This window comes from Maricaulis sp. (assembly GCF_039978735.1).
In the GTDB taxonomy this organism is placed as follows: domain Bacteria; phylum Pseudomonadota; class Alphaproteobacteria; order Caulobacterales; family Maricaulaceae; genus Maricaulis.
Genome location: NZ_JBDWAS010000005.1, coordinates 1 through 56,558, shown reverse-complemented (window position 1 = coordinate 56,558; position 56,558 = coordinate 1). Strand labels below are relative to the sequence as shown.

The following is a 56,558-nucleotide window of genomic DNA, read 5'->3' as shown; positions in this document are numbered from 1 at the left end:
GCTGTCGCCGGCCTATCCGCGCACGCCGGGCGGCCATGTGCGCATCTTCCGGCCGGACGCGCTGAGGGCCCAGGTCGAAAAGCATGGTTTCCGTCGCTATCTGCGGCACTGGGCGCACAGCCTGCACAGCCCCTACTGGTGGCTGCAATGCGCGCTGTGGGACAGCCGCGAGACCAGCACGCTGGTCCGCATCTACCGCAAATTCCTCGAATGGGACCTGCTGGACCGGCCGTGGCTGACGCGGGCAATGGAAGCGGTGCTCGACCCGGTGATGGGCAAGTCGGTCGTCATGTATTTCCGGAAGACGGCGTGATGGCAGGCCTGGTCGATATCCGCGCCTGTGCCCGTCACATCGAGGCCCTGCAGCGTCCCGGCGGCGATATTCCCTGGATCGAGGCGGGCATCTGGGATGCCTGGAATCACGGCGAAGGCGCGATGGGGCTGGCGATCGCCGGCCGCGAAACCGCCACGCGCCGCGCCCTCGACCATCTCGCCGAGCGCCAGGAGGCCGATGGCGGCTGGACCGGCGATCTGGGCGCCTCTGTCCCGCTGGACGACACCAATCGCCATCTCGTCCCCGGCACGCCGGAAACCGCCCGCGACACCAATTTCACCGGCTATGCCGCCGTCACCGTGCTGCGCTCCCTGCTCGCGCTGGGCGCCCTGTCGGACCTGCCGCGCTACTGGCCGATGGTACAGCGCGCGATGGATTTCATCCTCGACCACCAGACACGGCAGGGCGATATCGTCTGGCGCGCCCGCGATGGCGACGAGCCGCTGGAGACGATCGACTCACTGCGCGCCGGCAATGCCTCGCTCTACAAATCGCTGGAATGCGCCATCCTGATGGGCCGCCTGATGGAGGCCGCCGTCGATCACTGGGCCCAGGCCCGCCGCAAGCTGGGCGCGGCGCTGCGCGAGAATGATGCCCGCTTCGACCGCAAGGGCACGGACCGCCGCCGCTATGCGATGGACTGGTATTACCCGGTTCTGGCCGGTGTGCTGACCGGCGACGCAGCCCGCGCTCGCCTCTATGCGCGCTGGACCGATTTCGTGAAACCGGGCCTGGGCTGCCGCTGTGTTTCGGATGAGCCTTGGGTCACCGCAGCCGAAACCGCCGAACTGGCCCTGGCCTGCCTCGCCGCCGGCAAGCGCGACCAGGCCCGCACGCTGATCGCCGATCTCGCGCCGCTGAAGGCCAAGTCCGGCGGTTACTGGATGGGCTGGCAATTCGTCGAGGAAGTCGTCTGGCCCTATGAGCGCCCCAGCTGGACCGCCGGCGCGCTGATCATGGCGGCCGACGCGCTGGACGGCCTCACCCCGGGCTCCGGCCTGCTGGTGCGTAACTGGGTGGTGGAATATCCGGTCAGGCCAGACGCCGAAGCACTTCCAGCGTTCCTGTCCGCCTGACCGGCTCGAACAGGCCGGACGCACAGGCGAGCTTCCAGATCTCATAGGGCGGACGGCCGCCATCTTCCGGGTTCGGGAAGACGTCGTGAATCGCCAGCAGTCCGTCCGGCAGGATGCGTCCGCTCCAGCCGCGATAGTCGGCCAGTGCCGCGTCCATGGAATGCCCGCCATCGATGAAGACCATGCCCAGCGGCGTGGTCCAGTGGGCAGCCACGGTCGCCGACTTGCCGATCACCGGGATCACACAGTCTTCCAGGCCGGCGCGGAACAGCGTCTCTCGCAGGGCCGGCAGCGTTTCCACCGCACCCAGTTCGGCATTGTAGAGATCGGGGTCGTGATACTCTTCGCCCTTCTGGTGTTCTTCCGAACCGCGATGATGATCGAGCGTGAACAACACCGTGCCCGCCTCGCGCACCGCGGGCCCCAGATAAAGGGCCGACTTGCCGCAATAGCTGCCGATCTCCAGCACCGGGCCGAGCCGTCCGGCCTCGCGTGCACAGGCAGCGAGATCCGCGCCTTCCTCGGGTGCGAGAAAGCCTTTTACGCTATCGGGATCGAGCATCAGGACAGGCTGTCGTCAGAGGCGTTGCTGCGGCGCAGATCGACCAGCTCGTCGACGCGCTCGCGCAGGCTGTCGGTGCGGACCGCGAAAAGGTCGCGCTCGGACACCAGCTGGCTGGCGAGTTCCTCGTCGCCGGGAACCGGCATTTCCGCCAGAACGGCATCGAACAGGGCGAGCGTGTCGCGGGCCCGGGCGGTGACGGTCTCGACATCGCCGATGCTGCGGCTGAGGGCGCTGCGGGAGACACCGCCGCCCTGGGCGATAAGTTCGGCAGCGGCATTGTCGACCGCGCCGGCAAGTTCCCAGGCCAGGGTCATGTCGGTCAGGAAATGAGCGGCAAAACCGGGCGCGTCGAGCGTGGTTTCATTGGCTTCGAGATAACGGGCCACCGGTGCGCGGTCGGTGCCGGCCTCGTCGTCCGACTGGCCCGCCAGGCGGCCCATCCAGGACATGGCGGTTTCCATCGATCCGGCTTCGCGTATCCAGCCGCGCGCCCGGGCAGTATCCTCGAAATCGGCGGCCGTCCGGCTGACGCTGGCCTGCTGCGGCGAGGCTTCACCCGCGCCGGCAAAACGGGACGAGACGGAAATCGGGGCACTGGCACAGCCCGCGACGAAGGAACACGCGGCCAATGCCACAAGGAAGCGCCGAAATCCGGTCATTACGCGGTGGTTTCCCAACAGTCTCTGATTAGCCCCAAGGTGAAAGATGATATAGGGACATGAGGGTCTAGGCTATGGTTTATTGCGTTTACGACGCGCTAACAGGACATATCTGGAATGGACGCCGCCTACTCCCGCCGACTGCTGTATCCGCCGATCCACGCAACGCAGACATTCCGCCTGCCGGTGAGCGGCGGACACGAGCTTCATGTCGAGGAATGCGGCCGTCCTGACGGCCTGCCCGTCATCACCCTGCATGGCGGCCCCGGCGGCGGTGTCTCGCCAGCCCTGCGCCGCTTCTTCGACCCGCACCGCTATCGCATCATCCTGTTCGACCAGCGCGGCTGTGGCCGCTCCACGCCGCATGGCGGGCTGGAGAACAACACGACCGCCGACCTGATCGACGATATCGAGCGCATCCGCGAACGCATGGGTGTCGACAAGTGGCTGGTCTTCGGCGGCTCCTGGGGCGCGACCCTGGCCATCGCCTATGCCCGCCAGCACCCGGACCGCTGCCTCGGCCTGGTCCTGCGCGGCGTCTTCCTGTGCACCGAGCTGGAGCTGAACTGGTTCTACCGCCAGGGCGCCAACATGCTCTTCCCGGATGCCTGGGAACGCCTGGTCGACCCGCTCGCCCCGGAAGAACGCGGGGATATCGTGCGCGCCTATTACGAGCGCCTGGCCGAGCCGGACATCATCCGCCGCCGCCCGGACGCGCTCGCCTGGGCGCGCTGGGAAAGCGCCCTGATCTCGATGACGGGCGACCCGTCCGCCCCCCTCGCCGACCCGATCCGTTCCGACGCGCTGGCCCGGCTGGAGACGCACTACTTCGTCCACAAGGGCTTCCTGGAACGCGATGGCGTGCTGCTGGAGGATGTCGGCCGTTTCAGCCACCTGCCCGGCGTCATCGTGCAGGGCCGCTACGACATGGTGACCCCGCCGCGCTCGGCCTGGTCGCTGGCCCGGGCCTGGCCGCGGGCGCGGCTGCAGATGATCGGCGATGCCGGTCATGCCGCCGGCGAACCGGGTGTCGTCGATGCCCTGGTGCGCGCGACCGACGCCTTTGCCGACCGCATGGGCTGACCCAGACAAGAAAACGGGGTCGCATCGTATGGACGCGACCCCGTGTAACACCAATGGTGGTGCTATGAGGGCCTAGCTGAGGCCCAGCATCGCACCAATGCCGCCATTGTTGAACTGGGCATCCAGACCCAGCGCCAGGATCACGAAGATCGCCGGCGGCACAATCCAGCGCACCGCAAAGTGGAAGAACTCGAACAGCCCCTTGCCGGTGTGCGAGAGCTCGTCGCGCAGCAGCGCCTTGGGGATCACCCAGCCGGCAAAGACCGCCACCAGGAAGCCGCCCAGCGGCAGCAGCAGGCTGCCCGAGAGCCAGTCGACGAAATTGCCGCCGAACTCCGGCGAGTAAACGGCACCCGCACCGATCATGAAGGCAAAGAAGCCGACCAGAACCGCCGTCTGCGCACGGCCGAAATTCGCGTGCTCGTCAACGAAGGCCACGACGCCTTCCAGCAGCGAGATCGACGACGTCACGGCCGCGATCAGCGCCAGGGCAAAGAAGGACCCGCCGATGATATTGCCCGCCGGCATGTCGGCGAAAACGGCCGGCAGCGCCGAGAAGATCAGGCCCAGACCTTCACCGGGGTCGATACCCACCATGAAGACGATCGGGAAGATCATCAGGCCTGCCACCAGCGCGACCAGCGTGTCAGCCGATGCGATGGTCAGCGATGAGGAACCGATATTGGCATCCTTGGACAGGTAGGAGCCGTAGGTAATCATGATCGCCGAGGCGACCGAGACCGAGAAGAAAGCCTGGCCAAGCGCCTGGACGAAGGTCTGGCCCGAGACGGCCGAGAAGTCCGGGCGGAAGAGGTAGGCGACAGCTTCAGCCGCGTGGCCATTGACCAGCGAGTAGATGGTCAGGCCCAGCAGGACGACGAAGAAGAGCGGCATGAGCAGCGTGGCAACGCGTTCGATCCCGCCCTTGAGCCCCTGGGCGACGATAGCGACCGTCAGGCCCATGAACACGATGTGCCAGAACAGCTGAATGCCCTGACCATTGTAGAACATGGTCGCGCCTTCATCCGTACCGAAGCCGCCGGCAAAGCCAGCGACCGAGAACGCCATGACCTGGCCGGCGATCACCGAATAGGTCGTCAGGATCAGGAAGCCGGCCGCGGTACATACCCAGCCCACGATCGACCACTTGCCGGACTTGCCGGCCTCGAGCGCCATCTTGCGCGTCGAGGAAATTGCCGATTGCTGAGCGTGGCGGCCGATGGCGATTTCCGCCATCAGGACCGGCAGCGCGAACAGGATCACGCAGCCGATATAGATCAGCACGAAGGCCGAACCGCCATTCTGACCCGTCATGAACGGGAAGCGCCAGAGATTGCCGAGACCGACCGCGGACCCGACCGCTGCCATGATGAATGCAAAGCGCGACGACCAGTGCGCATGCGTCCCCGTGGGCGTAACCGCCATGAAAACTCTCCCCTGCCTGGGCGCGGCCCCCCGCGCCCGAATTGCGAAAAATTGTCGCGCACACTTCCCCAACGGCCCGATCAGGTCAAGCTCGCTTCGCCAGCGCAAACATCGTGCCCGGTAGCGCCCGATATCGAAATACCGGCACCGCCTGATACCCGGCCGGAACTGCTAGCCGAACAGGCCTGCTCCACGCGGCGGTTCGGCATTGCGGTGAATGTGTGCGCCCAGGATCAGACCGAAACCGGCCAGCACGGCCATCATCACCGTCCCGCCGTAGGAGATGAGCGGCAAGGGTACGCCAACCACCGGCAGGGCCCCCATCACCATGCCGACATTGATGATCACATAGAGCGCGAAAGTCGTCGCCACGCCCATGCTCAGCAAGCGCAGGAAGGTGGACTTGCAGCTGATCGCGATGGCGATCGTGTTGGCCAGTACGAGCGCATAGATCGACATGACGACGAGCCCGCCAACAAAACCGAACTCCTCGCCCAGAATCGTGAAGATGAAGTCGGTCTGCTTTTCCGGCAGGTATTCCAGCTGGGACTGGGTTCCCTCCATGAAGCCCTTGCCGGTGAACCCGCCGGACCCCAGCGCGATCTTGGACTGCAGAATCTGGTAGCCCGCACCGAGCGGATCGGCGTCCGGATTGAACATCGTCATGATGCGTTCGCGCTGATAGTCGTGCAGCCCGTAGCGGAAGAAACCCACCGCACCGGCAACTCCGGCCATGGCGCCCGGCAGGATGATCTTCCAGCTCAGCCCGGCGAGGAAGACGATCGCCCCGCCCGTTGCAATCAGAAGCAGGGTGGTGCCCAGGTCAGGCTGTTTCGCGATCAGCAGCGCGGGCAGACCGATCAGCGCCGCCGGGACCAGCAGACCACCGAGGCTGGAGACCTTCTCGGTCGGCAGGTCGTGATAGAAGCGCGCGAGCGCGAACACGAGGGCCAGCTTCATGACTTCGGAGGGCTGCACCCGGATCGGTCCGATATCCAGCCAGCGCTGCGACCCGTTGATCGTGACACCGGCGATCTCGACCCCCGCGAGCAGGACAAGTGCCACGACATAGACCGGATAGGCCACGCCCATCCAGAAGCGCGGCGGAAACATCGCGATCACCATCATGCCGCCGAAAGCCGCCGAAAAGCGGATGGCATGATTGACGGCCCAGGGTGTCCAGCTGCCGCCGGCCACCGAGTACAGCATGCCGACACCGGCCGCTCCGAGCAGGATCAGCAACAGGACCAGCGTCCAGTTCAGCTCCATCAGCTTGCCGCGCAGATCGCGCGGCACGCTCTCACGAAAAACCGCCATCAGGCGCCCCCGCGCCGGTCATTGCCGGCAAGGTCGGCAAACACGCCGGCGCGGCTCGACGGGTCACGCGCGACAACGCGGCGCAGGATATCGCGCGCCGGACGTGTCGCAGCGCTCGATCCGCCGCCATGCTCCACCACGACGACCACGGCGTATTTCGGATCGTCAGCGGGGGCATAGCACATGAAGAGGCCGTGATCGCGCAGCCGCCAGGGCAGGTCGTCCTGGTCGCGAACGCCGGACGCGCGCTCCTCGGCGGTGATGGAATAGACCTGTGCCGTACCGGTCTTGCCGGCCATGGCGACGCCTTCGATGCCCAGCCCGCCCAGCGAATAGGACGTACCGCCCGGTTCCTCGACGACGCCGCGCAGACCGGCCCGTACGCGAGCGAGTGCCGGTTCGGAAACGCCGATATGCGGCGCCGGACGCGCCAGCGCATTGCGATAGAGCGTCGGCTCGACAGCGCGCCCGGAAGCGACACGGGCCGTCATCACCGCCAGCTGCAGCGGAGACATCAGCACCGCGCCCTGGCCGATGCCGACATTGTAGGTGTGCCCCGTCGTCCAAGGCTCATTGCTGCGCGCACGCAGCCAGGCCGGGTTCGGCATATTGCCGGAACGCACGCCGGAAATACCGATGTCGAACTGCTCGCCGACGCCGAAGCGGACCGCCATGTCGTGAAGCCGGTCGATACCGAGACGGTCGGCCATTTCATAGAAGAAGATATCGCAGGATGTCTTCACCGCTTCGTGCAGATTCACGCGCCCATGGCCCCGACGGCGCCAGCAGTGAAACTCGCGCCGGCCCAGCATGGTGGATCCGTTGCAGAAGATCGTCTCGTTGGGATCGACAAGGCCGTGCTCCAGCGCGGCCGCCGCCACAACGGCCTTGAAGGTCGAGCCGGGCGGGTAGGTCCCCATGATTGACTTGTGGAACAGCGGATTGTGATCGTTTGCCCGCAGGGCTGCGTAGTCCGACGAGGAAATGCCGCCGACAAACAGGTTGGGATCGAAGCTGGGCGTCGACACAAGCGCAATGAGCTCGCCCGTATTCACGTCGATCACCACGGCCGATGCGGATTCCTGGCCCAGCCGCTCGTGGGCGTAGCGCTGGATATCGGCATCGAGGGTCAGGACCACATCGCGGCCGGGCTGGGGCGCCGTGGACTGTTCGGGCAGTTCGCGGATCACGCGCCCGCGGGCATTCACCTCGGTCTTCAGTGCACCGGCGGCGCCGCGCAGATCGCGTTCGCGAGAGACTTCCACACCGGTCTTGCCGACCCGGAAGCCCGGATGCAGCAGCAGCCCCTCCTCCTCGCGCGGACTGGCAGCGATATCGTCCTCGTTCGCCGTCTGCACATAGCCGATGACATGCGCGAAGGCCGCGCCATAGGGGTAGGACCGCACCTCGCCAACATCAGGGCGCACACCGCCCAGATCCGGCGCGTTGAGATTGATCGCCGAAAAAGTCTGCCAGTCCAGATCGTCCGCCACGGTCACCGGGCGGTAGCGCGACTGGCGGCGCACCGCGCGCAGCACCTGTTCGCGATCGGCGTCGGACATGGGCATGAAGCGCGACAGCCGGTCCAGGGCCGCCCCGACATCGCCGGCCTGCTCCGGCACCAGCAGTACCCGGTAGCTGTCGCGATTGTCGGCGACCGCGACACCGAAGCGATCGAGAATGCGGCCCCGCGACGGCGGCAGGAGGTCGAAATTGAACTGGTTGTCCTCGGACAGCAGGCGATAGCGCTCGCCTTCCAGCATCTGCAGCGAGTACAGGCGTGCGCCCAGCCCGATGAAAGCCAGCCCTCCAAGGCCCGACATGATGAGGGCCCTGCGGGTGAATTTCAGATCCTGTTCCTGGCGGTCAGCGCGCATCTTGCCTCGCGATCAGCCCCCGATGAACCCGGACCGGACCGGGCGGCGATTTCGCAGCGCCAAGAAGGCCAGTAGCGGGAACATCAGCATCGTGGCTGCCAGTTCGATGATCAAGAGCTGCAGGTCAGCCATCTGCTCCAGGGCGAAACTTCCGGCGGCAAAGGCGATACCGTGGGCCAGCAGCAGCGTTGCCCCGAAACGCAGCAGGACCGGCGGCAGATCGCGCGGCATGCCGTCCTCGCCGCGGAAGCGGCAGACCGCCAGCGCGACCAGATAGGACAGGGCCCAGACCCCCATCGGCGCGCCGGTCAGGAGATCCTGGGCGAGACCGATGGCAAAGATCACGATCGGCGGCATGAAGTGCGGGCGCAGCCCCGACCACAGGAAAATCGCCATCAACGGCCAGGTCGGCATGACCGATATGCCGTCGATCAGGCGTGTCGGCGCCGCCTGGGTGACCAAGGCCAGCAGGACAGTAAAGACGCACAAGGCGACAGAGAACCAGATCGAGCTGCGGTCCGTCGGCTTTCTCATGGCTGGGCCTCCGGATCCACAGTAGCGCCGCCTTCTTCATCGCCGCTGTCCGCGCCTGCAGGCGCCGCCTCGGCGACCGGCTCCGCGGTCGCCGGGCCGGCCTCTTCGGGGTCGAGCAGTCCGGCTTCGTCGGTGCTGACCTCCTCGTCCGGCGGCGTCACACGTCGGTAAGGCCAGACCCAGACAAAATCGATCGGCGCCTGGTCCGAATACAGCCGGACCCGCCAGCCGCCCTCGCGCGTCGCTACGGCTTCGCCCACAGGCAGGCCGCGCGGCAGGATGCCGTCGTCACCCGACGAGACGATACGGTCACCCGGCTGGATATCCGGCGCCCGGCCGACATATTCCAGGCGCGGATAGGGCGAGTTATCGCCGACAAGAATGGCCCGCGCATTCGAGCGGTCTGCCATCACCGGGATCCGGCTGTTGAGGTCAGTGAGCAGCAAGACGCGGGCCGAATGCCGGCCGGTCTCGTAGACCCGCCCGACCAGGCCGTAGAGATTGATGACCGGATACCCATCCTCGATGCCCGACTGTGCGCCACGGCCGATCAGGCGGGCACGGACGAAGGGGCCACGCGGGTCGGCCACGGTCCAGGCGCCGATCCGGTCCCGGGTCGCAGGCGTGTCGACATTGAGGGCGTCTTCGTAGATCTCGATCCGGTCGCGCTGGCGATAGGCGAGGTCTTCCCAGTAGCGCGCCTCGATCAATTGCTGGCGCAGATCGGCGTTTTCCTGGGCAAGCTCGCCCTGCCGGCGGAAGTAGGGACCGATATCCTTGATGGCGCGAAGCGGCTGGGCCGCCAGTTCCAGTACGGGCGTCGTCAGGTCGGTGAAGCCGGCGCGGATACGGGCGAAGGTGTCGGATCGCGATTGCGGGCGATCGAAGGCGATCAGCGCACAGGACAGAACAAGAAGCGCAATGAAGACGGTCCGCGAGAAACGGACGCCCTGCTCGCCATCATGTCGTGTCGAGCGCCTCGTGGCCACCGCGACTCACTCCTTCTCCACCCGCAAGGGCGAAGGTTACACGGCTTCGGAGAGAATGGGGCGCCAAATCCGCAAGTCTTCGACGGCCTTGCCGCAACCGAGCACGACGCAGGACAGCGCCTCGTCGGCCAGGCTCACCGGCAGGCCGGTGCGTTCGCGCAGCTCGGTGTCGAGATTGCGCAGCAAGGCGCCGCCGCCCGTCAGAACGATCCCCTTGTCGACGATGTCGGCCGCCAGCTCCGGCGGTGTCGCCTCAAGGGCCTGCTTGACGGCTTCCACGATCTGCTCGACCGGCTCGGACAGGCTGTCGGCAATCATCGCTTCGGTGACGGCGATCTCGCGCGGCACGCCATTCATCAGGTCGCGGCCCTTGATGTCCAGCGACAGGCCTTCGCCCTTCACCGGCGGCATGGCCGACCCGATTTCCTTCTTGATCCGCTCGGCCGAGGTCTCGCCGATCAGAAGGTTCGCAGACCGGCGGATATAGTTGATGATCGCCTCGTCCATCTTGTCACCGCCGACGCGGACGGAGCGCGAGTATACGATGCCGGACAGCGACATCACGGCCACTTCGGTCGTGCCGCCGCCGATATCGACGATCATCGAACCGGTCGGCTCGTCGATCGGCAGGCCGGCGCCGACGGCAGCCGCCATCGGTTCGTCGATCAGATAGACCTTGCGGGCACCGGCACCCAGCGCGCTTTCATGGATGGCGCGGCGTTCAACCGCCGTCGCGCCCGACGGCACGCAGATCACGACCTGCGGCGAGACCATGGCGCGGCGATTGTGCACTTTCTGGATGAAGTGCTTGATCATTTCCTCGGCCACGTCGAAGTCGGCGATCACGCCGTCGCGCATCGGGCGGATCGCTTCGACATTCCCCGGCGTCTTGCCCAGCATCAGCTTGGCCTCGGCGCCGACGGCCTGCACGTGCTTGCGGCCCTTCTCGATCTTGTAGGCGACAACGGACGGCTCGTTCAGGACGACGCCGCGCCCCTTGACGTAAACGAGCGTATTCGCGGTACCCAGGTCGATGGCGATATCCGCGGAGAGCAAACCGAAAAGGCTGTTGAGCATGAGCGTGGCGCGTTCAGACGTGTGGCGGCAAAGCCGCGGTGCAACTTGTTTTCTTGTGCGATGCTCCGCGATAGATTGCAAGGGGCGCAACGGTGCGGGCACACATGTCATGGCAGATGCGCCTGCTATTCGGGCGCCGCTGCCTCGGTCTCGGCCGCCGGCTCGGGCCGGTTCCGGCGCAGCCATTTGCGCGCCACCAGCATGATGCCGAACCAGGCCCCGACCGCGCCGAACAGCGCCAGTCCGACCAGCACCCGGCCTTCGCCCAGCATGGCCAGAATCCCCTGCCCTGCAAGGCCGACCACGATGATCTTGGGACCGGTGCCCAGGGCGGTGCCCAGAAGGAAGGCCCAATAGGGCGTGCGGGCGATGCCGAAGCCCATATTGACCACGATGAAGGGTCCGGACGGCACCCAGCGCACCACCATGGACGCCACCAGCCCGTTGCGGCCGATGAAACTCGAGATCCGGTTGGCCCAGTCGCCGCCATAGCGCTTGAGGATGCGCGCGCCGAAGACGCGCCCCATCCAGAAATTTACCGATGCCGCCGTCAGGGTCGCGATCCAGGCGTAGAGCGCCCCTGTGACAGGACCGAAGGCGACAATCGCTGCCGCCATCAGTCCGAATTGCGGCGCGCCCAGGAAGGACAGGGCGATAAAGACACCGATCGTCACAGGCAGTGCGTACCAGCGATCCTGCAGCGAACCGAACCAGCTGCCGGCGGCACCGGGTTCAATCTCCAGCACGAAACGCCCGATCAGGAAAATGACCGCGACCACGACGAACAGGGCCACCGACACGCCGATGGCCCGCGCTGCACGCGCATCCATACGCAGGATGAAATCGAAAATCCGGTTCATGCTCGGCCGTTCCGTATGGCGCGGTTCGTCTGACAGGTCACAGGTCGGGCCGGGCGCAAATCAGTTGGAACCCGCCTCACCGTCGGACATTTCGGCGTCCATGTCGACGGCTTCGCCCGAAGCGATGGCCACCAGCTTGGCGCGCTGGATGGCCAGCACAGCGAGCTGTTCGTCCAGAACCTTGAGAATGCCGCGGGCCTCGTCCTGATCGACCCGGCCGGGCGAGCGCTCGGTCTCGCTCAGCGATTCCATCAGCGCGGAGATATTGCGCGCATTGGAACGGCTGGCATCGCCGGCCAGCGCCAGCCAGTTGGCGTCGTCCGCCTTCTCGATCGGCAGGAAGATGCCGCCCGCCAGGGCTGCGAGGTGCTGGGCCGCGGCGGTCGCACCGTTCTCGGTCAGCGTGGCCATGCGGGTGTAGGAGATTTCATTGCTGGAATCGGGATCCGCCAGCGCATAGACGCGTGTGCGGCTCAGATCGAGCAATTCCATGACCTTCGGGATGCCGCCCACTTCCTCGAAGACGCGCGCCACCACTTCCTTGGGTTCACCATATCGCCGGATCTTGACCGGATTGAATGACATGTCCTGCCCCCGCAGTGAGAAACAAACAATAGCCGCTTAATACAGCCCCTTCGGCGGCTTGGCTATTTCGCGTCACCGTAGATGCGGCTGCGAAGCTCAGCACCGGCGGCCTCGACCGGCAGTTCGCGATCACGGGCGCGGTCAGCTGTCATGGCGTTGCCCGCCTCGTAGGTCTCGACCCAGCGCCTGGCAAAACTGCCATCCTCGATCGCTGCCATGGCGTTGTCGAAGGTGCGCCGGAGTTCCGGGCCTGCAATGGCATCCTCGATCTGGCGCGCGCCATATTCGGCCGTGTCGGAGATCGCCTCATACATGCCGGCAATCCCGCGCGCCTGAATCAGGTCGGCGAGATATTTGATCTCGTGGACGCAGTCGATATAGGCCATGCGCGGCGATACGCCGGCAGCAACCAGCCGGTCGAAACTGGCCTTGGCGAGAGCAACCATCCCGCCCACCAGCACGACCTGCTCACCGAACAGGTCGGACACGGTCTCCTCGCGGAATGTCGTCGGGAAGATGCCCACCTCACCGGATCCGATGCCGGCGAGATAGGCCAGGGCGAGCTCGCGGGCGTGGCCGGAGGCGTCCTGGTGCACGGCCCAGAAGCCGATAAGCCCCTTGCCTTTCTCGAACTCCTGACGCACCGCCCCGCCCGGCCCTTTCGCTGCGGCCAGGATGATATCGGCATCGGCCGGCGGCTCGATCAGCCCGTAATGGATCGAGAAGCCGTGGCAGAGGATCAGCGCCTGGCCGGGCTTGCGGTTGGGCGCGATATGCCGATCCCAGATCTGGCGATGGGCCTCGTCGGCGGCGAGCAGCGCGATGGCATCGGCCCAGCGCGCGGCCTCGTCTAGGCCGATCACCTCGAACCCGTCCGCCTTGGCCTTGTCGCGCGATGGCGACCCGTCCCGCAGCGCGATCCGGACATCCCGCACACCGCTGTCACGCAGACACAGCGCGTGCGAACGGCCATGATTGCCATAGCCCAGAATGGCCAGGCGGCATTTGCGGATCGGGTCGAGATCGATGTCTTTCGTGTAAAGCGGGTCAGTCATCCTCGGGGGCGCTTTGCGAATCGGCTTCCGGTGCTTCGGGCCGATAGGACGGATCATTCGTCCCCATGTCCAGCAAACCGCGCCAATTCCCCGCCTCGTCCTGCCGCCATACGGTGACATAGGTGCCGCGTCCGGCCGGCGCGCTGGCGCGATCGCCATCCGGATGCAGCGACCACAGCCCCCAGGTGACACCGAAATCACCGCCCTCGGAGGCAAAGCCTTCCAGCGGCTCCCAGTGCAGCAATATACCCTCCGGCCAGGCATCGAACGAGCCGCGTATCTCTGCCGAGCCGACCAGCGCGTCCGCCGTACCGCGGATCAGCCGCCCGTCGACATCGTCCATATAAGCCTCGAAAGCCGGACCGGGCCCGGTCTCGGCGGCCATCGCCGCGAAATCGCGGTCAGCCTGCAGGATGGCATCGACGGCCGTCTCCTGGGCCATCGCCGGTGTCGCCGCCAGGGTCAGAGCCGTCAGCGCGTTGATCATGGTGCCTGGATGCATGTCAGTCCCCCTCGTCCAGAATGCCGGCGAGTTCGGCCTGCGCCACCGCCGGATCAAGCGAGACTATCCGCGGCCAGCTGGCCGTTTGATTACGGAACCATGTCAGTTGCCGTTTGGCATAGCGGCGGCTGTCGCGCTTCGCGGTCTCGACCGCCGTGTCGAGGTCGAGCTCGCCGCGCAGATGCGCGATCAGCGGCGGCACGCCCAGCGCCTTCATGGCGGGCAGGTCCGGATCGAGATTGCGGGCCGCGAACGCTTCGACCTCGGCCAGCGCGCCGGCCTGCATCATCCCGTCGAAGCGCCTGTCGATCCGGTCGTAGAGCGCGGCCCGGTCCGGTTCGATGACGATCCCGCGCCAGCTGCCCGGCGGCAGGAGCGGTTGTGTATCGGCCTGGAAGTCCGAGAGAGCCCGGCCGGTTTCAAGGCCGACCTCCACCACCCGCAGCAGGCGCTGGCGGTCACCCTGCTCGATCCGTGCCTCGGCAGCCGGATCCAGACGGCGCGCCTCATCGCGCAGCGCCTCCATACCGCCTGCATCGTAAAGCGCCGCAGCCTTTGCCCGGGCGGGCGGCCCGATCTCCGGCACGGGCGCCAGACCGACCGTCAGTGTGTGGAAATAGAGCCCCGTCCCGCCGGCCAGGATGGGCGTGCGTCCGCGGGCCCGGATATCCGCGCAGGCCGCCAGGGCGGCTTCGGCCCAGCGCCCCGCCGACCAGCGCTCGCCGGGATCGGCCACACCGAAAAGATGATGGGGAATACGCGCGGCTTCCTCGGGTGACGGCCGCGCGGTGATCAGGTGCAGACCGTCATAAATCTGCATGGAGTCCGCATTGACGATCTCGCCGTCCAGCCGCTCCGCTGCAGCAATTGCCAGGGCGGTCTTGCCCGCCGCAGTCGGTCCCGCAATCAGCAGGGTCCGGGTGGCGGGCGACGTCACGGCCGGATGGAATGCAGCACGTACTGGCCGCCGCGATTGACCTGGAAGCGGATCGGACCGCCGGAATGACCGGAAACGATCTCGCGGATATCGGCAATCGTCGCCACGCGGGTGAATTCCACTTCCTCGATCACATCGCCGGGGCGGATCTTGCCAGCGGCGTCGCTGGACGCGTCGACCTCTGTCACCAGCACACCCTGGGCGTCCGGATCGACCCGGTAGCGGCGGCGCGAGGGGGCATCCAGCGCGGCGAGCGTCATGCCGAGAACTTCATTCGCATTGCCCTGGGAGGGGTCGACCACGCCGCCGGCGGAACCGCTGCCCGACGCCGGGTCTTCATCACCCTCGCGCTCAAGCTCGCCCACCGTAATGTCCAGTGTCATGCGGCGGTCGCGGCGGATGATCTCGACCTGGACCTCGCGGCCGATCTCGCTTTCCGCGACCATGCGCGGGAAAGTGCGGCTCTCGCGGACACGCTGACCGTCAAAGCTCAGGATCAGATCGCCCTGGCGCAGGCCAGCGGCTTCGCCCGGACCGTCTTCCTCGATCCGCGAGACAATGGCGCCATAAGGCGTGTTCAGACCAAAGCTCTCGGCCAGTTCCGGGGTGACGCGATGCACACTCACGCCCAGCCAGCCGCGGCGGGTCTCGCCGAACTCGATCAGCTGATCGACCACGCGGCGCGCCAGGTTGGACGGGATGGACAGCGAGATGCCGACACTGGCGCCCGTCGGCGACAGGATCAGCGTGTTCACGCCGATCACATTGCCCGCCATGTCGAACAGCGGCCCGCCTGAATTGCCCGTATTGATGGCCACATCGGTCTGGATGTAGTCGTCATACTGACCGCCGGCATCGCGGCCGCGCGCCGAGACCACACCTGCCGTCAGCGTACCGCCCAGGCCGAAGGGATTGCCGATGGCGATCACCCAGTCGCCGACGCGCGCCGTGTCACTGTCGCCGAAATCGACGTGGGGCAGCGCCTCGTTCACCTCCATGCGCAGGACAGCCAGATCGGTGACCGGATCGATCCCCACGACTTCAGCCGCGAAGACACGCCCGTCGGGCAGGGCGACCTCGACCTCGTCGGCACCGTCGATGACGTGATTGTTTGTCACCACCAGGCCTTCCGGATCGATGATGAAGCCGGAACCGAGCGAATTCGCGATGCGCGGGGCATCGCCGAATATGTCGTTGAAACGCTCCAGCGGCGAGCCCTCGGGGAATTCCGGCAGTCCGTCTCCACTGTCCAGACGCTGGGCGGCCGAGATGTTCACCACGGCCGGAGACAGGCGCTCGGCCAGATCGGCAAAGCCGTCAGGCGCCGGATGCGCCAGCACCGCCGGAGAGACCAGGAGAACCAGGAAGACAACAAGAAAACGCCGCATTGCAAATATCCGTTCGATTTCGGGAACCGGAATACAGAACAAGGTGAATACCGCTTCGCGGCACCCCGCTGCAACCGCAGTGATGCAGGCGTAAGGGTTGCGGCGTTCTCAGCGCACCGCCAGGGCAACAATGGCGACGCCCAGACACAAAGCCGTGAGCCCGGCCAGGCGAAGCTGGTCCGGGCTCATCGTGCCAATTCTGGCGATCACGTCTTTCATGGCGCCGGGGGCCAGGGCGTAGACCGCGCCTTCAAGCGCGATCGCCACCCCGAGCCCGGCGATCAGGACCGTCCACACTACTGGCCGGTTTCCGACCGGAAGTAGTTGAAGAACTCGCTGTCCGGCGGAATCACGATCGGCGTGCCGTCGCCCATCGCCTGCTGGTAGGCCAGCATCGAGCGATAGAAGGCGAAGAATTCCTCGTCGCGGCTGTAGGCCTCGGCGAAGATCTGGTTCTGGCGGGCATCGCCCTCACCGCGGATCCGTTCGGATTCGGCGCGCGCCTCGGCCTCGATGATCGCCGCCTGGCGATCGGCATTGGCGCGGATTTCCGCGGCCCGCTGTTCGCCTTCGGCGCGGATGCGGGCCGCTTCCTGGTCACGTTCCGAGCGCATGCGCTGGAAGACGTTCTCGGCGATCTGCTGCGGCAGGTCGGCGCGCAGGATACGCACATCGATCACTTCGATGCCGAAGCTGCCGGTGCGGACCTGGTCTTCCACCGCGGCCTGCACCCGATCCATCAGCTCGGCACGCTGGCCAGAGATAACTTCGGAGGACGGGATCGACGCGATGACGCCGCGCAGGCTGTCATCCATGATCTGCTGCAGGCGAACGCGGGCGCCGCGCTCGTCGCGGAAGGTCTGGTAGAAGCGCAGCGGATCGGTGATGCGATAGCGCAGGAAAGCGTCGACGATCAGGCGTTCCTGGTCCGAGGCCAGGATTTCTTCCGGATCGAGATCAAGCTCGATATTGCGCTTGTCGAAGGTCAGCACTTCCATGATGAAAGGCGGCTTGAAGTGCAGGCCCGGGTCGGGCTCGCCAACCTCGTTGACCGCATCGACGGGCTCGCCGAGGCGCAGGATCAGGGCCTGCTCGGTTTCCGAGACCGTGTAGACACTCTGCAGGCCGATGAAGACGGCAACCGCAAGAATGATAATGCCGAACGTGCGGATCATTGATTGCCTCCTTGCGTACGATTGCGGTTCTGGCCGAGTTCGTTGAGCGGCAGGTAGGGCACAGCCCCGGCCTGGTCATCAAGCACGATCAGGTCCGACCGGCGGAAGATTTCCTCGATCGTCTCGAGATACATGCGCCGGCGCGTAACATTCGGCGCGAGACGATACTGGTCGTAGATGGCCACGAAGCGATCGGCCTGGCCCTGGGCCTCGGCAATCACCGAGTCCCGATAGGCCTGGGCCTGCTGGGTCACCTGGGCTGCGCGGCCGCGGGCCGCCGGGATCACGCTGTTGGCGTGGGCGGTCGCGTTGAGCTGGGCACGTTCGGCTTCCTGCTGGGCGACGTCCACACCGCGGAAGGCGTCGATGACGCGCTCGGGCGGCTGGGCGTTGCGCAGGTTGACCTGCAGAACCTCGATGCCGGCATTGTACTCGTTCAGCGTTTCCTGCAGCAGGGCCCGCGTCCGGTGAGACACTTCGGTCCGGCCTTCCGTGATGATGAATTGCAGGTCCGACGTACCGACGACTTCGCGCATGGCGCTTTCCGCCACGGCCCGGACGGTCGCTTCCGGATCGCGCACATTGAACAGGTAGTCGCGCACACCGTCGGGATAGCTCAGATCGACACGCCACTGCACGGCGAAGTCGATATCGACGATATTCTCGTCGCGGGTGAGCATCTGGCCTTCATTGCCCTGGCCGATGGTGATCGTGTTCGTTGTCGTCACTTCCGGCAGCGTCACCGTCTCGATCGGCGTGGGCAGCTTGAAGTGGAAACCCGGCGAGGAGGTCCGGGAATACTCGCCGAAGCGCAGCACGACGCCAGCCTCGTTCGGGCCGACCTGGTACCAGCCGGAGCCCGGCATGACGAACCAGACGCCGGCGATCACCAGCAGGATGAAGCCGAAGCCGAAGGCGCTGGCTCCGCCACCGCCCTTCTTGCCGCCACCATTGCCGCCGCTTCCGCCGCCGCCGAACAGGCCACGAAGCTTGCGCTGCATGTCGCGAACAACCTCGTCGAGATCGGGGCCTTCATCGCCGCCGCCTCCCCCCTGGGGACGGCGTCCGCCCCACGGGTTCTGGTTGTTGTTATTTCCTCCGCCGGAGCCCCAAGGGCCTCCGCCGCCTCCACCCTGATTGTCGTTCCACGGCATGGGCTGGATCGATCCTCTTGCTAGTCTTGCGCCCTACATGAACGCAAGCGCGCCGGGGTTCAAGAGCGGGCAAGCGGGACACGCAGACGCAGCGTCCCCCGTTTTCGCGCGTATCAGATGCGGTCGAGACGCCGGAAGACGAAGGCATGATCGTCGCCTTCGCCGGCAGGATGGGCCTCGCGGCGGACTTCATTCCAGGCGGCTTCGTCGACATCGGGGAAACGGGTATCGCCGTCCGGCGCCGCATCCACATCGGTCAGATAGAGCCGGTCGGCCAGCTCCAGGGCAGCCATGTAGATCTGCGCGCCACCGATGACGCAAACCTCGTCGACCCTGTCCTCATTGGCCCGGGCAAAGGCCGCAGCCAGCGCATCGCCGAGATTGCCGGCCACCGTCGCGCCGTCGGCCCGATAGCCGGACTGCCGGGTGATGACGATATTGAGCCGGCCCGGCAGCGGCCGCCGCGGCAGGCTCTCCCAGGTCTTGCGCCCCATGATCACCGGCTTGCCGCGCGTCGTGTCGCGGAACAGCTTCATGTCGGAGGACAGGCGCCAGGGCAGATCGCCATCGGCACCGATCACACCATTGCGGCCGCGCGCCGCGACCAGGCAGACTTTCGGAATAATCGTGCCGGTCATGCCGATACCGGCTTGTCCAGCCAGCTGAGCCATTTTTCCTGCACGGCTGCATCCAGGTCGACGCCTTCGGAGCGCGCCAGCAGGAGCAGCATGCCCAGCGCATCGGCCATTTCCCGGCGCAGCGCCGCACGGGCTTCATCGTCGGCCGGACGGCGCGACCGGCCGGTCGCATCGAGATAGGCCTGGGTCAGCTCGCCCATCTCTTCCTGCAGTTTGAGCAGATACCAGTCGCCGGACCGGTCGATGCCGTAATTGCGGGCATAGATGTCGGAAACCTGTGCGATCTGCGCCCCCAGATCGGTGAGAGGTCCGGACATGCCGCCCCCTAGACCGCGACCGGCGCAGCGATGCGCGGGTGCGGGTCGTAGCCCTGCAGGGTGATGTCCTCGTATTCGAAGGCGAACAGGTCCTTCGCGTCCGGATTGAGCGACAGGCGCGGCAGCGACCGCGGCGTGCGCGAGAGCTGTTCTTCGACCTGGTCCATATGGTTGGAATAGATGTGGGCGTCGCCGAATGTGTGGATGTACTCGCCCGGCTCCAGCCCGCAGACCTGCGCCACCATGGCGGTCAGCAGCGCATAGGAGGCGATGTTGAACGGCACGCCCAGGAACATGTCGGCGGAGCGCTGGTAGAGCTGGCAGGAGAGTTTCCCGTTGGCGACATTGAACTGGTAGAGCGTGTGACAGGGCGGCAGCGCCATGTTGGGCACATCCGCCGGGTTCCAGCCCGACACGATCAGCCGGCGCGAGGACGGGTTGTTGCGGATTTGTTCGAGGATGTTGGACAACTGGTCGATCTCGGTGCCGTCCGGACCTTCCCAGCGGCGCCACTGCTTGCCGTAGACCGGTCCGAGGTCGCCGTTCTCGTCGGCCCACTCGTCCCAGATCGTCACGCCGCGCTCCTGCAGCCAGCGCACATTCGTCTCGCCGCGCAGGAACCAGAGCAGTTCGATGGCGATCGATTTGAAATGCACCTTCTTGGTGGTCAGAAGCGGAAAGCCTTCGGACAGGTCGCAGCGCAATTGCCGCCCGAAGACAGCGCGCGTACCGACACCGGTGCGATCATGCTGTTCGGCGCCCGTCTCGAGGATATCGCGCAGGAGATCGAGATAGGAACGCTCCACGGCCGAGCCGGGCAGGCTGCCCGCGCCCGCCGCTTCCGGCCGGCTATCCGCAAAGGCCAGGTCCGCCATGAATTCCTCCTGCGATCCGCGCAACTCGACTGATTCGATCTTCACAAGTCTAACCGCTCGAGACGCAGCCGTGAGCCTGCCTGCAGCGCAGCGCCGGGGATAACCGGCCAAGCCTCAAGACTTCCGGTCGCTTCGCTGCCCGCTGCCCCCGATACGCCCCGCAAAACGCAACTGGCGGGCCTGTGGCGGCCGCGTGGCGGGCTCGTGACGCAAGGCAGGCGTGGCGCACCCGCAGCGGGTCTGGTCAATCCGGCTCATCCGACTACAACAAGCCTCCAGGAGAAGAACATGGCTTTCAAGGCAGACGCAGCGAAGATCAAACGCTGGCGCGAAGAGCGGCACTGGTCGCAGGAACATCTGGCAGAACTGGCCGGCATCGGGCTTCGCACGGTGCAGCGGATCGAGAATGGCGAGCAGGCCTCCCGCGACTCCCTCACCGCCCTCGCCGCAGCTTTCCAGGTCGATGCCCTGGCGCTGTGCGTCGACCCGGAGGAGGAAGCCGCCCGCACGATACGGACCAAGAACGCCAGGGTGACGGCCGGATTGCGGCTTTCTCTCTGGATCCACCTCGCCAGCTATGTGCTCGGCATGATCATTTTCACCGGGATCAATATCGGCACCGGCACCTCCGTCATGCTGTGGGCCACGATCTGGTGGACGGTGGGCGCGGCGGCCCACATTGCCACCACCGTCATTGTCGAAGTCGTGACCCGCTACCAGAACCAGCACGCGGCCAGCTGAACCTGTCGGCCGGCGCTCCGGACACCGTACTGGCAGGAATGATCCCGTGGCCCGCCGTTTCCGGCTTGCCACGGGACCGGGTTGCGATAGCCTGCCGGGCGGAACAATCGGGGAACAGCCCCGCAATGGAGGACTATCGACATGTTGGGTTATGTGACACTGGGGACGAATGACCTGCCCCGCGCCGCCGCCTTCTATGACAAGCTCTGTGCCGAATTCGGCGCCGGCCGCTTCATGGAAGAGGACACCTTCATCGCCTGGGGCACGGCCGATGGCGGTTGCGGCATCGCGCTGACCAAGCCGTTCGACGGCAATACCGCCACGGTCGGCAATGGCGTCATGGCCGCCTTCCAGGCCAAGGACCGTGCCCAGGTCGACAAGGTCTACAAGCTGGCCATCGAGCTGGGCGCCCAGGACGAGGGCCCGGCCGGCCCGCGCGGCGAAAGCGGCTTCTATGCCGGTTATTTCCGCGACCCGGACGGCAACAAGCTGAATGTGTTCTGTATGTAATTCCCGCTCTCTTGCGGAGTCGGGACATAGCGAAGATGAATCGCTATGTCCCGATCTCCGACAACGATTTCCTCGGTGATCGTATTGATCACCGAGGCTTTCTGTTCGTGGGTCAGACAATCCCACCGGTCGTAGAGTGCTTGAGCTCCCGCAACGACTTCCTCACTGGAGTCCTGGGTTACCTGCAGGGCTGAGATTTCGCCTTCAAGCGCAGCGATGCTCTGCGCAATCTCCTCCCCGCGCTCCGCCGCTTCTTTATCGGCCTGCTTGTAGCGGGTCGGTTCGATCGTCCCATCGAGATAGCCGCGCAGTAGCTTGTCGCGATCGCTGGCAAGCGAGACACGCTCCCGCTTCAAAACCTGCATCTGATTGGCCTTGGCCTCGATCTGATCGGTCGTCGTTTTCAGGTACGCTTCGATCTCTTCGCGCGACGAGAAGAAGGCCCGTAGTCGATCGCGGAAGATAGCTTCAAGATCGTCCTGGGGAATTTTCGAACGGCACTTCCGACAGACAAATTTCGGGCTCTCGTTGAGCACGTACATGGTCTGTCCGTCGCGCTCACATTTGACCTTGCCGGCAAACAGGTACTTTCCGCGCGGACCGGAGGGTGCCTTCTTCGCCTGACGATCGAGGATAGCGTTGCAACGCTCCCACAGCTCCTTGGAGACAATCGCCTCGCACGGATGCCACTCCCACTCCTCCTCGGGCTTGAGCTGGACCGATCCACCACGGTTTTCCAGCTGCGTGTAGTTGGAGCGGCGTAGTCCCTTCGCGGTGGGATCGCGCAACAGGAGCTGGATCGTACTGATCGAGAACTCTTTCCCCTTGCGTGTTCGATATCCGCGCTCGGTGAGAATACGGCGGACCGTTCCCTTCCGCTCGTACTCGGCAAACAGTTCATAGATCAGTGCCCGCACGGGCGCCTCATCCGGATGTGGCACGACCTCATCGTCTTTCCACTGATAGCCATATGGAGCCGCGCCGGCGACGCGCTTCCCCATTTTCGCTCGTGTGACGACAGACGCCTTGATGCGGTCAACGATCTCTTCGCGTTCCCACTGCGCCATGGCAGCAATCATGGTGTAGAAGAGCCGACCCGACGGCGTCGATGTATCGATATTCTCCTGCAGCGAAATCAAGTCCGCATCGTGCGCGCGGAAGATCTCGGAGAATTCGAGGAGTTCCTTGGTACTCCGCGCCAAACGGGCGAGCTTGGAAAACAAAAGCGCGGATATCCGTCCGCGCTTCACGTCTTCCAGCATTCGCTTGGCCTCAGGGTGATCTAGGACGGCTTTGCCAGAAACACCCGAGAGATCGTAGGTCTCGACAATCGACCAGCCCTTAAACTGCGCATATTGCTCAGCGCGTGTTTTGTGGATCGAAGGGCTGTCCCCCTTCGCCTGGTCTTCGGTCGAAACGCGTATCCAGACGCCGACCGCTCTGACATCCTGTTGATGCATATCGCCACCAATACCCGAATTACGTGTTTAGAACCAGTTGTCGTTCGCGCCCTCAAGCAAGGTTGAGACGGGAACACCAATGGCTCGTGCCGCCGCGAAAAGGCGTGCGGTGCCCAGACGGCCGCGGCCGTCTTCGATGAGGGTAAGATGTGCGGGGCTAAGGCCAATCTCGCGGCCCAGGTCGGCCTTTCCCACCCCTTTTAGGCATCTCCAGAGGCGCAACTGCGCCCCAATCTTGGTATCAATTGCATCCAGCACGAACGCCTCCTCGGTACTGCTATGATCCGTTGGACGCCACACTGGTTTCCGGCCTGTGCCGTGCTGCCCAAATAGGTGAAACGACGCTATCAGCACGAGACGTGCTGGAACTGCTCGCCGCTTAGCTGAACCCGCACGACACCCTCTTGCCCGCGCATGGTCACCGCGCAGCGTCCCAGAATGTCTTCTGCCCAGGCGCGTGGTCGCGCACCTGACGTCCGCATGGTCTGCACGATGTCGATCGCGCGCTGCGGCAAGGCGGGAAGTTCGTAGGTGTAGGTCGCATACGAAATGGGGCGTCCCAGCCCATTGGCATCGGCAAACTGGAAGGCGATCGGCCCGCCCTCAGCGAGCGCCAGCCAGAGCGCGCCGGCACTGCCAGCATTCATCTGCCAATTTAGCGACACACGATCCTCTCCAATCATCGACACGTTCCGGCGGTCGAAGGACTGGATGACGATTTGTTCACCGTCCTTGAAGATGGAGAGCACGATAGTCCGCGCAACGGCGGGCGGTGTAGCGAACGCACCATAGAGATGAACCGTACAGGGCGTGAAATCAGTCTCGTCGGACGTGCACGCGACGGAGAGCCATCCAACCTCCCGAAAACTCGTGATCGCCCGCACGCGCCCAAGATACCGGGTCGGGCTGTATTCGACAGTCACATCACCGCCCCACGGCCCACTGTCCAGCGTCTCCTGCGCACCGCTGGCGGCCGACACCCAAACGCTGGCAGCCAGGGCTGCCGTCAGCGCACGCATCCGACCGCTCCGCTGCCGGCACACCCCACCTGCGACATCTGATTGAATGCTGAGACCTGCGTTTGGGCCGTACCAGAGGCGATCTCGCGCAGGCGATCGACAATGGCTTGCCCGACAACGCCCTCTACCTCGTGATCGCTTGGCAGGCTTCCCCCTAACCCCACGACCGCAGCGATGTTGCTAGTCCAGATGTTGCCCGTCCCCCGCCGATAGAGAATGACCTGATAGTTTTGCGTCAGGGTGGCGCGATTGAGTGAGAGCATGTTCGTGTTTTGCTCGACGCCCAACTTGACCAAGCCAAGAACCAGGTCAGCCCCGAGCGCATCAGCGGCGCGCGCAAGGGCAGCATCACGCTCGCGGATCGTCATTTGTGAAAGATCTGACGGAATGCCCAGCGCTCGCAGTCGACCGTCAGTCGTTGCCGGCGAGATGATCTGATCAATACCAAGCACGCCCTCAGCGCGCTGAGCCGCCTCGACCAATGACCTATCGGGCGACGACCAGAATGCCAGGCGATCCGCTGCGATGATGGCGTTACGCGCATCTGGATCAATGCGCTCGTCTGCAAGCTCGATCCCAACGTCTCCGCCAGTGGCGGACTGATACACCTTGTATCCACCGTATGCGGTGGTGGCGAGCGACGCCGCCATCATGAGCGCGGGCGCCGCGGCGACGCACCCTGAGAGCGGGATAAGCGTGCTGGCAAGAAGAAGGGCGCGCCCGAACATACGGGTGCGCGCGACACTGCTATTCATTGGATGCCCCCTGCGTTGAACACTATGGGGTATAGCGTTCACGCTCAGGCGGCCTCGCGAGGCTCTGACCCGCGCCACATGCGCTGAGCGATCCTACGCTCTTCAGCCCCGATCGCGTTCGCATAAATCGCAGTCGTCTCAAGCTTTTCGTGCCCAAGCCAGCGCTGGAGTAGGTTCAGCGGTATACCGCTTTGCACCGCAAAGACGCCGAAGCCGTGGCGAAGCCCTTTCGGACAGGCATGCGCACCCGTTAGCCGTATTCCCGCCATCACACGTTTGATGATCAGCCAGCCCTTACCCCGGCTCCATGGCCATAGCCGCTCGCCAGCTCCTATCGTTTCGAGGTGGCGTTTTAGCTTCGTCAGCACCCAATCCGGCAAGGGCACCGCACGATACACCGGCTCTTCCCGGCGTTTCTTGAGGCACTGGATAATAACAGCGCGCATGTCGAGATCGATCCGGTCAGGTGTGAGCGCTAGGGCTTCGCTGATCCGGCAGCCAGAGAACGCGAGCATGAGACAGAAGGCCTCCTCACATGTGGCGAGCTTCCCGCACGAACGGATAAAGCGCTCACGTTCCTTGGGCGTGAGATACTTTCGGCGACCCTGAGTGTCGAAAATCATATAGTGAAACAGTCCCGCGCTTTAGGGCGCATCAGCCCAAATTTGTCCTTGACGCGCGTGAGTAATCTAAGAACACTCTACCCCATAGTGTATATTCCATTTCACAATCTTACCACACTCACACTCTCCCGCGCAGATTGAAATTCGATGAGCGCAGCCTGAAAAAGGCTTCAGTATAGACTTGCGAATCTTCGCCCATCGGCATTCGTCATTCATGAAATTGCTCCAAGTTGCTGCGCCGACACAGTCAATCGATGCCGACCGACAACTGCGAATCGTTCACTCCTTGCGGGTATTCAAGACAGATTTGGCGATCACGCAGCTGACTATCTCGTGACGCAGTGCTGCCTCCTTGAGGGAGGCGGTCGCTGCTCAATAGTTATCAGGATTGCACGATGGTAACACCATGGTAATCTACTAGAGCGGGTATACGGTAATCAGAGCGACTTCTATGGATATCTTTAGCCTCGACATTGGCGGATCGTCGATCAAGCGAGCCGTCGTCAACGTAAACAAACACGGCGCAGAGATTGTCCAGCGCCTTCCGGCGATTGAGCTACACTCCAGGACCTTCACCGAAGTTAAGAATCAGGTGCTCGCCGCTGTGGAATCACACTCCAAAGCGACCCGCCGCAAAGCAGTTGTTGCGATAAGCACATCTGGTGCTGTGGATCGCGCAGGCTTCGTGTGGACTTCCGGACATTTCGATGGCTACCGCAACGTTGATTGGTCCGTCCTGCTCAGCTCTTCATTGCGCAAACATGTTGCTTCCGTAACCGTAGTCAACGATGGAAAGGCGTCTGCTTGGGCTGAGTTTCAGAAGATCGCATCGAAAGATGAGGTCTTCGCACACTACGTTATCGGGACCGGAGTGGGCGGTGCGCTCACTTGCTTTGGCCGCTTGGTCTATGGAGACGAGGATACCGCTGGTGCACTCGGCCACATGAAGATCGCGCCTGGCACGGATATTGTCTGCAGCTGCCAACGCCGGGCTGGATGCGTCGAAACCGTCGCGTCCGCGCCGGCAATTGCCAGGTACTATGCCAGCTCCCTTAGGCGGGATGAAAAAGACTCTCCGGTAACTTTCGAAAGCACATTTCTCGCGGCGCAGTCGGGCGATCCACGTGCGGTCACGGCATTCAGGACCGCGGGAGAATGGCTTGGATTGGCAATTGGCAACATCATCAACATCCTAAATCCACGGCACATCACGATTGGCGGCGGTGTAGCGCTTGCCTCAATGGAAATTGACGTCAGTGACGACGGCGGTCCATACATAAGCAGCGCGATAACGCGCGCTCGAGAAACAGCATTTGAAGACGTCGCCGTTGGTACCGACATCAGACCAGCAACGTTCGGCAATGATGGCGGACTCCTAGGTGCCGCACTGTTAAGTGCCATAAATACTAAACACCGATAGTCCGGGTGATAATCGTCGGCGCATATCCCGAAGTCGTTGGCGTCCCCACTGGAGCGCAACTAGGGAAGTTAACGCGCGTACTTGAGCACTTTCTGCCCGCAGGAATAGCGGTGCACGTCCTTCCTGTTTACCCCTCATCAGGTGACGGCGGCTTCGCCCCCGACGATTGGTACTCCGTCCGACCGGAGCTGGGAGACTGGTCGCTCATCAAAGATTGGGCACGCAACCGAAAGCTGATCCTTGACGGCGTGTACAATCATACTGGGCGGGGCCACAAATTTGTACGCGAATTCTTCTCGTTTCCAACTGAGAGTGGGCCGCTTTACGCTTTTCAAGCTAGTTCGCCACCATCTAGTCAAACCTCACCCCGCGGCGGTTCAGTATTTCGGGAATACCATCTGCAAGGTCGCAAATGGCAATTGTGGCAGACTTTTTCTAAAGACTCATTCGACATCCGCCTTTCCTCTCCCAGGGTCCGAGACGAGATAGAGCGCCATCTCTCATTTCTAGCTGAATCTGGAATCCACGGAGTCCGGCTCGACGGATGTGCGTATTATGGTCACCGACTGTCAGAGGAACAGTTCCACAACTCTGAGGGCCTCGGCCTTGCGTGTGAGATCGCGCGCATGGCCAATACGGTCGGCCTAACTGTTTTCGCGCAGCTTGATGCCGACCCAGCAGGCGCGGCTTACTTCCCAAGAGCGGCGGGGTGGGCAGTTCCAGTCGTAGACTATGCCTATTCCGCAGTGCTCGTACTTTCCCTGCTCAGCCAATCAGCGCTCTCATTGAAGGATCACATAAATAGAACAAAGGCCTTACCTTGCGACGCCCTTAGACCTCCGCGGACTCACGACGGGATTTTGCTGCAGTCCGATCAGCTCACACAAGAAGAATTTCGCGAAATAGTAGCCCTTGCGACTCAATGGCACCTCCCTGTTCGCATCGTGAACGGCGACGCCTATGAGCTCAACTCCTCATTCCCATTCATCTGCAATCTCGGGGTATCGTCCGAACAAGGTTGGTCCCGCCTTCTTTTGAGTCTCGCCGTGACAGCCATACTTCCCGGCATTCCTTATCTCTACCTTCCGATGCTCGCTAATCATCAACCTGAGACTACGCACGAGCGTCAGGACGGCGACCCGCGATCGCTGAATCGCACACGGCTCTCGTTTGAGTTTCTCCAAGCATCCCTTCAAGGCGCATCGGGTCGCGAACTAAGAAAGGTTCTCACCGACATGGCGACCATGCAGTCTCACGTTTCCAACTCGGCAATCAATGCAACCACCACCGGCGGCCCCTCCGGTGACTCCGCCCTGCTAGTACACAATCATGAGAGCCGCTGGACGTTCGTTTGCAACCTGAGCACGGCTGACACGGTCACCATTTTAACCCCGGCGAACTCGAAGCTCATTTGCTCTCGGAACGCAAAAGGTAATTGCGTTTCACCCCTTGGATATGGTTTTTGGATCGAGGACGATCAATGATCGTCACAGACGCAGCCGACGCGACCGAACCTTGGTTGTATTCAGAGCGGTATCTGACAAACGGAACGCGCAACTACAGCCCGTTTTCCGCGATCAACGAAGTTGATAAAGACTACCTGCCCGAGACCGGTCGCGACCGGTTTTTAGTGGAATGCGTCACGCTTTCACCTCCAATGCTTGCTAAATTTGTGAGCACTTACCATAGCTTAGCGGATTCACTTCGCGACCTATACGTCAATCGCGAAGGCGCAATCAGATTTCCGATCCACCCATCGACGCTGTTGCGCGCTCCGTGGAAGGAAATGAGCGAGAATCGCAACAGCGAACTCACGCTTCTAGTGTCTCCTACTGCGAGCACGCGAACCGTGTTCGTGCACAGCTCGAACGATGACGCCGGCTCGCATCTGCCCCACTTTGTGAAGCTACACTTTCCAGGTAGGATTTCACGCTTCACCCGGCAATTGTCACAACTGGATGTCGAAGCGCAGTTGTGGGTTAGCCAAGAGCTTCAAAATTTCGGCGCGCCGCACCTGCCCGATGTGGCCGGAGGCTATGTCGAACTCCTAGATGGAAGCTCAACTGGCTTTATTCTTCGATCATGCGTCCCCAATTGCTCCGCCGACAGTGCCCGCTATATCGTCCCAACTTTTGCACTCTACGGCGGCGATGCGCGCGCGCCCAATGACCCGCCCCTGTTGGCCCAACTCCCTAGTCTGTTCGATGAAGATCCCCTTGATTTTATTGCTTCGCGAATCGTAAAACCAGCTGTACGCTTGTGGGTATCCACGGTTCGCTCCCTCGGGATTTTACCTGAATTGCATGGCCAAAATCTGCTATTTGGATTTGATCACCACACACAAAAATCCGCTCTTATTATGCGTGACAGCGATATGTACGTAGACACAACTATTCGTAGCGATCTTAACTTACCCTTGCCGCCACCCTTGCAACTTCTTGAAAGCGAAAATCTGCAACAAAACAGAGTCGGTTTTCTCAGCCTCTGCTATGACGGTTTCTTGGGACAAAATCTTCTTGAGAAAATTGCCGAATCTGCCTGGCTTCATTTGGGAGTGAGGCGCGACGCGCTCATTTCCCACGCCGTCGAAGAGTTCAACGCGGCGGGCGGTGACGATATCGGATTCGACCAGCGAGTGTTTTACTACGGCGACCGTTTGCATGACGGGACCGCATTCACACTTTCGGAACGCGCAGCGCATCCAACCTGGCGATGAAAACTATTCCGCTCCAAGCTTTCCGAGTCTATTGGCTCCAACACTTACCCAAAGTCCGAGCGCAACGAATCCGAGAATGCGGTTCAATCCCAACACGAACCCCTCCAATCCGGTAGGCGACCTTCCAGAATTGGACAGGGCAAAAAAGCTAGCAAATGCATCCGACCAAGCACCATAAAGCAGTGTCGGTACAAACAAGTGCCCCACCAGCTGACCGCGCGCCGCGAGCAATAAAAGAGTTCCCATCGCCAGAAAGAGGAGTGTAGTAAGGGACAAGCGAAGAAGGCTTTGGCCAAATCCCGTAGTTAAACCCCAAAGCGCCAACCCCAATTGCGCTACTCCATCGGAACCGTGCTCCTGCAGCCGGACAATATATTGTGCGTTCGCGATTTGGCGTCGCGTCACTGGCGGGACGCCTCTCAAGTCCTGTACGGGCTGTCGCAATAGGTGAGTGTTCGGAATAAATCTGCCCACAGCACTTATGAACCCATCCTGCCTTGGCCATACGCAGTTGATGACAGCGGTATCGAGCATTGTCGCGCTCGCCAGCCCCACCCCCTTCAAATCCATTCCAACAAGCGTGGATTCGGAGAAATCCAAGTTCCGACTGACAACATGCGCCGGCTCAATTTGAAGTCGCTCGATGCGCTGATTTACAAAACCGCTATCCGCGAGATTCCCTGCGCGAAGCACAACATTTCGAATGCCACCTCCGTGCACGGCGCAAGCCGTCGCCTCAATCTGGTCAACGGTCCAATCGTGCAATTCGCAGTCCTTCCAACGCGCATCTTGCGCTGAAAGATGCGCAACCTGGAGCTTCTTGATCGACCCACCCGCTTGACGCAAGTTAACAAAAGTAAGTCTCGTACCAGTTACCCCTGCAAAATTACACGAGTTAAGGTCACAGTCGTTAAACTGCGCGTGGTCCAATTGGCAGTTTTCGAGCTCCACGTTGCTCCATCTGGATTTACGCACGACAATTCCCGCGGCGATCAGGTTCGACGCCGTAACTTCGTGCAGCTCGGCACCTACTAAACTTATCTGCGAAAGGTTCGCGCCTGAAAAACAGCAATCCTTAATCAGTGTGCGATCCAGATTAGCACCGCTAAGCTGCGCTCCGGAGAAATTGCACCGTTCCATCGACCTTCCGGACAAATCGCACAGATTGAGATCCGCGAACGTCAAGTCGACTTCACCAGGCACGGCTTTAATGTAGTCGTCCCAATCCGCGCGCCCCGAAACGATCGCGGCTACTGCATCGACACTAGCCATCAGGGCCTCCACGGCGGTGCCCGACCTCACCGAAGCTCACCAGCCTCGCACCATGTTTTGCAAGCCAGTCAGAGTTAGAAAATTCCGCTAGCGCGCTCCGATCAATATCTCGCAGGTCATTTAACGCACTGATCGCGCGCAGCCGCTCGTCACTGTATCCTGGATGGGTAACAACTTCGATTACATCGGAGGCTCTCGATGCATTGAACTCCACACCCAACTGCTCTTCCAATTTCTTTGCGTTTAGCCCCTTCGCGGTCCAATCATACAACACGACATCGCTTCCCGTCAGGACATCCGGCGCTCCGAGCAGCAACATCGCTGTGCGGTCTCGGACCGGAACATCTTTCTCAATCGCGAGTCTGGCGAACAACGAGGAAAACTGCTCAAGATGATGGACGCCGTGATGGCTATCCAAATGTGTTGGCAACCTGCCTAGCAGATCAGCGGACATATCAATTTGCGCCCGCCATTCGCGCTCAACCTCGTCGATGGAGACGCTGGCCAATTCGGTTCGATTTTTGAACTCGCCTCCGGACCTCACCAGGGTTGGAACAAGAGACGTCGGCGATAACGGACGCCCGCTCGTTAACTGCAAATGCACTCCGACTCGTTCAGCGCGATTGTATATCTGCCAATCGCGGCATCTGGCCATGCTTCCCTCGGCCGCTAGCATCAGCGTCGTGCTTGAAACCGCACCAGTGTCGATTAGCTCGACGATCGCTCTGCAAACGCCATCTGTCAGACCGAAGTCGTCTGCGTTAATAATCACTTCGCGCAAGCGCCTTACTCCTCCGCACGCACTACCGTCTACCTGCCAGTGCGCGGGCAAGCGAGTAGGCAGCACCATTTACTTGCGCATCGCGTCCTAGCCTGGCCACCTTGATCGTGGTCTCATTCCAAGAGCCTGCCCACGCCGTTCGGCGTGCATGCGACACCACCAGATCGTAGAAACCGGGGATTTCTAAGATCATGCCCCCGCCCATGACGATGAGAGGGGGGTTCATGATAGTGATGATGGCGTTCATCGCGATGCTCAAATGTTGCGCTGCATCTGTCAGCACAGAAGTTGCAACAGGGTCCGCACTGCTCAGACCGTCTGCGAGTTGTTGAAAAGTTAGGCTTCTAAACATGCTGCCCGAAGCGGCAGCATCAACCGCAGCGCGAAATGAACTTGCTGTGGGTGCAAGCGCGCCGGTCTTGCCCTTCTCGCAAAGATACTCGTTTACGACGTTCTGACTCACCCAAGGCCGCGCGGCAAAAACCTCAAGCGTGCCTCGTGAGGCGAAAGTGGGATTGAAGGTACCTTGCTGCTCTACGACCAGACGACCGATGTGACCCGCTACGCCTGCCCCGCGGTAAGGTTTGCCCTCTATAAAAAATGACGCCCCGATGCCCTCGTCTACCAGCAATAAAGCGAAGGTACCGTGCGAAAGCACTTTCGGATTATCGTCAGACAAAGCCTCGCCAAGGCCCATGCACTCCGCGTCATGAAATACATAGGTCGGCGGAGCACCCAGAGCTTTGAATTGAGCGGTTACGTCCACTTCTTCGCGAATATTCAGACGAGACGACCCCTCAAGAATTGACTCTCCGCGCAACGTGCCGGGCAACGTCAGCCCAACCCCGTGGATGTCTCCAACTTGCTTGGCGCTCTGATCCAACCGGCGGGAGATCTCTTCGAAGAGGCGGCGACCATTCTGATCCGTTAAGAAGGGGCGGGGATCCCAAGAGCCGAGGGGCGCTAAGCCCGCGCTCGCTCCTCCTCTTGCTAGCGTCACGCGATGCATACTGATCGCGGTAGATTCAATTTGCAGGACCACCCCCTGCTTGGCACCGAATCCGACACCGCTCGCCACAGCTGCCCCCAACCCTACCAAATCGAAGTAATGTTATGCCACCAAAAAATCGACCATGATAGAGGATCCAGTTCAGTCCCCACAGTTTCCTAGCTGCATCTCTAGTGGATTGATTCCAACGTTTGGAATCCTCGATTTCGGGCTGCGATGATATCGTCCGGGCTGGCTTTCCAGATGAAGGGTTTTGGGATGTCGGCGTTGTCTTCGCGACGAAGCGGTTGATGGCGGCCTGAAGATCGACGAGGGAATGGAAGACACCGTGCTTGAGCCTGCGCCGTGCCGCAACAATCGCCTACAATAGATCAGAGTTGGTGACCGATACGGTAAAGGAGATGCAGAAGCGTATCCCCATGACTCGCACACTACGACAAAGCAGGAATCCCAAATCGAACTCGTTTGTTTCGATTAATCCACTAGTCGCGCCTGTCGTCGAACGACTACTCAATCGACGGTCGGACACCGCTTGTTTCCCACCGTTTCCGCAATGATCTTCCCAAGCGTCTCGCGCCGATGCTGGGCCTCCTCTTCTGATATCGGTTTGAGGTGTGTTCTGACGCGCCACCCCCGGATCACTTCCTCTGTCGACGATAGCTGAGCCGCCAGGGCATCGAGTGCACCTGGAACTTCATTAATCGCCAAGGCTTCGAATTTAGCGACCTGATCGTCTGCAAGCGTTGTCCCAATGATCTCGCTGAAGCGAGCGCGTTTCGATGCATCGGGCACGACCAAGAACACCCGATCGAATCCCGCCTCGAAGCACTTCACGACATTTTTGCGTTCGTGATCGATATTCGTTGAGATCGAGATTTCGACACCCACGGATAGCCGTTCGTGTTCCAGGGCGACATCGACCTGCCCTCCCCCGCCCAAGACGGGCTTTTCAACCGTCACTTTGAATCCACGCTCTTGGGCAAGCTCCCGCACCATCTGCTGGAGCTTGCGGTGCTGTTGCCCTCCGACACCGGCAACGTATCGGTCGATCTCGTCGCGCCTTGTTTCTTTAACGTCCTCAACCAGCGTGTCGGGTTCGTCTTTCGGTAGCATACCTTGGGGTGGCACCATCGGTTGGACGGAAGGAAGCGCGATTTCTGTTCTCTCCTCGGATAGCGGCTGGTCTACGTGCAACACCTCCTCTCCCGGCTCGCCTTTCGACTGGGGCATGGGCTCCATGTTGAGAGGCCGCTCGGCCGACGGCGCGGCAATGATCGTCTCCACCTCGTCCAGGGTGGCGCAGAACCGTTTTCGATTGGCGTCGATGAGCGCTTGGTACTGATGATCATCCAGCATCGGAAGCGCATTCACCGCCCCAAGTGGCACATTCATGCGAAGGGCGGCCTCTGTGCGCCCCTTCACGTACGCCGCGAACTCAGACTGACCGCGGCGTTTGCGCATGGAGCGGATGAAGTCGGCATCCGTGCGCATATCGTCGGCGAGCGCCCGCGCATCCTTTGCCGAAACACCGCCAGCGAACTTGAGCGATGTCGACGCCAACACGGTGGAGCGCAGCCGCGTCGGCATTTGGTCGAGATGTTGAGCGGCAATATGCAGCCCGACACGGTATTTACGGGCCTGGTTGAACAGGTGCTCCAGAGTTTCGTCGAAATAGTCGTGCGCCTCATCGATATAGACGTAACAAGGCCGTCGATCGGCTTCCGATACGGTCGCACGTTCGAGTGCGGCCTGGGCGATCTTGGCGATGAAGAAGCGGCCGAAGATCGAGCAGCCCTCAGATTTGAGAAGGTCCTTGGCCGTATTGATGAGGACGATCTTGCCCTCATTCATGGCGTCGAAGAGGTCGATCTTGTTCTCCGGATGCGAGAACATGCGCTCGAAGACAGGGTTGGCAAGCACACCCCAGAGCCGGCGCAGGATCTGCGTCTTGGTGGCCACAAAGCTTCGCGAGAAAAATTCGGTCTCGAAGAAGCGCTTCGCCGAACCGTCGAGCGTTTCCATGTATGGCTTGAACGGCTTGCCATCCTCCATCAGCTCACGAAGCGTCTGGATCGTTGCGTTCGGAATCGCGAGCATCAAACGGGCGAGATACCGAAAGACGACACCCTGCTTCTGTGTCAGCTCCGCGCCCAATAGCGCAGAGAAGAAGTAGTCATAGAGATCGATGACGGAGTTTAGAACGCGCTCCTTGTTGGCGCGGTCATACCCCTCCAACCGCGCGGCGTCGAAGGCAAAGAGGTTGAGCGCAACCGGGAACTCGACATCGTTTGGGTCGATCAGGATCACCCGGTCCGCCAGGGTGTCGGCCGCTTCAGGATCGAACAGCGACAGACGGGAGATCGTATGGATGAGGTCGCCCTGGCTGTCGATCACGATCACGCCCGGCGGGCACTCACCACTACTCGTCAGATCATGGTGGATGAATTTTTGGAGAAGCTGGCTTTTGCCGTGCCCCGAGCCGCCGACAATAAGCGCATGTTCGGAGCGTACGCGCTCCGGGATCGGCATAGGCAAGGCCGCTTCGAATAGGGCCTGGAAGGGTGTGTATTCCAGATAGGTTTCGACCAGCTCGGAGGGCGACTGCCCCTCTGCGGCGCGTGGTAGGAGCAGGGGTTTGGTGCTGGATACGTCGTTCGGATTGATGCCAGAAGCCACATGGAGATTGCGCATGAATTGTTCGCGCAGGTCGACAGCGAGTTCGTGTTGATAGAGCGGCTCCTGCTCCGAACAAACCGTTCGCACGACCTGCTCGATCAATGCCGGCGCATCCTCCGCGGCACCGGCTAGCGGAACGTCGAGCCAGAGCCTCGCGTCTTCCTCGCTCTCGTCCAGACCGACTTGTTCGGCCACAGCATCGAAAATGTCGGCACCGAGTGTCATCAGCGTTGTGCCGAGGATACTGAGGCGTTTGTCGAATGCGTCGTAGAAGCGATTGCGGCGTAGCAGAAATGCGCGTAGCTCGACGCGGGTGGAAAGCGGCAATCCCGCGATGTCGCCCGGATCGTATTCCGGGCACCAGTAGCACTCCTCTATGAGGATGCGGTCGACCAGATCGTAATAGGCTTCAAGAAGCGGCCGATTGTATCGCGCATCGCTGATACGAAAGGCGCCCGTCAGTATTTCGCCGATCACCTTGGATTTTGCGTCGAGCGAGAGCGCTGGCATGGCGGCATGCCGAAGACGCAATCGCTCGTGCAATCCCACCAGGTCGCGGATGTCGCGCTCGCGCTCTGTGAGGAACCAGTTGGAAAACAGCCCTCGCCCGACTTTTGGACCGAGCGACGGCGAATTGCGGCCTGCCTCCACGCCTTCACGCCACCACTTCGCGACCTCGGAAAGGAAGTCTTCCGGCATCGACCCTAGGCGGGCTCGACCTCTAGGATTTGTTCGGTGCCGTCGAAACTCTTCGCGACGTCGAGATAGCCACGAATATTCTGGCAAGCAATGTGGACCTGGCTTTCAGTTCCAATGACCTCGTCGAGATCTTTGCACTCGATGTGTTGTCCATTGACGAGATCATCGAGAGAAAACGACCGTTTCGTCAGCCGATCCATGAGCGCACCGCCCAACCCTGCCCAGTTCCCGGCCTCGGCTTTGGCAAGGTTCTGGTTCGCCGCTTCGGACGTATAGACAAGCAAGTTTTTCAGTCGGTACTTCTTGACGAGTTCATGCTCTTCATCGCTGAGTTCTGCCATCACATCGAGAATGAATATCGGTGTGCCGGTGAGACCGGACTTCTGGCTGCGCTTGATCTTCAGCTGCATGCCATCCTCCCTACGTTTCCCTTAAAAGAATAGATACACGAAATTGACAACCTAAGCGAGTCCACCATTGGGTAGCTAGGTTGACGGGACTTGATCGGGCAGGATCGTTGTCGCGCTGAACGGCCGACTTGGCGCACCGTCGATCATCAGTCGAAGGTAGATGTGGTGGTTGGGCAGATTGATGAGATCGAGACGGGAGAATTTCGGCTCAAGCTCCTTTGCCAAATAGGCTGCATCCTCGGCCCCCACTCGAAAGGTGATAAGGGTCCCGGCATTGCCAAGCACCGCGTGGCGCACGGGCGGGTCGATCTGCTGCAGGAATTGGTGCGCCAAAACCATGGCAACCCCGGTCTTGCGCAGCTCGGCAAGCATCTGCGCGAGTGCGAGGGTCGTGAAAGTCTGGAACTCGTCAATGTAGACGAAAAAACGCCGGCGGCGGTTTTCCGGCAGCGCGACCCGCGAGAAGGCCGAAACGCCCAGCATTGTCGTCAGAACGCCTCCCAGAAGCGCGGAGCTATCAGCCCCCAGTCGCCCCTTAGAAAGGTTCACGACAAGCACCTTGCCATCGTCCATGAGCGTGCGGAGCCGCAGTGGCTCGGTCTTCGCCGTGAAGAAGCGCAAGAGCCGCGGATCCGCGAGGAGTGCGCCGACCTTCGACTGGATCGGCGCGATGGCCTCGCCTCGATAGCGCTTGGCATAGGCCGGGAACTCTCTCTCCCAATAGCGCCGGACCTGTTCATTCTGGATATGAGGCAATGCCGTTTTCCGGAATGCGTCATCGGTGATCAGGAGCAGGATGTCCGGTAGTGTTGCTTTGGGCTGGTCGAGAAGCGCCAAGAGCGCATTGCGCAGCACGTGCTCCATCCGCGAGCCCCAGGCATCGCTCCACATCAGCTTGAAGACGTCCAGGAGGCCCGCAGCTACGAGAGGGCGCAATGGCGGCGTGGTGCGCATCAGCGGATTGTAGCTGATCGTTGCCTTCGGATCGGCCGGGTCGACATAGACGATACGAGCCTTTTCCTCGGCACTCGTTCCACGCAGCAGCCGCTCGGCCAGATCGCCATGTGGATCGAGCAGCGCACATCCGACCCCATTTCGAATGTCGCCTTCAAGCATGGTCTCCAACAGGGTGGTTTTCCCCGTCCCCGTCTTGCCGACAACATAGATGTGGGACATGCGGTCCGCTTGTTTGATACCGAATAGCCTGTCGTCATCGCGGTGCCGGACACGCGCGAAATACCGGACGGCTCGATTGTATTGGTGATGCATTCTCCAAGCCTACCGGCACAAAACCTGCCCGCGTAGACGTGGGGATTTGCAGGACGCGCCAGCAGAAGGTTGCCAACGCAGGAAAAGGCCCCGCGAAGGGCGGGGCCAAAGAGCTAGTATTCGTTCGCGAGCATCAGCGTGAGCACGCGCGTGGTTTTGTCTGGATTGGACGGATCGTCGGACCCGAATTCCATGTTCTCGTCGTAGTAGTCGATCTTCCAGAGAAGCGCTTCGCCCTGGATCACAAACCGACCGAAGTCGTGGTCGCCGTAGGGATCGTTTTCCGATGTGAAGTCGTCATACACGCGCAGCGCATGAACGGCAGCGGTGTAGAACACCTCACCCTTCTCCTTCACGCCCTGGGTCATGAACATCTGACCACCCTCTCCCTTGATCCGCAGGTCATCGTTGAGTTCGCGGATCGTGCAAGTCCGGCAGTCGGTCGTCGTTTCCATGTCTCTCTCCGTATCGCGTCGCCGACATCGCCAGTCGATGCCGGCGGACGACACCGAAAGAACGGCGTGTCCGATGCTGATAATCGTGCGGAGGATGGCAGCTCCCCGCACGCCTGCATTCTCGCAAATCGGTAGCGTTCCGGTAGACGTGGGCATTTGCAGCAGCTGCAAATGGATACTTTGGGGACGTTGGGGGGTGTTGGCGCCCACCCGGGGCGCTGTTGCCCCGCAAACGCCAAGGCGTGGACGCTACACTGCCTCGTCCGCCTACCCTCCCCCAATGTCCCCGAACTCCATGTGCGTCGTCTCCCCCAGAAGGTCGGCTAATCGGGCCACATCCTCATCGGTCACGCTATAGCGCTCGTAGAGCCGTTCCAGCGTGCCGTGCTGCGTCTTGGACACGATGAATACGCCATGGCTCTTCCGGGTCTTCAAATTCAGCTTGGTGCGCACGATGTCCCCCATGGCGCGCGGAGCGAGCGGCTTGCTGACGGCATCGAGATAGGCGCGTCCATGTGCCGATGCGATATCCTGGATGCGCACCCCGACACCTTGCTCGCTCTTCATCAGCTTCCTGATTACGGTAAGCACCTCGGCCTCGATCGTTTGGCCGCGGGCTTCTCTGAGCGCCTCCTGAGCCGCTGACGCATGGGCAAGGATCGCTTGGCGATCGGTCTCCTCCTCGGCAACGGACATCAGGGGTGCCAAGATCTGATGCATGCGCGGCTCTATACCGTTCGCAGCCGCGTCGAGCCGGTCCGGCGCACCGAGGCGCGCAAAGTTCCGGAACCGGTATAAGAGAAGCTTGTCGCGAAGAACGGCAGCATCGGCCGCCTGCTCGCTGGGCAGGTTGATAGGAACATCCTGTCGATCAGTCGGATTGGAACTCGTCTCGGTGAGGAAACGGCTTTCCAGCGCCGGATCGTCGTATCGCCCACGCATACCCACCAGTTTGGGACCGAAGACTTTGAACGCGCGGGGACGAAAATCCTTGCCATTGGTGGTCTCGCTTCGCAGCACAGGATACCCCTTCACATTGCCAGCATTGAGGATCTTCGCGATGAGCGCGCTTTCATCGGAGAAGCGGAAATCCGCCTCGTCGATCACCAGCGTCCCGCCAATCTGATTGAGGAGATGAAAGATCGGCGATGTGGTCGACGCGCCGCCCGCAAAAATCGGCTTGAAGCAGATCGATCCGACGACGGTCAAAAAGCGCGTCTTCCCAGTTCCATAGTCGCCGCGCCGACGCAGGTACGGCAGTTCGTTGAACCGGTCATGCACCCAGGTCAACAACACGTAGTTGGCGGCGAGCCGCTCGAAGGCTTCCGAGACATCGACATATTTGTGGATGTAGGCCCGGATCGCATCGACGAGGTCGCAGGTCGTTCCGTATTCCATCGGCCCCTGCGCGAACTGGACGACATTGTGCTCGACCAGCGCTTTGGCTCCCGCAAAGGGCACGTAGCGTGTCAGGCTGTCCGGCGTGTAGCTGTCAAGGACCTGTGCGTTCAAGTTCTTCCAGATGGCAAGCTTTGGTCGCTCGCGATCAGTATCGAAGATAGTCTCGATCAACTCCCCATGCGGACCGATCGCCGACACGACCGGCACATTGACCTTGGATGGCTTGGTATTGGGCTCCCGTTCTTGCTGAGCCTGTTTTTCGTTTTTTGGCATATGCGCAAAGCATCGCCCGTGACCGGCGCGGCCACCAGACGTGGGCATTTGCAGGGCATGCGAGTACCCACGCCTACAACGGAACGCCCGCCAGGGTATGCTCAGAACCTATGTCTACACCAAACCCGCCCCGCATCGAGTTCTTGCGCGCCCTCCTTCCGGACGAGTTCACGGAAGGGCAAATCCAGGCAGAAGAAGCGCAGCTGCTGCGCTATATCGCCCTCGTCGAACGCATCGCTATGCGCCTCAGCTCTCAATCACGGGCCGACAACTCCCCCCGAAGAGATTCGACTCTTTCGAAAAAGGATTCTATCTTATAGATCAAATAACTAATTGATATATGAGGGAATATTTCGCGTACATTCGTGTGTCGACTGTCAAACAAGGACAGAAAGGCGTTTCGCTTCAGGAACAGCGTAGCGCTATTCAGCAATACGCGGACCGAAAGAATCTCACGATTTCCCAGTGGTTCGAGGAACGGCAAACCGCCGCTAAGCAGGGCCGACCCGTCTTCGGTGCGATGCTCAAACAGCTTCGCCGAAGAAAAGCGAGCGGGGTCATTCTGCACCGCGTTGACCGCGGCACGAGGAATTTCCGGGACTGGGCCGATCTTGGCGAGTTGGGCGATCTGGGCGTTGAAGTCCATATCGCCAACGAGGATCTCGATCTGTCGTCACGAAGCGGGCGATTGTCGGCCGACATCCAGGTGGTGATCGCAGCCGACTACATCCGGAATCTGCGCGAGGAGACGCGAAAGGGTTTTTACGGCCGCCTCAAGCAAGGCCTCTATCCCCTCCCCGCCCCGATCGGCTATCTCAACCAGGGTCCTGGCAAGCCCAAGACGGTCGATCCGACCGCAGGGCCGCTAGTGACCAAAGCTTTCGAACTCTACGGAACAGGACGCTACTCGATCACCACGCTACGCGAAGAAATGACACAACGGGGCCTGCGCAGCCCGTCCGGCAAACCGCTCTCCACGAGCATGATCGGGCGCATGTTGAACAATCCATTCTACGCGGGCGTCATTCGGCTTTCCAAAACCGCCGAAACCTTCAAGGGCGTCCACACGCCTTTGATATCCCCGCGCCTGTTCGAGCGGATACAGAACATCCTGCAGGGTAAGTCCGGAGAAAAGCTGCGCGTGCACGACTTCGCGTACAAGCGCCGGCTGCGTTGTGCGACCTGCAAACGCCTGCTCATTGGAGAGTTGCAGAAGGACCGCGTCTACTATCGATGCCGCAACAAGACGTGTTCAGCCTGCTGCATCCGGGAGGACTATGTGGATGTGCAGGTCGGCGCCGCCCTCTCCCGTATCCAGATATCCGAGCAGGAAGCCGACCAGCTCATGGACGCATACGAAGATCTGAAAAACGACTTCCGCACCAAGGAGGCCGAAGCGCGAAAGCGGATAGATTTGCAGATCCACCAGATCGAACAGCGCCTCGAACGCCTCACGGACCTGCTGATTGATGGGCCCCTCACCGACGATGTCTATCGCAAACGTCGCCAGGGACTTCTGCTCCAGCTGGCCGATGCTGAGCATGAGCGTTCGAATATTGGCCTTAATCGGGCTGAAAATCATGACTTCATACGGAAAATGCGCGAACTCGCTCAGAGCCCGCAGTTGAGCCATTTTTCGGCGAATACGCCAGAATCGCGCGAATTGCTCGATTTGACGTGCGCGAACTTTTGGGTGGATGGAAAAAAGCTCTCTATTGAGCTGCATTTTGCCTACGACCTACTCGCAAAACGCGCTTCCATCCCTAACGGCTGCCCGATGAGAGCCATTATGCGAAAAATGGCGTGGTGGCTTGCACGAGGTGCGAATAACCATGTCGGCAATCGCCATAGCCCGAGCTCGTAGCAGATTGGACAGAGGACATGGTGGCACTCTGTGACACAAAGCTGATCAACTTGGCGCTTGCCGCCGAACCCTCAGAGCTGCTGGTCGGTAGCGTCTTTCCAGGCCAATTTTTCCCGCCACTGATCGCTCACGATGTCGCATTTGCCTATTGCCATTCAGTGCGCAATACCATCAAGCTCGCTCTACGTGCAAATGAGAGACAACATGGTAAAACCCGTGCAGGCCAAAGCCGGAAATTTAAAGACAGTATTCACACAAAATCATGGGCTTGTAATACCGCCATTCCAGAGAATGTACGCGTGGTCTAACGATGACATAAAGAAATTTTTTGAGACAATATTTGATAGTATAAATGCCGGGATTTCTAGATCGGAAAAGAAGCGCGCATTCATCGGCGGCGTTATTCTAATCTCAGATGACAACAATGAAGAAGACCCGACAGAAGTTAAAGTTTTTAGAATTATTGATGGGCAGCAAAGAATAACAACAATATCACTTATCGGCCTATGCATTAAAAAATGCCTGATATCCACAATGCGGGAATTTGAGGCCGGCGGTCGACAAGTCTCTATGGGCGGTGTCGGAGGCCCCGTGGTGGATGAAGCTATAGAGTGGTTGCGTCGGCGATCAAGTAGTATCGACTCCCAACTCAACAAACTGCTTCTACTACAACTTGAAGACGATGAAAGAACCGATCGTCGCTTTCCAAGGCTCTCGCGGGCACCTGACGACCAGTGGAATTTCGGAAGAGAGGCCCTTCACAACTTCAACAGCCCTCAAGCTCGCCTAATCTACTCGGCGATGCACCACTTTTTAGAACACCCGGATCAACGATATGACTATGGCGAATTCTACGATGACGCTATAAATACGGATGGTCGCCATGACCAAATAAAGGGCGTGTTCAAGGAGATATCGGCGTCCGTAAATGTTTGCGTAAAAATGCTTACAGAACGAAACGGGCTTTTCCCAAGTTATTCACAAAACGATCTTGTAGATAATTTTAGATCCGTGTGCGATCTATATACCCTTAATTGCCCAGAAAACGTGTTGGAATTAGTTGAGAACGACGGAGTTCATGCAAATTTCAAAAACCTGTTTAGTATATTTGTATTTGCAGAACACCTCCTATCACGCCTCGACCTCGTTAGAATCACTAGTTTCGATCAAGAGCAGGCATTTGAGCTATTCGACACATTAAATAGCACTGGAGTCCCACTAACTGCAGTAGATTTACTTAGGGCTGATATTACAGAGTTTATGATAGACGGGAACTTGGGAGAGCAACAAGCTGCGCGAACAAGTCTGACCAAAATCGAAAACTTTCTGTCTCGAGAGCGCGATCAGGAGGACGAAGACCGAGCAGGAAGAGAGCGAACAGCGGCTGGAAACCTGATGATATCCATCGCACTCGCACAGAATGGATCGCGCCCTGGTGCAAAACTCGAAAAGCAGAGAAGCTTTCTCAAGTCATGCAGGAATGAACTTGCGAATGACCGCGCAGCGTCACGCGATATGTACCAGGGGGTCGGCTATGTCGCTGATGCGTGCGGAATTTTCACAGGAGCACGCAGTGAAGATCGGCTACCTGATAGATACTTTGCGGGTCAGTCTTTAACAGAGCGAAATGAGGCTAAGCTGGCAGTCGCCTACCTTCGGTCAATGAAGCACAGGATGACCTATCCCGTGGTGGCCAAATTGGTAGAGAGAGTTGAGTCGGCCCAAGGAGAAGCTGCCATTAGGACCGCAGCGTACGAATTCTGCCAGGGCCTTAAGGCAATAGCTGCTTTCACCACACTTTTTCGCGCGTGTTCTGGGTCAACGGCAGGCATCGATGGTCAGTACCACAAGCTCTTCATTCAGGAGGTTGCGGGCTGCCCATCACTCGCAAGACGTTTTGACGGAGCGAAACCTAGAGATTTTACGGTCTCTGAGCTTCGCGGAGCCCTCCTGCACCTGGTTAATCAAAAATGGAAGCTGGGTGATAGTGAAGATACGTTTGCAGAGAAAGCTGCGGAAGCAACCCGGTTCGGCGAACGCGCGCATAGCACACTTTGTAGGTTTGCGTTGCTTGTCGCACACGATCGCGCGTCATTTTCAGAAAATACCGACGCTATGCTACAAGATGGGCATTCAGCACTCCTAAGTCCGCAGAATTGGTACGCTGATGAATACGGCACAGTCGAACACATCGCCCCACTAGAGCCCGAAGCCGGCCACATCTGGGATCCCAATATATATGGGAATAGTCGCGCGACATGCATCGGAAACCTTACACTTATGCCCCAGAAATTTAATTCCAGCGCAAGCAATGGAAGTTGGGCTCGCAAGCACTCCTTTTTTAAGGCGCTAGCTTGCGAAAGTGCCCCCGCGATTGAGCAACTATTCGAAGCAGACCCGATCGTGGCAGAAGCGTTGGAAGATCAGAAGTCTCAGATAATTAAGTATGCGACAGAGGTTCATATTCTACGATCACTGGCCCGCTTCGAGAGACTAGAAGTCAACGGGCAGACCCACACCGATTGGACTGAAGCGGTGATTAACCAACGCGGCAAGATGCTTGCGGCGAGGCTCTGGCGGCGCCTTCGCCCTTGGTTGGGATAAACAAACCGCTATTTATGACACGCAAGGCAGACTTTTGCCTGTCCATACAGCTCATCAATATCCATCGGTTCATCATCCGGCCGAAGCGGGTTCCGTTGGAGCTTCTTGCGAGCTCGGTCGAGACGCTTCTGATGTTCGGCTTTGATTTGTGCGATCCGATCAGGGCGAGACAATTCATCGAGGGACTCACCTTGACTCCAAGTGAATGGCGAGCCGTGTTCAAGAGCGTTTTTTTCGTAACTTCTTGCAATCTCAAAATCGCCCGGGTGATTTTCGAGCAAACGAACCCATTCAATTTTCTGCTGAAAGAAGCAGAACGTGCACCCGCTGCGGGAGCGCCAACTGTAATAGGCCGGCAATCCTAGACCAGACCCTTCAAGGATCTCAAACACCCCAGATTTGTCTATCCCGGCATCCTTAAACGGAAGTGCCGTTTGGAGGTTGTGGTGCGTCGACATGTAGCCGTCGCGATATTCCTCATCAGCCCGAATTGCCACATAGCTCATCACCTTGGTTCCGGTCTCAAGCATCGGCTTCAACCAAGTCTCAAAGGGACGCAGCTTGAGCATCCTTGTGCACCATCTCGTCTGAGCGGAGGGCAAAAAATTCTTGTACTGCTTCAGCCAAAAATCGAAGTCGCGGTCGGGATTCAGTCGAGTGATTGGCTTGCCCAAAAAACCCTCAAGGCGGCCGAGATACTCGTAGACTTCTTCCAACTCTTTTCCCGTATCAGTGAAGAAGTACTCTATATCCAGCTCGGGGTGGTTTTCACGCATGTAGACGGCCAGCGCTGCGCTATCTTTGCCGCCCGATAGACCGAGAACATGTTTCGTATCGCCGGTCATGCTTCTGCCACCTCTGTCGCTTGGGTCTTGGACTTGATTGTCTCGGTTAGGCGTTTCGCTAAGGCAGCTAAAACCACCTCATCGGAATGAGTTCCCGCTTCAGCGATCGCCTTCGACAAACGTTCTGCAAGCGCGTCAATCTGCGCTTGGTCCTGGGTTGTCACCTCAAAGTCGTGGGCCAAGGGTGTCGGCCGTCCGTCGAAGCCGAGAACCAACGCCACCGCATGCCGGCGGTCCGGGCGACCTTTTACCCGCGCATAGGCCTCAAGACGATTGAATTGCTGGGCATGGTCTGCGAGCTCCAGCGCCGCTTTATCGATATCCGCGTCGCTCCACATGGAGGGAGGTTTGGACAGGACCAAGCTAATCAGTCCTTCCATGTCCTGGGGAGCACCTTTGAACGCAGCAAGGCGCCCCACGAAAGCATCTATCTGGTGATCGCCAGACATCCTCTGGACGTTCAGCGCGCGCTCACGCAGGTCCGCCAACGCCTCTTCACTTTCGCTTGGAACATTCAGCTCAGCCAAGAGCAGCGTTTCGAGACGCCGCACCGCATTCGGATAGGCGTCCACGAGTTCACGCAGAGCAGCTTGGACGCCGGCGCTGAGATCGCTCAAATTGTTATCGCCGGTTACCCCACCGAGTTCGCGAGGCAAGTCATCAAAAAGCAACTTGTTAGGGTCGTGTGCCTTCTTGAAGAGGTTTCGTACGCGCAGTGCATTTTTTGAGAGACGCAGTGTTTTTGTCGTCCACGGCGGCAGATCGGAAAAGATGGAAATTAGGCCGCGCGCGACGTCGATGGGTTGAAGGTCGAGAAGCTCGTTTTGACCATCGAGATCTCGTACAGTCGTTGCCATACTGGACAGCATGGCCTTAGCCTCAACAGAGAGGTCCATCCACCGAAGTTGGATGTCGGCGGCATCTCTGGCCAGCACATCAGCATCAACGTCTTTGAGCGACGGCTGAAAGACGCCTTCTCGGTAGAAGGCGATCTTGTCGCGCATCGACAGGATGAACGCCATCGACAGAACTGGCATCAATCCAGATTTCAAACCGGCGCGACCATCCCTCCAAAAGGCATAGACCTCATGAAGCCCAACGGTCCTGTCACTTCGATCTTCAAGGAAGGCCTCAGTGGACTTCCAGAGCGGCGTCAAATTCGCTGGATCTTTTTTGGGCTCAGGTGACATGAAATGCCACTGCCCCTTGCACTTTCGATGGAGGCCGGGCGTTTCCAACAACGCCGCGTATAGCCCTCCTTCAGCCGGAAAACCTTCAATGCCGAGGCGAGATTCGCCCTCCCTCAAGATCATCGCTTTGAGCAAGGCATTTTGGGCCGCGACGGCATTGCTCGATGGCTTGTCCCGATTCAGCAGTTCATTCCGTATAATCGGGCGATCTGGGTATCTGCTTTCCGCCGCGTCGCTCACATAGCGACTACGATCCGCGCCTGCCAAGCGAATGGGAGCCCTTCCAGCGGAAACCCATTCAGCCGCCTCAAAGGCCAATTGAATTTCGACTTCGGCGCGAGCCCGTAGCTCTGCGATTCGCGAGGCGACCTCCCGCCGGGCGATAGCATCGCCGGAGTGCTCGACATTCGTGTCCTGAATGTATTCTAGCGCCTGCATTTCACGGGCAAACTCAACGGCGCGGGAGGAGCGCTCAGAAACGCCGAGCAGCGGGCCATGCTTACCCCAACGCCGGCTCGCCGCTTTTGCGAGTTTCGGCAGTTCATCGTTTTCGCTGGGGTCTAACGTAACCACAAGAGCGAATGCACCAAGCGCCCCCTTGGGCAGTTTGGGCGGCGCTTCGTTCTTGAGATCGTCGGCCGACAATAGAATGTTCGCAAACCACCGCATCGCCCCAGTGGAATGGTAGTGGCGCTTAGCCAACGTTGGGTGTAGCGAAGAAAGCTCAGAGAGCTTCGACAGCTTGAGCGCCGGAGCTTCGCGATAGGCTTCTTCAAGCGCCCTATCTATGTCGAAATCGCTACCGGCAAAAACAGCGTAGGCATCTTTGAATTTTCTGAAGACGATAAGGGACCATCGTGACAGGTCGCTGATTTGCGCAGCTACATCTTTAGGAGCGCAAAGCTCTAGAATAGCCTGCGTAGCTCTGAGCCCCACCCGTTCGCCAAATAGATCGAGTAGAGCGATGGTCTTCAATAGGTGAAGATGGCTAGGAGTTGCCCCCAGGGTCTCAGCTCTTGCCAAGGCTTCAGATGCGGTAGCCCACCGATGAGAATCTGGTGAAGCAAGAATGGATGCTTCAAGATTGATTTGAAGGTAATCCCAAAGGCGCGCGGGTTCATAAAGTTCACCGAGCTGCGCATCGCGCAGAAAACTCCGAAATCCCTCCGGCTCGTGGGAATTGAGGAAGCCAAAAACGCTTCTTTGGTTCTGCCCAAAGCGACGGCGCGAGATTGGACTTAGCAGCATAGCCGTTACAGGGTGGAGGGGCCAACAACGACCCAAAACATCGACGAGATGTTTGCTGCGGTGCCGACGCCCTTGCTGCGCGAGGTTTGCAGCGGATTTTGCGATCGTCACAAACTCGTCGTTTTGACCAGTTTCGCTAACGATGGCCCGAGAAATGACCTCTAACTGTTCTTCTTCTGCTAGGTTCACGACGAGGTCTGTGAAACGTCCTTGGATTTTTGACCATTCGTCGCGCTTCTCTCGTGAGACACGGCCCGCATAGTCGCCAAACGCCTGATGAAGCACGCCAACAAAGACGAATCTGCCCTTGCTTCGATTGGCCATCTCCGCAAGTTGTTGAAAGACGTGAACATCTGCCTCGCCCGCGGCGGCCGCCTCCAGAAACTTGCCCATTTCGTCGACGATCAAGAGCAATCCAGCCTGCTCGGAAAGCTGCTGATCGAACACTTCGAGGAGCTTCGTTTCAGAAACGCCTTGCTCGTGAAGGCCAAGAGCGTTTGCTATCGATCCAACAGGGTCTGTTTTGCTTCCGACTACACCGATGGTCTTCCAGCCACTGTCGGAACCAGGAAATGCTTTGCGTACTTTGGCTGTGGCCTTCTCGCCAATAGCCCGTTCAGCCGCCCTGCGGATAATGTCGTCATTGGAGAAAAGGCCGGAAAGCACGACTGCAAGAGAGGACTTTCCCCCTCCATACGGCCCCGTCCATGTGAAAGCGGCTTGGCCAGATTGCTCTACATGGGATGCCATAGAAGCGACAAGCTCAACGGTTGAGGGCGATGAGACATATCCCTCCAATGCCTCTGCTTGGTCGATGTCCGCATCAAGCCGTATGGCCTTTTGGTAGCGGGGAGCGACTGTGACGGTCTCCATCAGCGAGTTCATGCGGCGCTCCTCGCCTCTGCAGGCGGGTAGTCCATACGGAGAAAGTCGAGCTCATCCCGCTCCTCCAGTTCTCCCCTCCGAGTTAGCTGCTTTAAGCCCGCGGTCTCGGACCAAGCCATCGCGCCATCTGTCGTTTCCGACAAGCCTGCGAGCCGCTCGATAAGATCGTCTTCTTCCAGTCGGAATACCCTTCCTGGGCTTCCCGGATCGTAAGCCAAACTCTCGAAACTCATGGAGTTGGCATCTGATGTGGCTCGCCAGAAGCTGCCGACAGCATAAGCAAAAACACCGTCGTCAAGCGAAGGCTTAGGGCCGATATTCAGCCGAAACCCATCGCGCCGGCCGACCGATTGAACAAGACCGAGCTCAACGAGTGGCGACTCGAGCGCGTCGTCGCCGCTTGCGGGCTTGGCATTATAGGTGCGCAGAAAGCATTCCACATCTCGCTTCACAGTGCCCTTGGAGACACGTGACCACCCGCGCTCCAATGCCACTGCCAGCAAGCGTTCGACCACTTGCTCCCGTTCGAAAACCGGATGACTGAGATAGCTAAACACCCAGTGCCACGTTGTGCGTTTCGGTTGCGAGCACAGGTTCCAATGCAATGCCCATAAGGTAGAGGGGTGCTCCATGTAGGGGTCTACTCCCTCCGGCCGAAAGAGCTCATGCCCAAGCGGACCGAGCTTGAATTCAGAGCGTAGATTTTCCTGAACCAGCACGCCGGTGGCGAGCGCCCAAAACTTTATTGAATTCACCATATTACGCCCTACACCGAAGTGGGCGATCGCCTCGTCGGAGAAGAATATGTCCGACGGGATGTCCGGAGCGAGGACGGCATCCACAGCCTTTTTCAACCACCCATATCGGAGCGGGAAGGTTTCGTGCCCGGAAAAATGGGGCGTGTAGTCCGGCTGATAGATTTTTCCGCGAAGCATAGTACTACCTGGAGATTAGTTCCAGGTCGACCTTAGGAGCCGCCCCGGCTAAGGTCAATTAAGAACTGGAGGTATCTTCCAGGCTCGAGCAATGGAAGGCTGACGCGACGGGTGAGCTGAGGTCCTCAGGAATAATGTTATGAAAAACATATATTTAGACTACCAGTCGTCCACGCCCACCTCATCCACGGCCCTAAGAGCTATGGAGCCATATTGGGCAGAACACTATGGCAATCCTCATTCCCGGGAACACTCGGCAGGGTGGGCCGCAACTGAAGCTGTGCGGGAAGCGAGTTCGAGAATCGCCTCTCGGCTGGCCATAGGCGAGGACGAAGTTGTTTTTACGTCTGGAGCGACGGAAGCGAACGCTCTAGCGATTCTTGGATATGCGATATCCGCCTACGAGCAAGGCACAGCAGCACGGATATTGGTGGGTGCCGCAGAGCACAAATCGGTTCTGGAAGCCGCAAAGCAGGCTGAGCGGATGTTCGGAGCCCATCGCACCGTCCTGAAAGTCGATCGCGGCGGGCGGGTTGATCGAGAGGAGCTAATAGGACGTCTGCAAGAGGGTGCCGCATTGTTGTCCATAGGTCTCGTAAATGGCGAGATCGGAACCATCGAGGACATCGCCGAAATTGCTGCAATAGCGGACAGGTTTGATGCCACCCTTCACTCCGATGCTTCCCAAGCGACAGCTGTGACAAGTTTCAAGCACGTGCTAAGCCACGCACACTTAGTTAGCCTGTCATCTCACAAATGCTATGGCCCAAAGGGTGTAGGCGCCCTGTGTGGTCGCTGGGAAACTCTGTCTCATCTTACCCCGCTCGTTCCTGGAGGCGGGCAGCAGGGCGGCCTGAGAGGAGGAACGGTCCCCACCCCGTTGGTGGTAGGGTTTTCTGCCGCACTGGAAGAAGCTCAAGAACACCTTAGCAAAAATATCGAGCATCTTGCGGCTATGTCAAAATTGCTGTTCGAAGGATTATCCTCTGCAATACCAAATTTGGAACTCGTGGGCAGCGACAGACGGCACGCGGGGAATTTGAACGTGATGATCCCAGGGGTGGACGCTCAGACTCTTCTTGCAGAGCTACAGCCGGGTCTCTCGGCCTCCACTGGATCAGCGTGCGCATCCGGCGCAGAGGGTCCCTCTCACGTGTTGCTGACGATCGGCCTTCAACCACAAGAGGCGCGAAGCTGCGTTCGGTTATCGGTTGGTTTGCCCACAACAAGAGCTGAGATCGATCAAGCCGTGGAGTTGATCATAAACGCGATTGACGCCGCCGATAGCTGATAGATAGTGCCGAATTGCGATTGCACTTCGCAAAGTGGTTAGACAAGACGGTGCTGTACAAGACCGTGTTAGTCCCATTCGCTCACGGCCTCGATCCTGGCAGCAACACCAGTTGCACCTTCTGCCATCGGATCCATCGCGTTTAGCCGCGCCCGTGCCCAAGCAATACGCTCTTCCAGCTGTGGCGATGGTTCCACCAGTGCGACCGCTTCGGATTCGAGGACAGCTATGAAGCGCCGCAGGCGGTCGCATTCCTCCCAGTCCGTCGCCATTTGGCGGAAGCGGTTCCACCGCTTCTGGTCATGCTCACGAGCGCGCCGGGCAAGATAATGACGGTGCTCCTCCTCGCGGCGGATACGTTCCTGTTCGGCGCGCCGCGCGCGCTCTTCGGCAGCTAGGACTGCCATCGCCTCCAGAGCGATCACAATCTTTCCAAGCCGGCCCTCGATAGGAGCGCCCTCCTTCTCTTCCCATTCCTTTTGGCGGTGCTTGCCCATTATCTCGGCATGGGCGGAAAACTTGAGCAGACCTGTGGGTTCGGTCCATTGTTTCCATGTCTGGCTCAGCCAGCTTTCACGGTTTCGCCGTTCTTCGGCGGTCAGCCGCTCCTTCCGGTGCCGCACTCGCTCGTAGAGCGAGAAATTGATGCGCTCGCTGTCGATGACGAACCACAGTACGCGCGGGCGACCGCGCTCGTGCTCGATTTCATGACCGCGCTTTTCAAGCACCTTGAACAGCGCGCTTTTGATGCGCCATATCCGCTTGTCGAGGTCGGTCGTCGGGGTATGAACCGACCAGCTATTGTGGCGCGATTCCCGACGCCGTCGCTGGTCTTCCTCCACCCATGCCGCCACAATCGGGTGCGACCGGCGCAAGTCCGCCGGGACTGGGACCTCGGGAATGTCTTCCGCCGCCCTTACGGCATCTCCAATGGGATCAGGTCGGGGAGGAGCCGGTGATGGTGTTGGCCGGATGACGGTCGCTTCTGGAGTCCTGGCGCCTGCCGCACGTAGCGGCGCCTTCTTCGGCTTCTTCCCCGCCTGAACTTGCGCCCAATAGCCGCGCGGCGGATAGGGAATTTCGAGCCGCTTGCAAATCTTGGCCAAGCCATTGCCGCTGATGCCGAACTGCTTGGCGGCGTGGAGCATGGGCTGTGACCAGACCAGATCGTAGAGTTCTTCGCGGTTTACCGTAACTGCCTGCCTTGTCGGCACAAGAGTCTCCTATCGATGCGAACTTCCCTGATGATAAAGCAAATTCGAACCATCAGTTTAGCCCGCATCATTCGCACCGTGTCACGGCGTGGGCATTTGCACAGTCTGCAAATGCCCACGTCTGCGCATGCGCGCCAAACATGCCAAAATAGACACGCACCGTGCTGCTAACGGCGCGGTGCTTTCAAATGATGTTTGATGCCAATGCTATTCGGCTCAAAGCCTGCCGCCGGCGTGGCGGGCTCGACCAGGCCGAACTTGCCCAACTGGTCGGAACCAGCTTTAGCACGATCTCACGATTTGAACGCGGACTTGTACGCCCGGACACACTGACACTCATCTCGTACGAACTGATTTTCGATATTCCCGCCGCGAAACTCCTGCCCGACACAACGATAGATCTTCGACGCCGAACCCATGCGCGCGCCGTAAAATTATTGAAGCGCTGCAACAACACGCCTGATCGGCACCCGCCTGCCAAGGTCGAATTTATCCGGTCCCTCTGTAGCCGCCTGGACGGCTCATCACCTTGAGCAACGGCCGATATATAGCGCATGTACTTGCCATAGAGCCCAGTTCGAAAGGGCTCTATTTTGTAGCGTTCGACGCCGACCGGCGACTGCTGGATTGGGGCGGACACGAAGCGAGGGTAGACAAAAATCAACACTGCCGGTGTGTTGCCCGTACGCTGATCCGAGGCTTCAAGCCAAAGCATGTCCTACTCGAGGACGGCGATGCACCGCGATCAACACGCCGCGCCCGAATCCGCGCACTTCTCCGCTTGCTCGCACAGGACGCCAGTGGTGATGGGCATGCGGTTGTCCAGATTTCCCGGCTGACGGTGCGGCAGCGTTTCTGTGTCTATGGCATCAGCTCGAAAGACGACATCGCGTCCGCTGTCTGCAACATCTATCCGGAGCTTTCCTCCCGCCTGCCCAAGAAACGCCGCCCATGGGAAAGCGAGCACTACTCGCTGGCACTATTCGAGGCGGCCGCTCTTGGCGTCACATTCTTCTCGATGCGTGACCGTCGCTCCTGATCGCTCGCCTCCATCATGCGACGATCAAAATCACGTCGCCGCTTCTCCGGCAGCGGCGCTCCGTCTTCCCAGCGGCCGACGGTTCGTCCATCGACGCCAAGCCAAGTGCCAAGTTTTTCCTGAGACCAGCCGCGCATTGCCCGGAAGCGATACAATCGATCAGAGAATGTATCGCTTGGCAGCCAGCGATCATCGCCCAGGAAGTCAACGAGCGCAGGGACGTATTTGACCCGCGGCAGATGCTCGCCGCGTTCCCACTGCCCGACCACCTCGACATGGACACCGAGCTTCCCGGCGACGGCCTTCTTGGAAAGCTGAAGCGTCTTCCGCTTCACGAACAAGAGGTTGGACAAGCCGTTGCGAGGAATGCTGGCTGCCTCCGGATTTGGAATTCTGAAGGTTATTCCCGGACCAGGAAACAAGCTGCACCCGACCAATGTGTTCACGATGGGCTGACGGCTGCCGGGTGGATGGATCAAGGGCGCTGCCGGTTTTCCGGCAGCGCCCTTATTTTATCCGCATACCAGACCGCTTGACCCGCGAGAGCATTCCACGTCCTGATTGTCGCTTGGCCGGGACTGCAGGAGGCACGGGCAACGTGACAGACCGACCGGGCGGCAATGGTGACACAGACCCGTCGCGCTGCACCAATTGCGGTGCGGTCACGGATGACCGTTTCTGTCCATCCTGCGGCCAGTCCACGACCGATATCCGGCGTCCCGCCGTCTCCCTTCTGGCCGAGTATTTCGACGGTCTTTTCGCCTGGGACGGCCGGCTTCTGACCACGCTTCGCCATCTTTACACCCGTCCCGGACAGGTCGCAGCCGACTATGTCGGCGGCAAGCGGGCGGGTCTGACACCGCCGATCCGGCTCTATCTGATCATGGTTGTCGCCTTCTTCGCGGTGCTCGCGCTGGCAGGCATCCGCGTGTTCGGCGTGGCGTTTTCGCCCAGCGAGGCGGAGATCCGGGCCCAGACGCCCGAATGGACGGCCGAGCGGCGCGAACAGGCAGAGAATCTCGACAGGCTCGTCCGGGAGTCCGGCATTCCGAGCGGCTTTACGTGCGGCGTCCTGCCGGGTCCGGACGAGTTCGACGCAAGCGGCATGCTGATCCACGCCCGCGGCACGACCTTCATGATCGGCACCTTCATGCGGGGCGAAACGCCGCCGGGCCGCGTTCTGCGCAGCGAGGACGCGGCCTGTTATCACACGCTGATGCAGGAGTTCGGCTGGGGCTGGTTTGCGCCGGTCTTTATCGAGGTGATCCGCAGGCCCGGCAGTTTCGAGGACCGGGTCAGCGCCATTCTCAGCCAGTCCTTCATCGCCATGGTGCTGGTCTTCGCGGCGCTCAACCTGCTCCTTCATCCACGGCGAAAGATCGTCGAGCACATCGTCTATTCCTTCTACTGGCACACGGCGATGATCCCCCTCCTCCTGCTCCTGGCGCTGGCACTGCAGATCCCGGCCGGGCTGCAAAGAGGCGTTCCGCTGAGCTTTCTTCTGGCCGGCATGTTTGTGTTGAGCCTGTGGCAGGAACGCCGCTTCTACAAGGCAAGCATGGTGGGCCTGGCCTTGCGGTTTCCGGTGCTGCTGACGGGCTATCTCGCTTCCATGGGCATCCTCACCGTGGCGCTGCTGCGTGTCAGCGCGGGCTGAGCCGCAACCGCAGCCGCCCCTTCAACTCGCCACATTTCCTGCCTATATTCCCGAGTGTCGGCTTGCCGACTATGGCGATAAACGCGCTCGTAATAACCGGACCGGACCCGGGGGCAGTACCCGGCGGCTCCACCATATCCTTCCCCGCACCACCTTCAGCAAGTGGGCGGAATGGCATGGGGCCGAAACAGGATCGACGGACGGGTAAAGGGGATTGCTTTCGCCCGGGTGAGGCCCGTTACAGGCTCGCTTATGAAAGTTGCCAACGACAACTTTGCTGAAGAGGTCGCTCTCGCTGCGTAGTCAGCGCGGGTAATCTCGCTTTAAAGTCCTGGACCCTTTAGCCGGTCCAGGCGGGGCTCGGAGGCGCCTGGCAACAGAAGCCTCCACTTATCCCCATACAGACATTCACACACGGCGCCCGCAGGCGGGTTAGGCCATCCTTCACCACGCCGCGGCTCCATCTGCAGTCCAGCCGCCGATATCCGTTGACCTGCCCCGGGCTTGGGGTACCCTTTTTTCGACAGGGTGATCGGGGGAGATCGACATGGCCAAGGACCTGATGCGCTATGACTTGATGGCGCAGGACGCGCTTCGCGGCGTGGTCCGTCAGGCTCTGCTGAAAGCGGCCGGCCCCGGCGGGCTGCCCGGACAGCATCACTTCTACATCACTTTCCGCACCCAGGCGCCGGGTGTGGATATCGATCCGACCCTGCTGGAAAAATACCCCGAAGAGATGACGATCGTGCTGGAACACCAGTTCTGGGACCTCGACGTCACGGAGACGGGTTTCGAGGTGACGCTGAAATTCTCCGGCGTACCGAAATACCTGAAAATGCCCTATTCGGCGATTTCGCGCTTCCACGATCCCAGCGTCGGTTTCCACCTGCAGTTCGAGCAGGACCCGGCCGAGGACGAGACAGAGGCCGCCCCGGCCGAAAAGCCCGAGGCGGCTGCCGGCGGCAAAGCCGGCAAGGGCGAGAAGAAGGCCCCCGGCGGCGACGGCGCCGAAGTCGTCTCGCTGGACAGCTTCCGCAAGAAGTGATGTCGGGCTCCGACCTGGTCGCCCCGGATCTGGCCGGTACGCCACGCGAGCCGATGAGCGCGGACGAAATCCGCGCCTATCTCGGCCAGCGCGCCAACCATCCCTACGCCTCCAAGCTGCTGGGCTTCCAGCTGGCCGACTTCTCGATCGAGGAACGCTGGCTGGAGGCGGATTTCCACCCCACGCAACAGCTCGCCAATCTGCGCAACTCCGTGCAGGGCGGTATCGTTACGGCCATGCTCGACGAGGTAATGTCGCTGGCTGTGCTGGTGTCCGAGCGTTTCATGTGCGGCGTGCCGACACTGGAGATCAAGACCAGCTTCTTTGCCCCCCTGCCGGTCGAGCCCTGCCGGGCCCGCGGTGTCGCCACGAAGATCGGCGGCCGGGTCGCTTTCATGGAGGGCACGATCTGGACCCCGTCCGGCGAAATCGCCGCCCGCTCCAGCGCCACCTGCCAGGTCCGGCGGGTAAAGGCGGCCGGGTAAGGCTCCAAGCCTTTCTTCTCTCCTTACTCTCTCTGTTTTCCCCGGCCTTGTGCCGGGGCCCGGCTGAGCCTGCGCCTGAAACGCCGCCAGACCCCGGAATAAATCCGGGGAAAGCGGTGTGTGGTGATGGCACCCAGCACGAAACCCTCCACGGGCAGAACCCTGGAGCGATGAGAGGGGTGCGGGATGCACGGCGGACATCGAGTGTCCGATTTGAAGCTTTGGTGGTGATGCCCGAGGCATCCCGCACGCGGAGATTTACCCGGATCCCTTGCGGGACCGTCTCGAAACCTGCAGGCACGGGCCGGTCGAGCTTTTTGCCGGTGTCCCCGCAGATGGCCACGC

53 protein-coding genes, 1 other RNA gene and 1 pseudogene (1 of these 55 running past the window's edge) are annotated in these 56,558 nt (G+C 60.6%); 16 read left to right on the top strand and 39 right to left on the bottom strand.

Annotation, left to right across the window (positions count from 1 at the left end; genetic code table 11):
* Nucleotides 1-313, top strand: partial view of a class I SAM-dependent methyltransferase gene (locus ABJO18_RS01135; protein ID WP_348507811.1) — the end only. Its footprint begins 407 nt before the window's first position; the window shows 313 of its 720 coding nt (coding positions 408-720); its start codon lies beyond the left edge, outside the window; its stop codon occupies nt 311-313.
* Nucleotides 313-1,410 carry a hypothetical protein gene (locus ABJO18_RS01130; protein WP_348507810.1) on the top strand — a complete coding sequence of 366 codons (1,098 nt, stop codon included), beginning with the start codon at nt 313-315 and terminating at the stop codon, nt 1,408-1,410. The genes ABJO18_RS01135 and ABJO18_RS01130 overlap by 1 nt, the downstream gene beginning before the upstream one ends.
* Here ABJO18_RS01130 and ABJO18_RS01125 read toward each other — a convergent pair.
* Both ABJO18_RS01125 and ABJO18_RS01120 read right to left on the bottom strand, forming a co-directional pair.
* Nucleotides 1,367-1,972, bottom strand: coding sequence for a class I SAM-dependent methyltransferase (locus ABJO18_RS01125; protein WP_348507809.1), 606 nt, complete (start codon nt 1,970-1,972; stop codon nt 1,367-1,369). The genes ABJO18_RS01130 and ABJO18_RS01125 overlap by 44 nt on opposite strands.
* Nucleotides 1,972-2,634 (bottom strand): hypothetical protein, encoded by a 663-nt coding sequence (locus ABJO18_RS01120; protein WP_348507808.1) that lies wholly within the window; start codon nt 2,632-2,634, stop codon nt 1,972-1,974. Before ABJO18_RS01120 ends, ABJO18_RS01125 begins: the two co-directional genes overlap by 1 nt.
* A 117-nt stretch (nt 2,635-2,751) precedes the next feature.
* Here ABJO18_RS01120 and pip point away from each other — a divergent pair, with 117 nt between their 5' ends.
* Nucleotides 2,752-3,717 carry a prolyl aminopeptidase gene (pip, locus tag ABJO18_RS01115; RefSeq protein ID WP_348507807.1) on the top strand — a complete coding sequence of 322 codons (966 nt, stop codon included), beginning with the start codon at nt 2,752-2,754 and terminating at the stop codon, nt 3,715-3,717.
* Between the two features lie 72 nt (nt 3,718-3,789).
* On the opposite strand, the gene ABJO18_RS01110 is transcribed toward pip, so the two are convergent.
* The 18 genes from ABJO18_RS01110 to ABJO18_RS01025 form a co-directional block, all read right to left on the bottom strand.
* Nucleotides 3,790-5,142 (bottom strand): sodium-dependent transporter, encoded by a 1,353-nt coding sequence (locus tag ABJO18_RS01110; protein ID WP_348507806.1) that lies wholly within the window; start codon nt 5,140-5,142, stop codon nt 3,790-3,792.
* Between the two features lie 171 nt (nt 5,143-5,313).
* A complete protein-coding gene (gene rodA, locus ABJO18_RS01105) occupies nt 5,314-6,459 on the bottom strand; it encodes a rod shape-determining protein RodA (RefSeq protein ID WP_348507805.1) in 1,146 nt (381 codons plus the stop codon).
* Nucleotides 6,459-8,336 (bottom strand): penicillin-binding protein 2, encoded by a 1,878-nt coding sequence (gene mrdA, locus ABJO18_RS01100; protein WP_348507804.1) that lies wholly within the window; start codon nt 8,334-8,336, stop codon nt 6,459-6,461. The genes rodA and mrdA overlap by 1 nt, the downstream gene beginning before the upstream one ends.
* Before the next feature lie 12 nt (nt 8,337-8,348).
* A complete protein-coding gene (mreD, locus tag ABJO18_RS01095; RefSeq protein WP_348507803.1) occupies nt 8,349-8,870 on the bottom strand; it encodes a rod shape-determining protein MreD in 522 nt (173 codons plus the stop codon).
* Nucleotides 8,867-9,859, bottom strand: a complete 993-nt coding sequence (gene mreC / locus ABJO18_RS01090) for a rod shape-determining protein MreC (protein ID WP_348507802.1) — start codon at nt 9,857-9,859, stop codon at nt 8,867-8,869. Before mreC ends, mreD begins: the two co-directional genes overlap by 4 nt.
* A 36-nt stretch (nt 9,860-9,895) precedes the next feature.
* A complete protein-coding gene (locus ABJO18_RS01085) occupies nt 9,896-10,936 on the bottom strand; it encodes a rod shape-determining protein (RefSeq protein ID WP_271185834.1) in 1,041 nt (346 codons plus the stop codon).
* A gap of 125 nt (nt 10,937-11,061) precedes the next feature.
* Complete coding sequence (locus tag ABJO18_RS01080; RefSeq protein WP_348507801.1) at nt 11,062-11,796, bottom strand: VTT domain-containing protein; 735 nt, start codon at nt 11,794-11,796, stop codon at nt 11,062-11,064.
* A 60-nt stretch (nt 11,797-11,856) separates the two neighbouring features.
* Nucleotides 11,857-12,381, bottom strand: a complete 525-nt coding sequence (locus ABJO18_RS01075; RefSeq protein WP_271185832.1) for a hypothetical protein — start codon at nt 12,379-12,381, stop codon at nt 11,857-11,859.
* A gap of 62 nt (nt 12,382-12,443) precedes the next feature.
* Entirely contained in the window at nt 12,444-13,436 is a 993-nt protein-coding gene (gene ilvC, locus ABJO18_RS01070; RefSeq protein WP_348507800.1) for a ketol-acid reductoisomerase, read from the bottom strand.
* Nucleotides 13,429-13,938 carry a hypothetical protein gene (locus ABJO18_RS01065; protein WP_348507799.1) on the bottom strand — a complete coding sequence of 170 codons (510 nt, stop codon included), beginning with the start codon at nt 13,936-13,938 and terminating at the stop codon, nt 13,429-13,431. Before ABJO18_RS01065 ends, ilvC begins: the two co-directional genes overlap by 8 nt.
* 1 nt (nt 13,939) lies before the next feature.
* Complete coding sequence (miaA, locus tag ABJO18_RS01060; RefSeq protein WP_348507798.1) at nt 13,940-14,875, bottom strand: tRNA (adenosine(37)-N6)-dimethylallyltransferase MiaA; 936 nt, start codon at nt 14,873-14,875, stop codon at nt 13,940-13,942.
* Nucleotides 14,872-16,263 (bottom strand): Do family serine endopeptidase, encoded by a 1,392-nt coding sequence (locus ABJO18_RS01055; RefSeq protein ID WP_348507797.1) that lies wholly within the window; start codon nt 16,261-16,263, stop codon nt 14,872-14,874. Before ABJO18_RS01055 ends, miaA begins: the two co-directional genes overlap by 4 nt.
* A 108-nt stretch (nt 16,264-16,371) precedes the next feature.
* Complete coding sequence (locus tag ABJO18_RS01050; protein WP_348507796.1) at nt 16,372-16,560, bottom strand: DUF2065 domain-containing protein; 189 nt, start codon at nt 16,558-16,560, stop codon at nt 16,372-16,374.
* The gene (locus ABJO18_RS01045) at nt 16,560-17,438 is read right to left on the bottom strand and encodes a protease modulator HflC (protein ID WP_348507795.1); all 879 of its coding nucleotides are present in this window, start codon (nt 17,436-17,438) and stop codon (nt 16,560-16,562) included. The genes ABJO18_RS01050 and ABJO18_RS01045 overlap by 1 nt, the downstream gene beginning before the upstream one ends.
* On the bottom strand, nt 17,435-18,592 hold the full coding sequence (gene hflK / locus ABJO18_RS01040) for an FtsH protease activity modulator HflK (RefSeq protein WP_348507794.1): 1,158 nt from the start codon (nt 18,590-18,592) through the stop codon (nt 17,435-17,437). Before hflK ends, ABJO18_RS01045 begins: the two co-directional genes overlap by 4 nt.
* 113 nt (nt 18,593-18,705) lie before the next feature.
* Entirely contained in the window at nt 18,706-19,263 is a 558-nt protein-coding gene (locus tag ABJO18_RS01035) for a dihydrofolate reductase (protein ID WP_348507793.1), read from the bottom strand.
* Nucleotides 19,227-19,547, bottom strand: a complete 321-nt coding sequence (locus ABJO18_RS01030) for a phosphoribosyl-ATP pyrophosphohydrolase (protein WP_348507792.1) — start codon at nt 19,545-19,547, stop codon at nt 19,227-19,229. The genes ABJO18_RS01035 and ABJO18_RS01030 overlap by 37 nt, the downstream gene beginning before the upstream one ends.
* Nucleotides 19,548-19,555: 8 nt before the next feature.
* Nucleotides 19,556-20,422 (bottom strand): thymidylate synthase, encoded by an 867-nt coding sequence (locus tag ABJO18_RS01025; protein ID WP_348507791.1) that lies wholly within the window; start codon nt 20,420-20,422, stop codon nt 19,556-19,558.
* Nucleotides 20,423-20,710: 288 nt separating this feature from the next.
* Here ABJO18_RS01025 and ABJO18_RS01020 point away from each other — a divergent pair, with 288 nt between their 5' ends.
* Both ABJO18_RS01020 and ABJO18_RS01015 read left to right on the top strand, forming a co-directional pair.
* Nucleotides 20,711-21,163 (top strand): helix-turn-helix domain-containing protein, encoded by a 453-nt coding sequence (locus ABJO18_RS01020; RefSeq protein ID WP_348507790.1) that lies wholly within the window; start codon nt 20,711-20,713, stop codon nt 21,161-21,163.
* A 141-nt stretch (nt 21,164-21,304) separates the two neighbouring features.
* The gene (locus ABJO18_RS01015; RefSeq protein WP_271185820.1) at nt 21,305-21,673 is read left to right on the top strand and encodes a VOC family protein; all 369 of its coding nucleotides are present in this window, start codon (nt 21,305-21,307) and stop codon (nt 21,671-21,673) included.
* On the opposite strand, the gene ABJO18_RS01010 is transcribed toward ABJO18_RS01015, so the two are convergent.
* From ABJO18_RS01010 to ABJO18_RS00990, 5 genes are all read right to left on the bottom strand, one after another.
* Nucleotides 21,625-23,133, bottom strand: coding sequence for a recombinase family protein (locus ABJO18_RS01010; RefSeq protein WP_348507789.1), 1,509 nt, complete (start codon nt 23,131-23,133; stop codon nt 21,625-21,627). The genes ABJO18_RS01015 and ABJO18_RS01010 overlap by 49 nt on opposite strands.
* A gap of 27 nt (nt 23,134-23,160) precedes the next feature.
* Nucleotides 23,161-23,391, bottom strand: coding sequence for a helix-turn-helix transcriptional regulator (locus ABJO18_RS01005; RefSeq protein WP_348507788.1), 231 nt, complete (start codon nt 23,389-23,391; stop codon nt 23,161-23,163).
* 89 nt (nt 23,392-23,480) lie between these two features.
* Nucleotides 23,481-24,152: a hypothetical protein gene (locus ABJO18_RS01000; protein ID WP_348507787.1), complete on the bottom strand. Its 672-nt coding sequence runs from the start codon at nt 24,150-24,152 to the stop codon at nt 23,481-23,483.
* Nucleotides 24,140-24,907, bottom strand: a complete 768-nt coding sequence (locus ABJO18_RS00995) for a hypothetical protein (protein ID WP_348507786.1) — start codon at nt 24,905-24,907, stop codon at nt 24,140-24,142. The genes ABJO18_RS01000 and ABJO18_RS00995 overlap by 13 nt, the downstream gene beginning before the upstream one ends.
* Before the next feature lie 44 nt (nt 24,908-24,951).
* Complete coding sequence (locus ABJO18_RS00990) at nt 24,952-25,530, bottom strand: tyrosine-type recombinase/integrase (protein ID WP_348507785.1); 579 nt, start codon at nt 25,528-25,530, stop codon at nt 24,952-24,954.
* Nucleotides 25,531-25,981: 451 nt separating this feature from the next.
* On the opposite strand from ABJO18_RS00990, the gene ABJO18_RS00985 reads away from it, so the two are divergent.
* The 3 genes from ABJO18_RS00985 (at nt 25,982) to ABJO18_RS00975 (ending at nt 29,666) form a co-directional block, all read left to right on the top strand.
* Complete coding sequence (locus tag ABJO18_RS00985; protein ID WP_348507784.1) at nt 25,982-26,950, top strand: ROK family protein; 969 nt, start codon at nt 25,982-25,984, stop codon at nt 26,948-26,950.
* Nucleotides 26,951-27,576: 626 nt separating this feature from the next.
* Nucleotides 27,577-28,434: a hypothetical protein gene (locus tag ABJO18_RS00980; RefSeq protein ID WP_348507783.1), complete on the top strand. Its 858-nt coding sequence runs from the start codon at nt 27,577-27,579 to the stop codon at nt 28,432-28,434.
* Nucleotides 28,431-29,666 (top strand): hypothetical protein, encoded by a 1,236-nt coding sequence (locus ABJO18_RS00975; protein ID WP_348507782.1) that lies wholly within the window; start codon nt 28,431-28,433, stop codon nt 29,664-29,666. The genes ABJO18_RS00980 and ABJO18_RS00975 overlap by 4 nt, the downstream gene beginning before the upstream one ends.
* Nucleotides 29,667-29,669: 3 nt before the next feature.
* Here ABJO18_RS00975 and ABJO18_RS00970 read toward each other — a convergent pair whose 3' ends face one another.
* The 9 genes and pseudogenes from ABJO18_RS00970 to ABJO18_RS00930 form a co-directional block, all read right to left on the bottom strand.
* On the bottom strand, nt 29,670-30,938 hold the full coding sequence (locus ABJO18_RS00970; protein WP_348507781.1) for a pentapeptide repeat-containing protein: 1,269 nt from the start codon (nt 30,936-30,938) through the stop codon (nt 29,670-29,672).
* Nucleotides 30,931-31,710: a ChbG/HpnK family deacetylase gene (locus ABJO18_RS00965; protein WP_348507827.1), complete on the bottom strand. Its 780-nt coding sequence runs from the start codon at nt 31,708-31,710 to the stop codon at nt 30,931-30,933. Before ABJO18_RS00965 ends, ABJO18_RS00970 begins: the two co-directional genes overlap by 8 nt.
* A 31-nt stretch (nt 31,711-31,741) precedes the next feature.
* Nucleotides 31,742-32,728 (bottom strand): ROK family protein, encoded by a 987-nt coding sequence (locus tag ABJO18_RS00960; RefSeq protein WP_348507826.1) that lies wholly within the window; start codon nt 32,726-32,728, stop codon nt 31,742-31,744.
* A 170-nt stretch (nt 32,729-32,898) separates the two neighbouring features.
* Nucleotides 32,899-33,074 (bottom strand): annotated as a pseudogene (locus ABJO18_RS00955) (IS630 family transposase); the annotation flags it as partial.
* 164 nt (nt 33,075-33,238) lie between these two features.
* Nucleotides 33,239-36,103 carry a hypothetical protein gene (locus tag ABJO18_RS00950; protein WP_348515689.1) on the bottom strand — a complete coding sequence of 955 codons (2,865 nt, stop codon included), beginning with the start codon at nt 36,101-36,103 and terminating at the stop codon, nt 33,239-33,241.
* Between the two features lie 5 nt (nt 36,104-36,108).
* On the bottom strand, nt 36,109-36,513 hold the full coding sequence (locus ABJO18_RS00945) for a hypothetical protein (RefSeq protein WP_348507779.1): 405 nt from the start codon (nt 36,511-36,513) through the stop codon (nt 36,109-36,111).
* Nucleotides 36,514-36,588: 75 nt separating this feature from the next.
* Nucleotides 36,589-37,689 carry a type IV secretion system DNA-binding domain-containing protein gene (locus ABJO18_RS00940; protein ID WP_348507778.1) on the bottom strand — a complete coding sequence of 367 codons (1,101 nt, stop codon included), beginning with the start codon at nt 37,687-37,689 and terminating at the stop codon, nt 36,589-36,591.
* 206 nt (nt 37,690-37,895) lie between these two features.
* Nucleotides 37,896-38,237 (bottom strand): DUF3768 domain-containing protein, encoded by a 342-nt coding sequence (locus ABJO18_RS00935; protein WP_348507777.1) that lies wholly within the window; start codon nt 38,235-38,237, stop codon nt 37,896-37,898.
* Nucleotides 38,238-38,504: 267 nt separating this feature from the next.
* Nucleotides 38,505-39,911 (bottom strand): hypothetical protein, encoded by a 1,407-nt coding sequence (locus tag ABJO18_RS00930; RefSeq protein ID WP_348515688.1) that lies wholly within the window; start codon nt 39,909-39,911, stop codon nt 38,505-38,507.
* Nucleotides 39,912-40,251: 340 nt separating this feature from the next.
* Here ABJO18_RS00930 and ABJO18_RS00925 point away from each other — a divergent pair, with 340 nt between their 5' ends.
* Complete coding sequence (locus ABJO18_RS00925) at nt 40,252-41,775, top strand: recombinase family protein (RefSeq protein WP_348335082.1); 1,524 nt, start codon at nt 40,252-40,254, stop codon at nt 41,773-41,775.
* A gap of 204 nt (nt 41,776-41,979) precedes the next feature.
* Entirely contained in the window at nt 41,980-44,379 is a 2,400-nt protein-coding gene (locus tag ABJO18_RS00920; RefSeq protein ID WP_348335080.1) for a DUF262 domain-containing HNH endonuclease family protein, read from the top strand.
* Nucleotides 44,380-44,387: 8 nt separating this feature from the next.
* On the opposite strand, the gene ABJO18_RS00915 is transcribed toward ABJO18_RS00920, so the two are convergent.
* The 3 genes from ABJO18_RS00915 to ABJO18_RS00905 are packed head-to-tail and all read right to left on the bottom strand — an operon-like array spanning nt 44,388 to nt 49,482.
* Nucleotides 44,388-45,224, bottom strand: coding sequence for a phosphoadenosine phosphosulfate reductase family protein (locus ABJO18_RS00915; protein ID WP_348335078.1), 837 nt, complete (start codon nt 45,222-45,224; stop codon nt 44,388-44,390).
* Nucleotides 45,221-48,547 (bottom strand): hypothetical protein, encoded by a 3,327-nt coding sequence (locus ABJO18_RS00910; protein ID WP_348335076.1) that lies wholly within the window; start codon nt 48,545-48,547, stop codon nt 45,221-45,223. Before ABJO18_RS00910 ends, ABJO18_RS00915 begins: the two co-directional genes overlap by 4 nt.
* Entirely contained in the window at nt 48,544-49,482 is a 939-nt protein-coding gene (locus ABJO18_RS00905) for a DUF4007 family protein (RefSeq protein WP_348335074.1), read from the bottom strand. The genes ABJO18_RS00910 and ABJO18_RS00905 overlap by 4 nt, the downstream gene beginning before the upstream one ends.
* 139 nt (nt 49,483-49,621) lie before the next feature.
* Between ABJO18_RS00905 and ABJO18_RS00900 the strand changes: the two genes are divergently transcribed.
* Nucleotides 49,622-50,773, top strand: coding sequence for a cysteine desulfurase family protein (locus ABJO18_RS00900; protein ID WP_348335072.1), 1,152 nt, complete (start codon nt 49,622-49,624; stop codon nt 50,771-50,773).
* Nucleotides 50,774-50,841: 68 nt separating this feature from the next.
* Here ABJO18_RS00900 and ABJO18_RS00895 read toward each other — a convergent pair whose 3' ends face one another.
* Complete coding sequence (locus ABJO18_RS00895) at nt 50,842-51,921, bottom strand: hypothetical protein (RefSeq protein ID WP_348515687.1); 1,080 nt, start codon at nt 51,919-51,921, stop codon at nt 50,842-50,844.
* A gap of 254 nt (nt 51,922-52,175) precedes the next feature.
* On the opposite strand from ABJO18_RS00895, the gene ABJO18_RS00890 reads away from it, so the two are divergent.
* Complete coding sequence (locus tag ABJO18_RS00890; RefSeq protein ID WP_348335068.1) at nt 52,176-52,520, top strand: helix-turn-helix transcriptional regulator; 345 nt, start codon at nt 52,176-52,178, stop codon at nt 52,518-52,520.
* Nucleotides 52,521-52,953: 433 nt separating this feature from the next.
* On the opposite strand, the gene ABJO18_RS00885 is transcribed toward ABJO18_RS00890, so the two are convergent.
* Entirely contained in the window at nt 52,954-53,505 is a 552-nt protein-coding gene (locus ABJO18_RS00885) for a helix-turn-helix transcriptional regulator (protein WP_348515686.1), read from the bottom strand.
* A gap of 119 nt (nt 53,506-53,624) precedes the next feature.
* On the opposite strand from ABJO18_RS00885, the gene ABJO18_RS00880 reads away from it, so the two are divergent.
* The 4 genes from ABJO18_RS00880 to ABJO18_RS00865 all read left to right on the top strand — a co-directional run bounded on the left by ABJO18_RS00880 (nt 53,625) and on the right by ABJO18_RS00865 (nt 56,213).
* Entirely contained in the window at nt 53,625-54,683 is a 1,059-nt protein-coding gene (locus ABJO18_RS00880; protein ID WP_348335063.1) for a DUF3667 domain-containing protein, read from the top strand.
* A gap of 16 nt (nt 54,684-54,699) precedes the next feature.
* Nucleotides 54,700-55,074, top strand: a transfer-messenger RNA (tmRNA) gene (gene ssrA / locus ABJO18_RS00875).
* Nucleotides 55,075-55,230: 156 nt separating this feature from the next.
* On the top strand, nt 55,231-55,728 hold the full coding sequence (locus ABJO18_RS00870; RefSeq protein WP_348335061.1) for a ClpXP protease specificity-enhancing factor SspB: 498 nt from the start codon (nt 55,231-55,233) through the stop codon (nt 55,726-55,728).
* On the top strand, nt 55,728-56,213 hold the full coding sequence (locus tag ABJO18_RS00865; RefSeq protein ID WP_348335059.1) for a PaaI family thioesterase: 486 nt from the start codon (nt 55,728-55,730) through the stop codon (nt 56,211-56,213). Before ABJO18_RS00870 ends, ABJO18_RS00865 begins: the two co-directional genes overlap by 1 nt.
* Nucleotides 56,214-56,558 lie beyond the last annotated feature (345 nt).

What these genes read in the sequence shown, in the direction of transcription:
- ABJO18_RS01125 (WP_348507809.1), bottom strand. Translation starts at nt 1,972, where the DNA reads ATGCTCGATCCCGATAGCGTAAAAGGCTTTCTCGCACCCGAGGAAGGC.
- mreD (WP_348507803.1), bottom strand. Translation starts at nt 8,870, where the DNA reads ATGAGAAAGCCGACGGACCGCAGCTCGATCTGGTTCTCTGTCGCCTTG.
- ABJO18_RS00895 (WP_348515687.1), bottom strand. Translation starts at nt 51,921, where the DNA reads ATGCTCCACGCCGCCAAGCAGTTCGGCATCAGCGGCAATGGCTTGGCC.
- ABJO18_RS01120 (WP_348507808.1), bottom strand. Translation starts at nt 2,634, where the DNA reads ATGACCGGATTTCGGCGCTTCCTTGTGGCATTGGCCGCGTGTTCCTTC.
- ABJO18_RS01130 (WP_348507810.1), top strand. Translation starts at nt 313, where the DNA reads ATGGCAGGCCTGGTCGATATCCGCGCCTGTGCCCGTCACATCGAGGCC.
- ABJO18_RS00900 (WP_348335072.1), top strand. Translation starts at nt 49,622, where the DNA reads ATGAAAAACATATATTTAGACTACCAGTCGTCCACGCCCACCTCATCC.
- ABJO18_RS00920 (WP_348335080.1), top strand. Translation starts at nt 41,980, where the DNA reads ATGGTAAAACCCGTGCAGGCCAAAGCCGGAAATTTAAAGACAGTATTC.
- ABJO18_RS00990 (WP_348507785.1), bottom strand. Translation starts at nt 25,530, where the DNA reads ATGATTTTCGACACTCAGGGTCGCCGAAAGTATCTCACGCCCAAGGAA.
- ABJO18_RS00930 (WP_348515688.1), bottom strand. Translation starts at nt 39,911, where the DNA reads ATGCCAAAAAACGAAAAACAGGCTCAGCAAGAACGGGAGCCCAATACC.
- ilvC (WP_348507800.1), bottom strand. Translation starts at nt 13,436, where the DNA reads ATGACTGACCCGCTTTACACGAAAGACATCGATCTCGACCCGATCCGC.
- ABJO18_RS01015 (WP_271185820.1), top strand. Translation starts at nt 21,305, where the DNA reads ATGTTGGGTTATGTGACACTGGGGACGAATGACCTGCCCCGCGCCGCC.
- ABJO18_RS00890 (WP_348335068.1), top strand. Translation starts at nt 52,176, where the DNA reads ATGATGTTTGATGCCAATGCTATTCGGCTCAAAGCCTGCCGCCGGCGT.
- ABJO18_RS00945 (WP_348507779.1), bottom strand. Translation starts at nt 36,513, where the DNA reads ATGCAGCTGAAGATCAAGCGCAGCCAGAAGTCCGGTCTCACCGGCACA.
- ABJO18_RS00910 (WP_348335076.1), bottom strand. Translation starts at nt 48,547, where the DNA reads ATGAACTCGCTGATGGAGACCGTCACAGTCGCTCCCCGCTACCAAAAG.
- ABJO18_RS00870 (WP_348335061.1), top strand. Translation starts at nt 55,231, where the DNA reads ATGGCCAAGGACCTGATGCGCTATGACTTGATGGCGCAGGACGCGCTT.
- ABJO18_RS00960 (WP_348507826.1), bottom strand. Translation starts at nt 32,728, where the DNA reads ATGCATCGCGTGACGCTAGCAAGAGGAGGAGCGAGCGCGGGCTTAGCG.
- ABJO18_RS01065 (WP_348507799.1), bottom strand. Translation starts at nt 13,938, where the DNA reads ATGCATCCAGGCACCATGATCAACGCGCTGACGGCTCTGACCCTGGCG.
- ABJO18_RS00985 (WP_348507784.1), top strand. Translation starts at nt 25,982, where the DNA reads ATGGATATCTTTAGCCTCGACATTGGCGGATCGTCGATCAAGCGAGCC.
- ABJO18_RS00980 (WP_348507783.1), top strand. Translation starts at nt 27,577, where the DNA reads ATGGCCAATACGGTCGGCCTAACTGTTTTCGCGCAGCTTGATGCCGAC.
- rodA (WP_348507805.1), bottom strand. Translation starts at nt 6,459, where the DNA reads ATGGCGGTTTTTCGTGAGAGCGTGCCGCGCGATCTGCGCGGCAAGCTG.
- ABJO18_RS01055 (WP_348507797.1), bottom strand. Translation starts at nt 16,263, where the DNA reads ATGCGGCGTTTTCTTGTTGTCTTCCTGGTTCTCCTGGTCTCTCCGGCG.
- ABJO18_RS00905 (WP_348335074.1), bottom strand. Translation starts at nt 49,482, where the DNA reads ATGCTTCGCGGAAAAATCTATCAGCCGGACTACACGCCCCATTTTTCC.
- ABJO18_RS00995 (WP_348507786.1), bottom strand. Translation starts at nt 24,907, where the DNA reads ATGAATAGCAGTGTCGCGCGCACCCGTATGTTCGGGCGCGCCCTTCTT.
- ABJO18_RS01010 (WP_348507789.1), bottom strand. Translation starts at nt 23,133, where the DNA reads ATGCATCAACAGGATGTCAGAGCGGTCGGCGTCTGGATACGCGTTTCG.
- ABJO18_RS00970 (WP_348507781.1), bottom strand. Translation starts at nt 30,938, where the DNA reads ATGGCTAGTGTCGATGCAGTAGCCGCGATCGTTTCGGGGCGCGCGGAT.
- ABJO18_RS00865 (WP_348335059.1), top strand. Translation starts at nt 55,728, where the DNA reads ATGTCGGGCTCCGACCTGGTCGCCCCGGATCTGGCCGGTACGCCACGC.
- ABJO18_RS01020 (WP_348507790.1), top strand. Translation starts at nt 20,711, where the DNA reads ATGGCTTTCAAGGCAGACGCAGCGAAGATCAAACGCTGGCGCGAAGAG.
- ABJO18_RS00950 (WP_348515689.1), bottom strand. Translation starts at nt 36,103, where the DNA reads ATGCCGGAAGACTTCCTTTCCGAGGTCGCGAAGTGGTGGCGTGAAGGC.
- ABJO18_RS00975 (WP_348507782.1), top strand. Translation starts at nt 28,431, where the DNA reads ATGATCGTCACAGACGCAGCCGACGCGACCGAACCTTGGTTGTATTCA.
- ABJO18_RS01080 (WP_348507801.1), bottom strand. Translation starts at nt 11,796, where the DNA reads ATGAACCGGATTTTCGATTTCATCCTGCGTATGGATGCGCGTGCAGCG.
- mrdA (WP_348507804.1), bottom strand. Translation starts at nt 8,336, where the DNA reads ATGCGCGCTGACCGCCAGGAACAGGATCTGAAATTCACCCGCAGGGCC.
- ABJO18_RS00915 (WP_348335078.1), bottom strand. Translation starts at nt 45,224, where the DNA reads ATGACCGGCGATACGAAACATGTTCTCGGTCTATCGGGCGGCAAAGAT.
- ABJO18_RS01035 (WP_348507793.1), bottom strand. Translation starts at nt 19,263, where the DNA reads ATGGCTCAGCTGGCTGGACAAGCCGGTATCGGCATGACCGGCACGATT.
- ABJO18_RS00940 (WP_348507778.1), bottom strand. Translation starts at nt 37,689, where the DNA reads ATGTCCCACATCTATGTTGTCGGCAAGACGGGGACGGGGAAAACCACC.
- ABJO18_RS01085 (WP_271185834.1), bottom strand. Translation starts at nt 10,936, where the DNA reads ATGCTCAACAGCCTTTTCGGTTTGCTCTCCGCGGATATCGCCATCGAC.
- ABJO18_RS00935 (WP_348507777.1), bottom strand. Translation starts at nt 38,237, where the DNA reads ATGGAAACGACGACCGACTGCCGGACTTGCACGATCCGCGAACTCAAC.
- ABJO18_RS00925 (WP_348335082.1), top strand. Translation starts at nt 40,252, where the DNA reads ATGAGGGAATATTTCGCGTACATTCGTGTGTCGACTGTCAAACAAGGA.
- ABJO18_RS01110 (WP_348507806.1), bottom strand. Translation starts at nt 5,142, where the DNA reads ATGGCGGTTACGCCCACGGGGACGCATGCGCACTGGTCGTCGCGCTTT.
- ABJO18_RS01045 (WP_348507795.1), bottom strand. Translation starts at nt 17,438, where the DNA reads ATGATCCGCACGTTCGGCATTATCATTCTTGCGGTTGCCGTCTTCATC.
- ABJO18_RS01025 (WP_348507791.1), bottom strand. Translation starts at nt 20,422, where the DNA reads ATGGCGGACCTGGCCTTTGCGGATAGCCGGCCGGAAGCGGCGGGCGCG.
- pip (WP_348507807.1), top strand. Translation starts at nt 2,752, where the DNA reads ATGGACGCCGCCTACTCCCGCCGACTGCTGTATCCGCCGATCCACGCA.
- ABJO18_RS01030 (WP_348507792.1), bottom strand. Translation starts at nt 19,547, where the DNA reads ATGTCCGGACCTCTCACCGATCTGGGGGCGCAGATCGCACAGGTTTCC.
- ABJO18_RS01075 (WP_271185832.1), bottom strand. Translation starts at nt 12,381, where the DNA reads ATGTCATTCAATCCGGTCAAGATCCGGCGATATGGTGAACCCAAGGAA.
- ABJO18_RS01000 (WP_348507787.1), bottom strand. Translation starts at nt 24,152, where the DNA reads ATGCGTGCGCTGACGGCAGCCCTGGCTGCCAGCGTTTGGGTGTCGGCC.
- hflK (WP_348507794.1), bottom strand. Translation starts at nt 18,592, where the DNA reads ATGCCGTGGAACGACAATCAGGGTGGAGGCGGCGGAGGCCCTTGGGGC.